Annotated in this window: 47 protein-coding genes and 10 tRNA genes; 11 read left to right on the top strand and 46 right to left on the bottom strand. The window is 64.1% G+C overall.

The window, feature by feature from the left end; all coding sequences use genetic code 11:
- The first annotated feature begins 599 nt into the window (after positions 1-599).
- From APH33_RS14325 to APH33_RS14315, 3 genes are read left to right on the top strand one after another with little or no spacing between them, the layout of a single operon-like run.
- Positions 600-1,838 carry an exonuclease SbcCD subunit D C-terminal domain-containing protein gene (locus tag APH33_RS14325; protein ID WP_054885774.1) on the top strand — a complete coding sequence of 413 codons (1,239 nt, stop codon included), beginning with the start codon at positions 600-602 and terminating at the stop codon, positions 1,836-1,838.
- Complete coding sequence (locus APH33_RS14320; protein WP_054885773.1) at positions 1,835-5,479, top strand: AAA family ATPase; 3,645 nt, start codon at positions 1,835-1,837, stop codon at positions 5,477-5,479. The genes APH33_RS14325 and APH33_RS14320 overlap by 4 nt, the downstream gene beginning before the upstream one ends.
- On the top strand, positions 5,476-6,069 hold the full coding sequence (locus tag APH33_RS14315; RefSeq protein ID WP_054885772.1) for a glutathione S-transferase: 594 nt from the start codon (positions 5,476-5,478) through the stop codon (positions 6,067-6,069). The genes APH33_RS14320 and APH33_RS14315 overlap by 4 nt, the downstream gene beginning before the upstream one ends.
- Before the next feature lie 131 nt (positions 6,070-6,200).
- On the opposite strand, the gene APH33_RS27415 is transcribed toward APH33_RS14315, so the two are convergent.
- From APH33_RS27415 to APH33_RS14265, 11 genes are all read right to left on the bottom strand, one after another.
- Positions 6,201-6,377, bottom strand: coding sequence for a hypothetical protein (locus tag APH33_RS27415; protein ID WP_176510170.1), 177 nt, complete (start codon positions 6,375-6,377; stop codon positions 6,201-6,203).
- Between the two features lie 123 nt (positions 6,378-6,500).
- Entirely contained in the window at positions 6,501-7,631 is a 1,131-nt protein-coding gene (locus APH33_RS14310) for a lactonase family protein (protein ID WP_177332395.1), read from the bottom strand.
- Positions 7,597-7,887, bottom strand: coding sequence for a DUF5629 family protein (locus tag APH33_RS14305; protein WP_054885770.1), 291 nt, complete (start codon positions 7,885-7,887; stop codon positions 7,597-7,599). The genes APH33_RS14310 and APH33_RS14305 overlap by 35 nt, the downstream gene beginning before the upstream one ends.
- Before the next feature lie 181 nt (positions 7,888-8,068).
- On the bottom strand, positions 8,069-10,444 hold the full coding sequence (locus tag APH33_RS14300) for an RND family transporter (RefSeq protein WP_054885787.1): 2,376 nt from the start codon (positions 10,442-10,444) through the stop codon (positions 8,069-8,071).
- Positions 10,445-10,464: 20 nt separating this feature from the next.
- Positions 10,465-11,490, bottom strand: a complete 1,026-nt coding sequence (locus APH33_RS14295) for a WD40/YVTN/BNR-like repeat-containing protein (protein ID WP_371263251.1) — start codon at positions 11,488-11,490, stop codon at positions 10,465-10,467.
- A gap of 271 nt (positions 11,491-11,761) precedes the next feature.
- A complete protein-coding gene (gene pepN / locus APH33_RS14290; RefSeq protein ID WP_054885769.1) occupies positions 11,762-14,419 on the bottom strand; it encodes an aminopeptidase N in 2,658 nt (885 codons plus the stop codon).
- A 13-nt stretch (positions 14,420-14,432) separates the two neighbouring features.
- Positions 14,433-15,263 (bottom strand): DUF2797 domain-containing protein, encoded by an 831-nt coding sequence (locus APH33_RS14285; RefSeq protein WP_054885768.1) that lies wholly within the window; start codon positions 15,261-15,263, stop codon positions 14,433-14,435.
- Positions 15,260-15,520, bottom strand: coding sequence for a YeaC family protein (locus APH33_RS14280; protein ID WP_054885767.1), 261 nt, complete (start codon positions 15,518-15,520; stop codon positions 15,260-15,262). The genes APH33_RS14285 and APH33_RS14280 overlap by 4 nt, the downstream gene beginning before the upstream one ends.
- A gap of 13 nt (positions 15,521-15,533) precedes the next feature.
- On the bottom strand, positions 15,534-16,412 hold the full coding sequence (locus APH33_RS14275; RefSeq protein WP_054885766.1) for a rhomboid family intramembrane serine protease: 879 nt from the start codon (positions 16,410-16,412) through the stop codon (positions 15,534-15,536).
- Positions 16,409-17,380 (bottom strand): metallophosphoesterase, encoded by a 972-nt coding sequence (locus tag APH33_RS14270; RefSeq protein ID WP_054885765.1) that lies wholly within the window; start codon positions 17,378-17,380, stop codon positions 16,409-16,411. Before APH33_RS14270 ends, APH33_RS14275 begins: the two co-directional genes overlap by 4 nt.
- The gene (locus tag APH33_RS14265; protein WP_054885764.1) at positions 17,380-18,270 is read right to left on the bottom strand and encodes an NAD(+) kinase; all 891 of its coding nucleotides are present in this window, start codon (positions 18,268-18,270) and stop codon (positions 17,380-17,382) included. Before APH33_RS14265 ends, APH33_RS14270 begins: the two co-directional genes overlap by 1 nt.
- Positions 18,271-18,358: 88 nt before the next feature.
- Between APH33_RS14265 and APH33_RS14260 the strand changes: the two genes are divergently transcribed.
- Positions 18,359-19,339 carry a DUF1853 family protein gene (locus APH33_RS14260; protein WP_054885763.1) on the top strand — a complete coding sequence of 327 codons (981 nt, stop codon included), beginning with the start codon at positions 18,359-18,361 and terminating at the stop codon, positions 19,337-19,339.
- 56 nt (positions 19,340-19,395) lie between these two features.
- On the top strand, positions 19,396-19,941 hold the full coding sequence (gene cybB, locus APH33_RS14255; protein ID WP_054885762.1) for a cytochrome b561: 546 nt from the start codon (positions 19,396-19,398) through the stop codon (positions 19,939-19,941).
- Here the strand turns inward: cybB and APH33_RS14250 are convergent.
- Positions 19,932-20,816, bottom strand: coding sequence for a 1-aminocyclopropane-1-carboxylate deaminase/D-cysteine desulfhydrase (locus APH33_RS14250; protein WP_054885761.1), 885 nt, complete (start codon positions 20,814-20,816; stop codon positions 19,932-19,934). The two genes, cybB and APH33_RS14250, sit on opposite strands and share 10 nt — an antisense overlap.
- Positions 20,817-20,869: 53 nt before the next feature.
- Positions 20,870-22,906, bottom strand: coding sequence for an NADPH-dependent 2,4-dienoyl-CoA reductase (locus APH33_RS14245; protein ID WP_054885760.1), 2,037 nt, complete (start codon positions 22,904-22,906; stop codon positions 20,870-20,872).
- A 186-nt stretch (positions 22,907-23,092) separates the two neighbouring features.
- Between APH33_RS14245 and APH33_RS14240 the strand changes: the two genes are divergently transcribed.
- Positions 23,093-24,211 carry a nitrilase-related carbon-nitrogen hydrolase gene (locus APH33_RS14240; RefSeq protein ID WP_054885759.1) on the top strand — a complete coding sequence of 373 codons (1,119 nt, stop codon included), beginning with the start codon at positions 23,093-23,095 and terminating at the stop codon, positions 24,209-24,211.
- A 4-nt stretch (positions 24,212-24,215) separates the two neighbouring features.
- Positions 24,216-25,256 carry an AraC family transcriptional regulator gene (locus tag APH33_RS14235; protein ID WP_054885758.1) on the top strand — a complete coding sequence of 347 codons (1,041 nt, stop codon included), beginning with the start codon at positions 24,216-24,218 and terminating at the stop codon, positions 25,254-25,256.
- A 224-nt stretch (positions 25,257-25,480) separates the two neighbouring features.
- Here the strand turns inward: APH33_RS14235 and APH33_RS14230 are convergent, their stop codons facing one another.
- The 21 genes from APH33_RS14230 to leuC all read right to left on the bottom strand — a co-directional run bounded on the left by APH33_RS14230 (position 25,481) and on the right by leuC (position 45,580).
- On the bottom strand, positions 25,481-26,305 hold the full coding sequence (locus APH33_RS14230; protein ID WP_054885757.1) for a DUF2242 domain-containing protein: 825 nt from the start codon (positions 26,303-26,305) through the stop codon (positions 25,481-25,483).
- A 190-nt stretch (positions 26,306-26,495) separates the two neighbouring features.
- Positions 26,496-26,572 (bottom strand) — tRNA-Asp (locus APH33_RS14225).
- A 140-nt stretch (positions 26,573-26,712) separates the two neighbouring features.
- A tRNA-Asp gene (locus APH33_RS14220) sits at positions 26,713-26,789 on the bottom strand.
- Between the two features lie 99 nt (positions 26,790-26,888).
- Positions 26,889-26,965 (bottom strand) — tRNA-Asp (locus APH33_RS14215).
- Between the two features lie 67 nt (positions 26,966-27,032).
- Positions 27,033-27,108, bottom strand: a tRNA-Val gene (locus APH33_RS14210).
- A 148-nt stretch (positions 27,109-27,256) separates the two neighbouring features.
- Positions 27,257-28,027: an SDR family oxidoreductase gene (locus APH33_RS14205; protein ID WP_165837365.1), complete on the bottom strand. Its 771-nt coding sequence runs from the start codon at positions 28,025-28,027 to the stop codon at positions 27,257-27,259.
- Positions 28,027-29,238, bottom strand: a complete 1,212-nt coding sequence (locus tag APH33_RS14200; protein ID WP_054885755.1) for an O-succinylhomoserine sulfhydrylase — start codon at positions 29,236-29,238, stop codon at positions 28,027-28,029. The genes APH33_RS14205 and APH33_RS14200 overlap by 1 nt, the downstream gene beginning before the upstream one ends.
- A 15-nt stretch (positions 29,239-29,253) precedes the next feature.
- Positions 29,254-30,759: an amidophosphoribosyltransferase gene (gene purF, locus APH33_RS14195; protein ID WP_054885754.1), complete on the bottom strand. Its 1,506-nt coding sequence runs from the start codon at positions 30,757-30,759 to the stop codon at positions 29,254-29,256.
- A 42-nt stretch (positions 30,760-30,801) separates the two neighbouring features.
- Positions 30,802-31,359: a CvpA family protein gene (locus APH33_RS14190; RefSeq protein WP_054885753.1), complete on the bottom strand. Its 558-nt coding sequence runs from the start codon at positions 31,357-31,359 to the stop codon at positions 30,802-30,804.
- A gap of 241 nt (positions 31,360-31,600) precedes the next feature.
- Positions 31,601-32,272: an SPOR domain-containing protein gene (locus APH33_RS14185; RefSeq protein WP_054885752.1), complete on the bottom strand. Its 672-nt coding sequence runs from the start codon at positions 32,270-32,272 to the stop codon at positions 31,601-31,603.
- Between the two features lie 4 nt (positions 32,273-32,276).
- The gene (folC, locus tag APH33_RS14180) at positions 32,277-33,563 is read right to left on the bottom strand and encodes a bifunctional tetrahydrofolate synthase/dihydrofolate synthase (RefSeq protein WP_054885751.1); all 1,287 of its coding nucleotides are present in this window, start codon (positions 33,561-33,563) and stop codon (positions 32,277-32,279) included.
- Positions 33,563-34,456 (bottom strand): acetyl-CoA carboxylase, carboxyltransferase subunit beta, encoded by an 894-nt coding sequence (gene accD / locus APH33_RS14175; protein ID WP_054885750.1) that lies wholly within the window; start codon positions 34,454-34,456, stop codon positions 33,563-33,565. Before accD ends, folC begins: the two co-directional genes overlap by 1 nt.
- A gap of 222 nt (positions 34,457-34,678) precedes the next feature.
- Complete coding sequence (locus APH33_RS14170; RefSeq protein ID WP_054885749.1) at positions 34,679-35,299, bottom strand: phosphoribosylanthranilate isomerase; 621 nt, start codon at positions 35,297-35,299, stop codon at positions 34,679-34,681.
- A gap of 61 nt (positions 35,300-35,360) precedes the next feature.
- The gene (gene truA, locus APH33_RS14165) at positions 35,361-36,215 is read right to left on the bottom strand and encodes a tRNA pseudouridine(38-40) synthase TruA (protein WP_054885748.1); all 855 of its coding nucleotides are present in this window, start codon (positions 36,213-36,215) and stop codon (positions 35,361-35,363) included.
- A 137-nt stretch (positions 36,216-36,352) separates the two neighbouring features.
- Positions 36,353-39,046, bottom strand: coding sequence for a FimV/HubP family polar landmark protein (locus APH33_RS14160; protein ID WP_054885747.1), 2,694 nt, complete (start codon positions 39,044-39,046; stop codon positions 36,353-36,355).
- Positions 39,047-39,118: 72 nt separating this feature from the next.
- Positions 39,119-40,123: an aspartate-semialdehyde dehydrogenase gene (locus APH33_RS14155; protein WP_054885746.1), complete on the bottom strand. Its 1,005-nt coding sequence runs from the start codon at positions 40,121-40,123 to the stop codon at positions 39,119-39,121.
- Between the two features lie 219 nt (positions 40,124-40,342).
- Complete coding sequence (gene asd / locus APH33_RS14150) at positions 40,343-41,455, bottom strand: aspartate-semialdehyde dehydrogenase (RefSeq protein WP_054885745.1); 1,113 nt, start codon at positions 41,453-41,455, stop codon at positions 40,343-40,345.
- A gap of 63 nt (positions 41,456-41,518) precedes the next feature.
- Positions 41,519-42,601, bottom strand: a complete 1,083-nt coding sequence (gene leuB, locus APH33_RS14145) for a 3-isopropylmalate dehydrogenase (RefSeq protein WP_054885744.1) — start codon at positions 42,599-42,601, stop codon at positions 41,519-41,521.
- Positions 42,602-42,655: 54 nt separating this feature from the next.
- A complete protein-coding gene (locus APH33_RS14140; protein WP_054885743.1) occupies positions 42,656-43,420 on the bottom strand; it encodes a class I SAM-dependent methyltransferase in 765 nt (254 codons plus the stop codon).
- A gap of 85 nt (positions 43,421-43,505) precedes the next feature.
- Positions 43,506-44,150: a 3-isopropylmalate dehydratase small subunit gene (gene leuD, locus APH33_RS14135; protein ID WP_054885742.1), complete on the bottom strand. Its 645-nt coding sequence runs from the start codon at positions 44,148-44,150 to the stop codon at positions 43,506-43,508.
- Complete coding sequence (gene leuC / locus APH33_RS14130; protein ID WP_054885741.1) at positions 44,147-45,580, bottom strand: 3-isopropylmalate dehydratase large subunit; 1,434 nt, start codon at positions 45,578-45,580, stop codon at positions 44,147-44,149. Before leuC ends, leuD begins: the two co-directional genes overlap by 4 nt.
- A gap of 131 nt (positions 45,581-45,711) precedes the next feature.
- Here leuC and APH33_RS14125 point away from each other — a divergent pair, with 131 nt between their 5' ends.
- Together APH33_RS14125 and APH33_RS14120 are read left to right on the top strand one after the other, a co-directional pair.
- Positions 45,712-46,590, top strand: coding sequence for a LysR family transcriptional regulator (locus APH33_RS14125; protein ID WP_054885740.1), 879 nt, complete (start codon positions 45,712-45,714; stop codon positions 46,588-46,590).
- Positions 46,591-46,652: 62 nt separating this feature from the next.
- Positions 46,653-49,949, top strand: coding sequence for a PAS domain S-box protein (locus tag APH33_RS14120; RefSeq protein WP_054885739.1), 3,297 nt, complete (start codon positions 46,653-46,655; stop codon positions 49,947-49,949).
- A gap of 44 nt (positions 49,950-49,993) precedes the next feature.
- Here the strand turns inward: APH33_RS14120 and APH33_RS14115 are convergent, their stop codons facing one another.
- The 12 genes from APH33_RS14115 to gltX all read right to left on the bottom strand — a co-directional run bounded on the left by APH33_RS14115 (position 49,994) and on the right by gltX (position 56,336).
- Positions 49,994-50,437 (bottom strand): Hsp20 family protein, encoded by a 444-nt coding sequence (locus APH33_RS14115; protein WP_054885738.1) that lies wholly within the window; start codon positions 50,435-50,437, stop codon positions 49,994-49,996.
- A gap of 225 nt (positions 50,438-50,662) precedes the next feature.
- A complete protein-coding gene (locus APH33_RS14110; RefSeq protein ID WP_054885737.1) occupies positions 50,663-51,634 on the bottom strand; it encodes a tRNA-dihydrouridine synthase in 972 nt (323 codons plus the stop codon).
- A gap of 51 nt (positions 51,635-51,685) precedes the next feature.
- The gene (locus tag APH33_RS14105; protein WP_054885736.1) at positions 51,686-52,120 is read right to left on the bottom strand and encodes a thioesterase family protein; all 435 of its coding nucleotides are present in this window, start codon (positions 52,118-52,120) and stop codon (positions 51,686-51,688) included.
- A gap of 106 nt (positions 52,121-52,226) precedes the next feature.
- Positions 52,227-53,054 carry an alpha/beta hydrolase gene (locus APH33_RS14100; protein ID WP_054885735.1) on the bottom strand — a complete coding sequence of 276 codons (828 nt, stop codon included), beginning with the start codon at positions 53,052-53,054 and terminating at the stop codon, positions 52,227-52,229.
- A 24-nt stretch (positions 53,055-53,078) separates the two neighbouring features.
- Entirely contained in the window at positions 53,079-53,618 is a 540-nt protein-coding gene (locus APH33_RS14095; RefSeq protein WP_054885734.1) for a TetR/AcrR family transcriptional regulator, read from the bottom strand.
- 173 nt (positions 53,619-53,791) lie between these two features.
- A tRNA-Glu gene (locus tag APH33_RS14090) sits at positions 53,792-53,867 on the bottom strand.
- Between the two features lie 42 nt (positions 53,868-53,909).
- Positions 53,910-53,985, bottom strand: a tRNA-Ala gene (locus APH33_RS14085).
- A 64-nt stretch (positions 53,986-54,049) separates the two neighbouring features.
- A tRNA-Glu gene (locus tag APH33_RS14080) sits at positions 54,050-54,125 on the bottom strand.
- Positions 54,126-54,167: 42 nt separating this feature from the next.
- Positions 54,168-54,243: transfer RNA gene (locus APH33_RS14075), tRNA-Ala, on the bottom strand.
- Positions 54,244-54,296: 53 nt separating this feature from the next.
- Positions 54,297-54,372 (bottom strand) — tRNA-Glu (locus tag APH33_RS14070).
- A gap of 72 nt (positions 54,373-54,444) precedes the next feature.
- Positions 54,445-54,520 (bottom strand) — tRNA-Ala (locus tag APH33_RS14065).
- Positions 54,521-54,854: 334 nt separating this feature from the next.
- Complete coding sequence (gene gltX / locus APH33_RS14060; protein ID WP_054885733.1) at positions 54,855-56,336, bottom strand: glutamate--tRNA ligase; 1,482 nt, start codon at positions 56,334-56,336, stop codon at positions 54,855-54,857.
- Positions 56,337-56,478: 142 nt separating this feature from the next.
- Here gltX and APH33_RS14055 point away from each other — a divergent pair, with 142 nt between their 5' ends.
- Complete coding sequence (locus APH33_RS14055) at positions 56,479-57,534, top strand: HlyD family secretion protein (protein WP_054885732.1); 1,056 nt, start codon at positions 56,479-56,481, stop codon at positions 57,532-57,534.
- On the top strand, positions 57,524-57,671 hold a 148-nt coding region (locus tag APH33_RS27660), incomplete at its 3' end, for a hypothetical protein (RefSeq protein WP_177332394.1). The genes APH33_RS14055 and APH33_RS27660, both read left to right, overlap by 11 nt.

The following is a 57,671-nucleotide window of genomic DNA, read 5'->3' as shown; positions in this document are numbered from 1 at the left end:
GCGGGGTCACTCCCTACCGACTTAGCGACATGGACAATGCGCAACACTGGCAGTAAAGGATTATCAAAGTTGCCGAGCGCATCCATCATGGGCGTCTCAGTGTCTCGCGAACTGTCAAACTCCAATTTTTTTCTTTTGGGTAAGTGATTGTATTTGGTCTTCGCCAAGTCTTGAGCGATGGTTAGTTGCTGCTCGTACAAAGGCAAGGCACGATAACCGTTGCCCAAGAGGTAACTTGCCAACTCAACGACCAGCCGTTCACCATTGAAACCAAGTGCAGTCTTTTTGCCGGGTCGTGCGCAGTACCCGTACACCGTATAGACCTGTGCCAGGTTTGCCGTCGCCTCGCATCATGCGGCTGAGATAGGTAAATTGCCCAAGCACAATTTTTCAGCCATCAACAACAGCAAGGCAACTGACAAAAATGCCAGGCGAGCGCTGTTGCAGAACAATGACCGCATCACGGTTGCCAGTTGTTCATCGGCCTATCCGCACTGCCATGCACCCCGACGCAAGCTTGAGTTACCATACCGCCCTTGCGCAACGCCCACCTCCCAAGCCAAGCCCCGGCTTGCTGACTCGACACCAACAGGTCATCCATGCGTCTGTTTCACACCTCCGACTGGCATCTGGGCCAAAGCCTGCACGGCCAGGAACGCGACTTCGAACACGCTTGCTTCCTCGACTGGCTGCTCGGCCAGCTGCGCCTGCGCCAGCCAGACGCGCTGCTGATCGCTGGCGACATCTTCGACACGGTCAACCCGCCGGTCAAAGCCCAGGAGCGGCTTTACGACTTCATCGTCCAGGCCCACGAGCAGCAACCGAAGCTGGACATCGTGATGATCGCCGGCAACCACGACTCCGGCTCGCGTATCGAATTGCCGGCGGCACTCATGCGCCGCCTGCGCACCCACGCGCTGGGCCGGGTGCATTGGCTCGACGAAGGCCAACTGGACGCCGAGCGCCTGCTGATCCCGCTGACCAATGGCCGTGGCAAGGTCGCTGCCTGGTGCCTGGCCCTGCCCTTCCTGCGCCCGGCCGAAGTGACCGGCCCGCAGCTGGGCGACGACTACCTGCAAGGCATCACCCAGGTGCACCAGCAACTGATTGGCGCGGCGCAGAAGAAACGCAAGAAGGACCAGGCGCTGATCGCCATCAGCCACGCCCACATGGCCGGTGGCGCGGTGTCCGAAGACTCCGAGCGCAGCCTGATCATCGGCAATGCCGAGGCACTGCCAGCCAAGCTGTTCGACAAGTCGATCAGCTACGTGGCGCTCGGCCACCTGCACAAGCCGCAGAAGGTCAACCGCGAAAACCGCATCCGCTACAGCGGCTCGCCGATCCCGCTGTCGTTCGCCGAAATCAACTACCCGCACCAGGTACTGGAAGTCGAACTCGAGGGCAGCGAGCTGGTCAGCGTCGAGCCGCGCCCGGTGCCGCGTGCGGTGGCCCTGCAGCGGGTCGGCCCGGCGCCGCTCGGCGAACTGCTCGAACAACTGGCCGAGCTGCCGGTGATCGACCTGCTCGAAGACCCCAACCGTCAGCCTTGGCTGGAGGTGCGGGTGGTTCTCGACGAGCCGCAACCCGACCTGCGCCAGCAGATCGAAACCGCGCTTCAGGGCAAGGCCGTACGGTTGATCCGCATCAGCGCCGAATACGCCGGCCGCACCAACAGCGAAGACGACGACCTGCAATTCGTCGAGTTGGCGCAGATGACCCCACAGGACCTGTTCAGCCGCGCCTGGGAACAGGCCTACGGCAACCCCGTCGACGAGCAGGCCCTGGCCGATTTCGCCCTGCTGCTGCAGGACGTCCAGCTGGAAGAGGAACAGCCATGAAGATTCTCGCCATCCGCCTGAAGAACCTGGCATCCCTGGTCGGCCCGGTCGATATCGACTTCACCGCCGAGCCCCTGGCCAGCGCCGGCCTGTTCGCCATCACCGGGCCTACCGGCGCCGGCAAGAGCACCCTGCTCGATGCCCTGTGCCTGGCCTTGTTCGGTACCGTGCCGCGCCTGAGCGACATCGCCCGCGAAGCCAAGGTGCCGGATGCCGACGGTGAAATCCCCACGTCCGACCCGCGCAACCTGCTGCGCCGGGGCACCGGCAGCGGCTTTGCTGAAGTCGACTTCGTCGGCATCGACGGCCACCGCTACCGCGCCCGCTGGGAAGCCAACCGCGCCCGCGACAAGGCCAACGGCAAGCTGCAGTTGAGCCGCCAGAGCCTGTATGACCTGGACAGCGAACAGCTGCTGGGCAGCGGCAAGAACGAATACAAGCAACTGATCGAAGCCCGCCTGGGCCTGAATTTCGAGCAGTTCACCCGCGCGGTGATGCTGGCACAAAGTGAGTTCGGCGCCTTCCTCAAGGCCGACGACAAAGAACGCAGCGAGCTACTGGAAAAGCTCACCAACACCGCCATCTATACCCGCCTCGGCCAACGTGCCTTCAGCAAGGCGCGGGAAGCTGCAGACACCTACAACGCCCTCAAGGAGCGTGCCAGCCACCTCCTGCCGATGGCCGCAGAGGCCCGCGCCGAACTCGACCAGCGCCTGGAACAGGCATTGCAGCAGTTCAAGGCCGACCAGGCCGGCGAGCGCCAACTCGAGCAGCAACGCAACTGGTTCAATGAACAACGTCAGCTGCAGGCCCAGCACGGCGAAGCCAGCGCCACCCTTCAAGCAGCCGAACAAGACTGGCAACAGCTGGCTGAGCAACGCCTCGACCTGCAACGCCTGGAGCGCCTGGCGCCGCAGCGCCACCAGTTCCACCGGCAGCAGACGCTCGGCGCGCAACTGGCACCACTGGTGGCACAAATAGCCGAGCAACAGCGCCAGCAAACCGAATTGCAAAGGCGCACCGTGGAGCTGGAACACGCATCGCTGGCGTCTCAGGAGGCCCTGGCACAACGCCAGGCCTTGCACAGCGAAAATGCCCCGCGCCTGCGCCAGGCCTTCGCAGCCCAGGACCACCTGATACGTCTTGACCAGGAACTGGCGGGGCAGCGTAGCGCCTGCGAGCTGGCCACCCAGCAGCTTGCCGAAGGCCAGCAGCAACTGCAGCAAATGGAAGCAAACCAGCAGCGCAGCCAGCAGCAACTGGCCCAGATCGACAGCGCCCTGGCCGACAGCCAGCATTTGGCCGGCCTGGCCAATGCCTGGCAGGCCTACCTGCCACAACTCAAGCAGGTGATGCTGATCGGTGGCCGCCTGGCCAAGGGCCGGGAAGAGCTGCCTGGCCTGCAGGCCCAGGCCAGCCAGGCCAATGTTCAATTGCAGGCCCTGCGCGAGCACTTCGAGCTGCTGTTCCGCGAAGCCAAGGCCGAACCACAGGCCCTGGCCGAACAGATCGACCTGCTCGGCAACATGCTGCAGGACAACCGCAAGCAGCAACGCGCCGTCGAAGAACTTTCGCGCCTGCACGGCCGTGAACAGGAACTGCGCCAGCAGCTCGATGCCCTGCGTGAGCGTCAGCAGCAGGCCATGCAGCAACGCCAGCAACTGATCGGCGAAGGCACTGCGGCCAAGGCCGAGCAGGAAGCTGCCGAACAGGCGCTCAACCTCACTCGGCAGTTGCTGGAGCGCCAGCGCCTGGCGCGCACTAACAGCGTCGAAGAGCTGCGCGCCCAGTTGCGCGACGGCGAGCCCTGCCCGGTATGTGGCAGTGCCGAACACCCGTTCCATCAACCCGAGGCCCTGCTGCAAAGCCTCGGTCGCCATGACCATGCTGAAGAAGCAACCGCGCAGAAACAGGTCGAAACCCTCAACGGCAAGCTGGTCGACCTGCGCACCCAGCTGGGCGTGGTCAACGCTCAGCTCAAGGACCATCAACAGCAACAGCAGCAACTTGCCGAACAGGTACAACCGCTGGTGGCCCAGCTGCAGTCGCACAGCCTCTGGCCCGCCCTCGCCCCGCAGGACGACAAGGCCCGCAGCGCCTGGCTCGACAGCCAGCTGCGGCGCCTGGACGAAGAGATCGGCAAGGACGAGAAGCGCCAGAGTGCCCTGCTTGCCCTGCAAAAGGATGCCGCGCGCCTCAACCAGCAACTGCAGGCGGCGCAGGAGGCCCAACAGCAGGCCCAGCGCCATCTCGACCAGCAGCACCAGGCCTTGGCCAGCGATGAACAACAGCTTAGGCAGGGCCTGGACGGCCTGGCCAACGTGCTGCCGGGTGATGTGCTCAAAGCCCTCGGCGATGATCCGGCCAACGCTTTCCTGGCCCTCGACCAGCAAATCGCCCAGCGGCTGCAGCAACTGGAGCAGCGCAAGGACGAGCAGGAAGAACTGCAGGCACGCCAGGTGCAACTGGACAAGCTGCGCGATCAGCAGCAAGCCCGCGAGCAAACCCTGGCACACGTGCAGCAGCAGCTCGCCGCCCTCGAAAGCCAACGTCAGCAGGCCCAGGCCGCGCTGGCCGAGCTGCTCGGTGAGCAGGCCAGCGCCGAAGCCTGGCACCAGCACATGGACAGCCAGCTGGAGCAGGCCCGTGCCATCGATGCGCAAACCGCCCAGCACCTGCAGGATCTGCGCACCCAGGGCGTGCAGCTGGCCAGTGAAATCAAGGCCAATACCCAGCAACAGCAGGTACTGGAAAGCGAGTACCAGCAGCTGCAGGGCGACATCGCCCAGTGGCGTGCCGAGCATCCAGAGCTGGACGACGCCGGGCTGGATCGCCTGTTGGCTATCGACGACGCCCAGTTGGGCGAGCTGCGCCAGCGCCTGCAACTTGCCGAGAAGGCCGTCGAGCAGAGCCGTGTGCTGCTCCAGGAGCGCGACCAGCGCCTGCAGCAACACGCCGCGCAGATGACCGTCGAATCGTCGGCCGAAGACCTTGAGCAAGCGCTGGGCGAACTGCGCGAGCGCTTGGCCGGCCATGAGCAGCAATGCGCCGAATTGCGCGCGCAGCAGGCCGACGATCAGCGTCGCCAGCAGGCGAGCCAGGCGTTGGCCGGGGAAATCGAGCAGGCCCACCAGCAATGGCAGCGCTGGGCGCGGCTGAACGCGCTGATCGGCTCGGCCTCGGGCGACGTGTTCCGCAAGATCGCCCAAGGCTACAACCTCGACCTGCTGCTACATCACGCCAACGCCCAGCTGCGCCAGCTGGCGCGCCGCTATCGCCTCAAGCGCGGTGGCAGCGCCCTGGGCCTGCTGGTGCTGGACACCGAGATGGGCGACGAGCTGCGCTCGGTGCACTCGCTGTCTGGCGGTGAAACGTTCCTGGTCTCGCTGGCCCTGGCCCTGGGCCTGGCATCGATGGCCTCGAGCACCCTGCGCATCGAGTCGCTGTTCATCGACGAAGGGTTCGGCAGCCTCGACCCTGAGTCGCTGCAACTGGCGATGGACGCCCTCGACGGCCTGCAGGCGCAAGGCCGCAAGGTCGCGGTGATCTCTCACGTGCAGGAGATGCACGAGCGCATTCCGGTGCAGATCCAGGTGCGCCGCCAGGGCAATGGCCTGAGCGACGTGGAGGTGTGCGGGTGATCCTCTACTCGTTCCGCCGCTGCCCGTGGGCGATGCGTGCGCGCCTGGCGCTGCGCTATGCCGGCTGCGCGGTAGAGATTGTCGAGGTGGCGATGAAGAACAAGCCGGCAGAACTGCTGGCCTTGTCACCCAAGGGCACGGTGCCGGTACTGGATACCGGCGCCGCGGTACTGGAAGAGAGCCTCGACATCATGCGCTGGGCGCTCGAGCAACACGACCCACAGGATTGGCGCCTGCACGCCGACCCGGCCGCCGCACAGCATGCCGAGGTACTGATTGCCCGCAATGACAGCACGTTCAAGGCGCAGGTGAACCTGTACAAGTACGCCGAGCGCTACCCTGAGTATTCCCGCCAGCACTATCGCCAGCAGGCCGAAGCCTGGCTGGCGGAGCTGGAACAATTGCTCGAAGGCCGGCCGTACCTCCTGGCCGCTCACCCGAGCCTGGCCGATGCCGCCCTGTTGCCCCTGATGCGCCAGTTTGCCGGGGTCGAACCGCAGTGGTTCGCCGAGGCGGCTTATCCGCAAGTGCGGAGCTGGCTGGAGGGGTGGTTGGCTTCGGAGCTCTTCAACTCGGTCATGGCTCGCTAAAGCGCTTCAGGCTGCAACTCGGTCTCTGTGGGAGCGGGCTCGCCCGCGAACACCGGCAACGCCGGTGCCACACACCGCGGTGTCTGCTTCGCGGGCATGCCCGCTCCCACAGTGACCGTGCAAGGCCTCAATCAGTGGCTGTGCTTGCCACTCAAGGCCGCATGAAAGTTGGCGCTCTGGCGCAGGTACTGCTCGGTGTAGCTGTGGGTGGACGTGGCCTTGCGGGTATCGGCATGGGCATGGGCCGGCAGCACGACGGAAGCGGAGATGGCAGATGCGGCAATCACAGGGAAGAGATTGAAGTTCATGGTGGCTGACCTCGACAGATGTGGTTTGACGTTCAGCCGCTTGGGCCTTGGGTCAAACTTACGCCGCTGAGGTCGCCCGCAGAAATTCATTGCGCTGGTAAGGGTTATCACCGCTATCGATAGTCAATCGATGAACTTGAGATCCGAAGGCGCATCCTGCTTGAAGTTCTGCACCGTCTCGCCAAGCTTGCCGCTGCGCGGGTCGCGGCGCATGACCACGATCTGGTTGCTCTTCTGGTTGGCCACCAGCAGGAAGTTGTCGCTCGGGTCCAGGGCGAACTCCCGCGGGTGGTCGCCTTCCACCGAACGGCGCTGCAGGAAGGTCAGCTGGCCATCGTCCTTACCCACGCTGAACACCACGATCTCGTTCGCCGTGCCGCGGTTGCTGACATACAGGAAGCGCCCGTCCGCCGACAGGTGCAGGCCACCCGAAGCCTTGGCGGCGGCATCCTGTTGCTCGGTCAGCGGCAGGCGCTGACGCTCCAGCAAGGCAGCGTCCTTGACGTCGAACATCACCACTTCGCCGCTCATTTCCAGCGTCAGGTAGGCATGCCGGCCCTTGGCATCGAACAGCAGATGCCGCGGCCCGCTGCCGGGCGGCAGGTCCACCGACGCCGGGATCGCCGGGGTCAGTGGGTGATCGGCGCTGGCACCGTCGTAGCGATAGATGAAGACCTTGTCGGCGCCCAGGTCGCAGGCATACACATGCAGGCCATCCGGTGACAGCACCAGCGAATGCACGTGGGCTCCGGCCTGGCGCTCAAGGTTGACCTTGCTGGGCGTGTGCTGCAGCTGCTGGACCACGTCCTTGAGCTTGCCGTCCTTGGCCACCGGGATCACCACCAGGCTGCCGCCCGGGTCGGGGGCAACGGCGTAGTTGGCCACGAACAGGTAGCGCTGGTCACGGCTCAGGCTGGCATGGGTCGGTTCATCACCACGGCTGGCCACCTGGTTCAGCGGCTTGATCTCGCCCTTGGCGCTGACGCTGAAGCTGCTGACTTGGCCGTTCGGGGTTTCATTGACCGCGAACAACTGGCGCTGGTCGGCTGACAGCACCAGCCACGACGGACTGACGCTCTTGACCACCTGTTGCGGCGTCGGGTCGATCTGCCCGGTCTTGCTGTCGAACGCGTAACGGTAGATGCCCTGGCTCTGGCCATCGGTGTAGCTGCCCACCAGCAACGTGGCGGCGTGGGCGGTGATTGTCAGGCTCATCAGGCTAGCGGTCAGCAGGCTCGTCCAGATCGGGTTCATCGTCGTCTTCATCCGGGGCGCGAAAGGCACTCATACAGACTAGACGATGCTCGCCCTGAGCATCGTTGAGTTGCCATTCATCATTGGCACCGACGGCGGCAGCGATCTGCTCGGGGGTGAAGGACCAGCGGCGAAGTTGGCGGCCGTCCATGCACTCGATGGTCAGGCCGGATTCGTCGCAGGTGAAGTCGAAGGCGTGCAGGCCGTCGATCAGGAGCATGTCGCAGGATGCGAGGGCGGTGGCGAGGGGAGACATGGGGGTACCTGTAAGGGATGTGCCGGGATTATAACCCCTGGGGCTGCTTTGCAGCCCATCGCGACACAAGGCCGCTCCCACAGAAGATCGCATCCATTTGAAATCATGCGATCTCCTGTGGGAGCGGCCTTGCCGGGGCGCCGGACCGGTCGGAAAGGGCCGCGAAGCGGCCCCCAGCGATTCAATGGGCGAAAATGGAGCCCCCCTCCTTGCCCACCATCTTCTCCGGCTTGATCAGGAACCGCGCCAGTGCTGGCAGCAGCCACAGCGCGCCGAACATGTTCCACAGCAACATGAAGGTCAGCATCAACCCCATGTCGGCCTGGAACTTGATCGCCGAGAAGATCCAGGTGCACACGCCGATCGCCAGGCACAGGCCGGTGAACAGCACCGCTTTACCGGTCGAGCGCAGGGTCTGGTAGTAAGCCTCCTGCAACGGCAGGCCGGCACGCAGGAAGCTTTCAAGGCGGCTGTAGATGTAGATACCGTAGTCCACGCCGATACCCACGCCCAGGGCCACCACCGGCAAAGTGGCGACCTTGACGCCGATGCCCATGAACGCCATCAGCGCGTTACCCAATACCGAAGTCAGCACCAGCGGCAGCACGATGCACAGGGTCGCGGCGAACGAGCGGAAGGTGATCATGCACATCACCGCCACGCACAGGTAGACCAGGATCAGGATGGTCAGCTCGGCCGACTTGATCACTTCGTTGGTGGCCGCCTCGATCCCGGCGTTACCCGCCGCCAGCAGGAACTGCAGGTCCTCCTTGTCATGGCTGTCGGCAAACGCCTTGGCCACCGCAGTGACACGCTCCAGGGTCTCGGCCTTATGGTCGTTGAGGAACACCAGCACCGGCGCCAGCGAGCAGTCGGCGTTGTACAGGCCGTCGGCGCGGGCGATGGAGTTGTTGAGGATGTCCGGGTTGCGTGAAAGCGTCTCCCACTTCAAGCTGCCCTCGTTCATGCCCTTGATCACCTGCTTGGACACGGTCACCAGGGAGATCGCCGACTGCACGCCGGGGGTGTTCTGCATGGTCCACATCAGCTCGTCGATCGGCGCCATGGTCGAGTGGATCGAGCAGCTCTCTGCCGGTGTCTTGACCATGATCACCAGTACGTCGGAACTGGTCGAATAATTGCTGATGATGAAGTTGTTGTCCTGGTTGTAACGCGAATCCGGGCGCAGCTCCGGCGCGCCCTGGTCAAGGTCGCCGATCTTCAGGTTCTGGCTGTACCACAGACCGCCGGCAAAGGCGATCAGCGCCAGGGTGATGGACACCGGGGCCACCTTGGCGCTGGCAAAGTTCGACAGCAGGCGCCAGAACGGATGCTCGCGGGTCGCGTCCTTCTTGCTGCGCTCGATGGCCTTCTTGCTGATGCCGACGTAGGAAATGGCCACCGGCAGCAGAATCAGGTTGGTGAACACGATCACCGCCACACCGATGGACGCGCCGATGGCCAGTTCGCGGATCACGCCGATGTCGATGATCAGCAGGGTGATGAAGCCCACGGCGTCGGCGAGGATGGCGATCATTCCCGGCAGGAACAGTTGACGGAAGGTGCGCCGGGCGGCGGTCAAGGCATTGTCGGCGTCACTCGACTGCAAGGCGATGCCGTTGATCTTCTGTACCCCGTGGGAAATGCCGATGGCGAAGATCAGGAACGGTACCAGCATCGAGTACGGGTCAAGGCCGAAGCCCACGGCATGCATCAGGCCCAGTTGCCAGACCACCGCCACCAGGGTGGTGATGAGCACGGCGATGGTGCTGCGGATGCACCAGGTGAACCAGTACAGCAGGACCCAGGTGATCACCAGGGCCACGCCGAAGAACATCGCCACCATGACAAGGCCGTCGATCAGGTCGCCGACCTTCTTGGCGAAGCCGATGATGTGGATCTTCACGTTGGGGTTCTGTGCCTGGAACTTGTCGCGGATCTTCTCTTCCAGCTGGTGCGAGAACTGCTGGTAATCGAGCTTGACCTGCTTGCCAGGGTCCTGCGGGTCGGGGAAGCTCTCCAGCAGCGGCACGTCGACGATGCTGGACTTGAAGTTGTTGCCCACCAGGCGCCCGACCTGGCCGGACTTGAGCACGTTGTCGCGCAGGGTGTCGAGGCTGTCCTGGGAGCCGTTGTAGGTGTTGGGGATGACTTCGCCGCCGGAGAAGCCCTCCTCGGTGACCTCGCTCCAGCGCACGCTGGGGCTCCACAGCGACTTGAGGCCGGCGCGGTCGACCCCGGGGATGTAGAACACCTCGTCATGGATCTGCCGCAGCGTTTCCATGTAGTCCTTGTCGAAGATGTCGCCGTTGACCGCCTCGACCGAAATGCGCACGGTGTTGCCGAGGTTGGCCAGGTCGTTGCGGTGCTCCATCATCTGTTCGATGAACGGGTGCTGCAGCGGGATCATCTTCTCGAAGCTGGTCGAGGGGCGGATCTGCGTGGCCTGCCAGAACAGGAAGATGCTGACCAAGAGGCACAGGGCGATGACCACCGGGCGGTTGTTGAAGATCAGGCGTTCGAGCAGCGTGGCCTTGTCCTGATGGTGCGGGTGCATGGTAATGCTCTCCCTGCTGGTCATGGACGCACCTCCCCGGCAGCCGGTTCTGCACCTTCGGCGTTGGCCAGGTGCACACCGCCCTGCCCCACCAGCAGCAAACCACCATTGGCCAGGCCACTGACACCGGCCAGGGCGATGCGGTCGCTGCGGTTGTAGACGCTGAAGGTCTGGCCATCATCGGTGCTGCGCAGCACGCTGCCGCCATTGCCGACCAGCACCAGGCTGCCATCTTCGACAAGCGTAGCGCCTGCCAGGCCGAATTCGAGCTCGCCACGGTCGGCCTTGAGCGTGATCGCCTGCCAGCTGTCACCAAAGTCGGCGGAGCGGAACAGGTTGCCACGCAGGCCATAGGCCAACAGCGTCTTCGCCTGGGTGGTAGCGACCACTCCAAACAGCGACCCCTCGTATGGGCCCTGCACCTTGGCCCAGGTCTGGCCGTCGTCGCTGGAGCGGTACATGCCGCCCTGCTCACCGACGATGAACAATCCGGCATCGCGCACCCGGGTAATGCCGTTGAGGTGCAGCTGATCAGGATTGTCCAGGCGTTCGGCGATGTCCTGCCAATGCTGGCCGCCATCGCGGGTTTCCAGCAGCGCGCCGTAGGCCCCCACGGCGAAGCCGTGCTGGGCGTCGAGGAAGGTGATGTCGAGCAGCGGCGCTTCACGGGACAGGTCTTCGAACTGCTTGCTCCAGGTCGCGCCGCCGTCGCTGCTGGCGAGGATCTGCGCATCGTGGCCGACCGCCCAGCCACGCTTGTCGTCGAGGAAGAACACGGCAGTAAGCAGCTGGCGGGTGGGTACCCGGGCCTGGGTCCAGGTGTTGCCCTGGTCGTCGGAGAACAGAATGTGGCCACGATCACCGACCACCACCAGGCGCTTGCCGGCATGGGCGGCGCCGATCAGCAGGCTCTGGCTGGCCTTGGCTGACTCGGTAGAGTATTCGTCGGCCGCAGCGGCCTGCGCGCTGTCAGCCCACATCCCCAGTGCCAGCGCCAGCATCGCGCCAGCCGCCAATGGCCAGGCACCACGCCTGGCCTGCGTCATCACCCGCTGCTTCATGACCATCCCCTGTTGTGTTTTTCTTGGTGGGTCTGTGCTGTGAAAAGCCTGTCTTAGAGGCTTGGGGGATCGTATCGGGGAAGGTTGCGCGATTACAACGAACGGGACGTTATGTTTTGTTAACCGCCAAAAAAGCTGGGGCCGCTGTGCGGCCCTTTCGCGACACAAGGCCGCTCCTACAAGGAAATGCGAGTCCCCTGTAGGAGCGGCCTTGTGTCGCGAAAGGGCTGCAAAGCAGCCCCAGGATCTACCAGGCTTACGCCAGGCTCTTGCTCACCACTTCATACACATCACTGGACAGCGCGCCAGACGCAAGAATCCGCTCCAGCTCGCCCTTCATCAGCACCTGCCGCGCATCATCATACTTGCGCCAGCGGGTCAGCGGTGCCAGTTGGCGCGAGGCAATCTGCGGGTTCAGCGCATTCAGCTCGATCACCAAATCCGCCAGGAAGCGATAGCCCGAACCATCGGCAGCATGGAAGTTGACCAGGTTCTGCCCGGCAAAGGCACCGATCAGCGCCCGCACCTTGTTCGGGTTCTTCAGGGTGAACGCCGGGTGCTGCATCAGCGCCTTGACCCGCGCCAGCCCGCCCGGCAGCGTGCTGGCGGCCTGCACGCTGAACCACTGGTCCATGACCAGCGGGTTGTCCTTGAAGTGCTCGGCGAAGGTCTCCAGGGCCTTGGCACGCTCGGCCTCGAACGGCGAGTTGACCAGCACGGCCAGCGCGGTCAGGCGCTCGGTCATGTTGTCGCAGTGCTCGAACTGCTCCAGGGTCGCCTCCAGCACCTGCGCCTTGCCGCTCTGCATTAGATACGACAGGGCGATGTTCTGCAGGCTGCGGCGGGCGAAGTGTTCGGCGGCGGCCACGTAGGCGGTGTTGCGCGACACCTCGCGGTTGGCCTGATAGCGCGCCCACAGGGCGTCGAACAGTTCCTCGGCGATCTGCTGGCGGGCGAACTCGCGCGCGGCGTGGATGGCGTCGACGTCCGCCACCTGGCTGATTTCGGTCAGGTAGGCCTCGCCTGGCAGCGACAGCATTTCGGCGACCATGGCGGGGTCCAGCGATTCGTTGCCCAGCACAGTACCCAGGGCGGTGATCAGGCGCTGGTCGAGCTTCAGCGCTTTGCCGCGCTGATGCTGGCCGATCAGCTCCTGCAGCACCTGCACCGAAAGCTGCTGGCCCGCTTCCCAGCGGTTGAAGCCGTCGCTGTCATGCTGCATGAGGAACATCAGCTGGTCACGGTCGTACGGGAAGCTCAGCTTGACCGGGGCGCTGAAACCGCGCAGCAGCGACGGCAGCGGCTTGGCCGCGATGCCCTGGAAGGTGAAGGTCTGCACAGCCTCGGTCACCGACAGCACACGCGAGGTGCCCGCGGCGGCAGCTTCGCCAGCCAGTTGCAGCGGCAGGTCGTTGCCTTCGGCATCGAGCAGGCCCAGTTCGACCGGGATCACGAACGGCAGCTTCTCGGCCTTGTCCGGGGTCTGCGGGCAGCTCTGGCGGAAGGTCAGGCTGTAGGTCTGCGCGGCGGCGTCGTAGGCTTCGCTGACCTCCAGGCGCGGGGTGCCGGCCTGGCTGTACCAGCGCTTGAACTGGGCCAGGTCGACGCCGTTGGCGTCTTCCATGGCCTTGATGAAATCATCGGTGGTCACGGCCTGGCCATCGTGGCGTTCGAAGTACAGGTCGCTGCCCTTGCGGAAGCCGTCTGCACCCAGCAAGGTGCGCACCATGCGCACCACTTCGGCGCCCTTCTCGTACACGGTCAGGGTGTAGAAGTTGGAGATTTCGATGAAGCTGTCCGGGCGCACCGGGTGGGCCATGGGGCCGGCGTCTTCGGCGAACTGATGGGTACGCAGGTAAGCGACATCCTCGATGCGCTTGACCGTGCGCGAGTTCATGTCGGCGCTGAACTCGGCATCGCGGAACACCGTGAAGCCTTCCTTGAGCGACAGTTGGAACCAGTCGCGGCAGGTCACGCGGTTGCCCGACCAGTTGTGGAAGTACTCGTGGGCGACCACACCCTCGACGCGCTGGTGGGCGGCATCGGTGGCGGTTTCGGCGCGGGCCAGCACGCAGCTCGAGTTGAAGATGTTCAGGCCCTTGTTTTCCATGGCGCCCATGTTGAAGTCGTTGACCGCGACGATCATGAAGATGTCCAGGTCGTACTCGCGACCGTAGACTTCCTCATCCCAGCGCATGGACTTCTTCAGGCTGACCATGGCGTGGTCGCACTTGTCGATGTTCTCGGGCTCGACGTAGATGCGCAGCGTCACGTCGCGGCCGGACTGGCGGACGAAGTTGTCTTCGACGCACCACAGGTCACCGGCCACCAGCGCGAACAGGTAGGCCGGCTTCATGAACGGGTCTTCCCAGGTCGCCCAGTGGCGGCCGTCTTCTGCCGGACCGCTGCCGATCGGGTTGCCGTTGCTCAGCAGCACCGGGTAGCGATGCTGCTCGGCGATCACCGTGGTGGTGAATTTGCTCATCACGTCCGGGCGGTCGAGGTAATAGGTAATCTTGCGGAAGCCCTCGGCCTCGCACTGGGTGCAGAACATCTTGCCGGACTTGTACAGGCCTTCCAGTGCGGTGTTGCTTTCCGGGTGGATCTTCACGCTGGTGTCGAGGGTGAAGTGTTCGGCCTTTGGGTGAACGGTCAGGCTGTCGGCTTCGAGCTGATAGTCGCTCGCCTGCAGTTCGACATCGTCCAGCGCGGCGCGCAGCAGCTCCAGCTGCTGGCCGTCCAGCTCCAGCGGCGGCAGGCCGGCACCGCGTGCCGGGTTGCGGCGCATGACCAGTTGCGCGTGGACCAGGGTGTGGTCCTCGAACAGCTCGAAGGTCAGGTGCGTCTCGTCGATGAGGTACTCGGGCGCCTGGTAATCCTTGAGGTAGATCACTTGCGGTTGTTCGGTACGCATGTGCAGGTCCTTTTTACTGGAGCACGGCCAACTGGTAGGCCGTGTACTTGCGAATATTGATCACGCCGGTGTCGAAGATCAGGTACTGACCCTTGATACCCAGCAGCGTGCCTTCGGCGACCGGATCCTTGTCCAGATTGAAGCTGACGATCTTCTTCGGGTAGGCCTCGACCGGGTAGCGCATCTGCACCACTTCGGCGTCGGGCAGTGGCTGGATCGCCTGCAGGCCGAAGCGGTCCTGCAGCGCGCGCAGGCCCTCGGCACAGGCATCTAAGATGCGTTCGCGGATGGCCGGCAGGTCGAGTACCTCGGCGTCACCCTTGAGCAGCGTGCGCCAGTTGGTGCGGTCCGGCACCTGGCTGCGCAGGATGTCTTCGACCAGGCCCGATTGCTGGCGGGTAGCCACGCGCATGATCGGCAGGGCCTGGCTGGCCCCTTGGTCGAGCCAGCGGGTGGGCAGCTGGTTGGCACGGGTGATACCGACCTTGATACCCGACGAGTTGGCCAGGTACACCACATGGTCGGTCATGCAGAACTGTTCGCCCCAGGACGGTTCACGGCAGGTGCCGGCGTCGTAGTGGCATTTTTCCGGGGCCATGATGCACACGTCGCACTGGGCCAGCTTGGTCATGCACGGGTAGCAGTAACCCTGGCTGAAGCTGGTCTTGGTGCGCTTGCCGCAATGGCTGCAGTGAATGGCGCCAAGGTATTCCAGGCGCAGGCGCTGGCCGATCAGCGGGTTGACCGGCACCTGAGTGTCATCCAGGCGGAAGCTGTATTGCACCACCGGAGCCTGCAGGCTGACCGCCATCTTGCTCAAAGAGCCACGAGCGAGTTCGATCAATGTACCGAGTCCGACTTGAACAGAATGTTGGCGATGGGGGCGGACTTCGACGCGCATTCCTGCGGGCCCATGTAGCCAGTGCGCTGCTCTTCGGGCAGGTTCTTCATCTCCCAGGCGATCACCGCCTGCAGCGACAGTTCTTTCTGCTCGGCGGTGAGCTTGCGCCCGTCCGACCATTTGCCGATTTCCACGGCCAGCTTCAGGCTCTGGTAGATTTCCGGGGTGATGTTTTCGATCATTTGCGCGAAAGTGGACATAGTGTCTCCTGATTCAAGCCGACAGTTTACGCCGGGCCAGCGCCCCGCCCAAGAGCCCGGTCAGGCATCCGATGAGCAGCCCGCCGACGTGGGCGGCATTGGCGATCTGGCCGAAGCCAAGCTGGCCGACCACGCCGGTCAGGCAGATCACCAGCCAGATCAGCATCATCACCAGCACGCCCTTGGGCAGGTTGAAATAGGGGTTGGGCGCCAGCCACTGGTACAGCCAGACGTGGCCGAGCAGACCGTACAGCACGCCGGACAGGCCGCCGAACAGGCTCGGCCCACTGGTGTAGTGCTGGGCCAGGTTGGACACCAGGCTGAACAGCAGGGTCAGGCCGAGCAGCAGCCAGGGGCCCTGGCGCAGCTCGATACGCTTGCCCAGCTCCCAGTACCACAGGCCGTTCATGGCCAGGTGCAGCACGCCAAAGTGCAGCAGCATGGGCGAGACCAGGCGCCACCATTGGCCTTCGGCCAGGCCCTGGGCCAATGGGGTGAAATGCAGGTACTCGCCCTGGACGCGAAAGTCGAGGAAGGTGAACCAGCTGATGGCGTCGAGGTTGTCGCCCAGGCTGGTGAGGCCGGCGACGATCAGGCACAGGACGAGGATGGTGGCGGTGACCTTGCAGGCTTTGGCCTGGTCCGCCAAGGATGGGGCTTTCGCGGGCACGCCCGCTCCCAGAGGGTCCGGCGCAAGTTGCACGTCGGCGTTACCGTCGGGGAAGCGCTGGTAGAGCTCGCGCACGTCGGCAACCAGGGTGTCGGGGGCCCAGAGCACCTGCTCCTCGCCCTCCTCGCTGACCCGGTGCGGTACCTGCAGGCGCTGCAGCAGGTGGACGAAGCCGCTGAGGTCGACCGACAGCGGCAGGCGCATCACTTCGATGATTTTCATTGGTTGGCCTGGGGGCGTTCGACGTCGACCCAGACGAACTTGTGCGGGTCGATGCGGGTTTCATCATCCAGCCGGTAGGCCGCCAGCTTGCCATACAGCACCGCGCTGTAGTCCAGGCACGCCAGGTTGGCACGGATCGGTGCCGGGCGGCCGCTGCGCCAGTAGTGGCCGACGAACAGCAGGGGTTCGTCCTCGGCGTAGCGCAGCAGGGCATTTTTTTCGCTGTGGCTCAGTGGCGTCCGGGCTACGTCTTCGGGCAGCGCATCAGGCTGGAAGACGATGTCGCCGTAGGTCTGCGGGTCTTCTTCCCAGAACTTGGTGCGGAAGAAGGCGCGGGTCAGGCCGTCGCCGCCGGTCAGGGTCAAGCCGTCCGGCAGGCGCATGTCGGTGCCGCGCAGCAGGCGGTTGCACACGGTGGCGGCAAAGCTGCCGGGCACCGCCGACGCCTGGATGAAGTGCTCGTCGATACGCCCGCCCGGGTACTGCTGACGCAGCGGTTCGATCAACCGTGGGTCCCAGCAGGCGTGCACCAGGCGGAAGCGCCCGGCATCGACGAACAGCGGCAGTTCATAGAACCACTGCACGAAGTCGTGCCAGTCGCCCGGGTGATGGGCGAACTGGGTCAGGGTTTCGTCGATCAGCCGGGCGTGGCGCGGGGTGTGTTCGCGCACGAACGACTTGCCGCTGCCGGGCAGTGCCGGGGTGACCCAGCCAAGCGCGTTGTACTCGTGGTTGCCCATGATGCAGAACGCCTGGCCGGCCTCGACCATGTCATGGACGATGTGCAGCGCCTCGCGGATGCGTGGGCCACGGTCGACGATGTCGCCCAGGAACAGCGCCTGACGCCACGGGTGACGCCAGACCCCGCCGACACGTTTGTAGCCGAGGGCGTCGAGCAGGCGTTCGAGGGTCAGTGCACACCCGTGCACGTCGCCGATGATGTCGAAACTGCGCGCCGGATCGAGCATCAGTCGTCCCTGCCTCCCAGGCGGCTGCCCCAGCCGAGTTTGGTGCGGCACACCTCATAGTAATTGTGGTCGAGCGGGTGGATCAGGCGCAGCTTCTGCGGCTTCTTGCTGACCGTGATGGTGTCGCCCGGCGCGCAGGTGAAGTGGTTCTGGCCATCGCAGGACACTTGCGGGTAAATCTGCAGCTCCTTGGACACCACGATCTTCAGCTCACTGTTGCCGTCGACCACGATCGGCCGCCCCGACAGGGTGTGCGGGTACATCGGCACGATGACGATGGCGTCGAGCTTGGGGTGCATGATCGGTCCACCGGCCGACAGGGCGTAGGCGGTGGAACCGGTCGGGGTGGCGACGATCAGGCCGTCGGCCTTCTGGCTGCAGACGAACTGGCCGTCGATGTAGATCTCGAACTCGATCATCCGCGTCGACTTGCCCGGGTGCAGGACCACGTCGTTGAGCGCATCGCCCTGGCCAATGGCCTCGTGATGGCGGCGCACCTCGGCCTGCAGCAGGAAGCGGTTTTCCACGAGGTAATGGCCGTCGAGCACTTCGGCAACCTTCTGTTCCAGCTCGTCCGGGCGGATATCGGTGAGGAAGCCCAGGTTGCCGCGGTTGATACCCAGCACCGGCACATTGTGCCGGGCCAGGGCGCGGGCGGCACCGAGCAGGCTGCCGTCGCCACCGACCACGATGACCAGGTCGCAGACCTCGCCCAGCAACTTGCGCGTGGAGGTTTGCAGGCCGTGGCCGGGCAGCACTTCGGCGATGGTGTCCTCGAGGATCACGTGCAGATGGCGCTCGAGGAGGAATTTTTTCAGTCGGCGAATGGTGTCGAGCACCTGCGAGCTGCCAAGGCGGCCGATGATACCGATATTGCGAAATTGCTCCATGGGGCTCCTGCAAGGCTCTGCGGCGGGTGACGATGTCGCGATTATGGGCGAAACGACCGGGTAGCGGCAAACCGGCTATGCTCGCAGCATGACGCCTTTCGCCCAGTTCCATGAGCTGCCCCGTCGCTTGCGCCGACCTGCCGTGCGCGACCTGGCGTGGACCCTGCTGTCGCCCGCGCTACTCAGCGCCCCGCCCTGCCCCCAGCGCCATCCGCTGGCGGGTAGCGCCTGGGCGGCCGATCCGCAGCACCTGCACGACTGGTTGCGCGCACTGGATGCCGATGACCTGCCCTTGCGCGACTGGCTGGCAAGGATCACCAGCCGGCGCCTGGGGCTGTACTACGAAGCTCTGTGGCAGTTCGCCCTGAAACAAGCGCCCGGGGTCGAGCTGCTGGCGTCCAACCTGGCGATTCGCACGGGGGGACGGACCCTGGGCGAGCTGGACATTCTGCTGCGCGACGGCGAGGGCACGCATCATCTGGAGTTGGCCATCAAACTTTACCTGGGGCCGAGCGCGGGCAACGGAGGTGATCCGGCGCACTGGCTCGGGCCTGGCTGCCACGATCGCCTCGGCAGCAAACTGGCCCACCTGGCCGGGCACCAGCTGCCCATGTCGGCGGATGCGCGGAGTCGCGAAGCAATGGCTGCCGTAGGGGCCGACCAGGTGCAGGCGCACTTGTGGCTTGGTGGCTACCTGTTCTATCCATGGCCGGGGCACGCCGAGGCGCCTGCGGGTGCCAATCCCGAGCATCTGCGCGGGCGCTGGGTACGCCGACAGCACTGGGAAACCACAGCAGACCAACGCTGGCAACCGTTGCCGAGGCATGCCTGGCTGGCACCGGCACGGGCAGAGCCCGACGCATGCTGGAGCGTGCCGCAGTTCGAGGCTTGGCTGGCCGGGCTGGATGAGCATGCCCCGGCGCAGTTGCTGGTCAGGCTGGAGCCGGATGGCGAGGGCGCCTGGCAGGAAGTCGAGCGGGTGTTTCTGGTGGCGGATTGTTGGCCACATTTACCTGACAACAGAATTTTCACAGACCCAGCGCAAAGATTTGTTTCAAATAGCCAGTAGAGTGCTATCTGAGCGCCACCAAGAGCGCCATTACCAACCGATGACGAGGACCGATCATGGTTTCATCCACCCCAGCACCCCGTTACGCACGCCTGTCCATCGCCCTGCACTGGCTGATGGTTCTGCTGCTGGCCGCCGTGTACGCCTGTATCGAATTCCGCGGCCTGTTCCCCAAGGACAGCGCTGAACGCAACCTGATGAAAGACCTGCACTTCATGCTTGGCCTGAGTGTGTTCGTGCTGGTCTGGCTGCGCCTGGCCGTGCGCCTGAGCCGCCCGACCCCGCCGATCGTGCCCAAGCCAGCGGCCTGGCAGACAGGCATTGCCCACCTGGTGCATCTGGCGCTGTACCTTTTGATGATCGGCCTGCCCGTGGCCGGTTGGCTGATCCTCAGTGCCGCCGACAAACCCGTGCCCTTCTTCGGCCTCGAGCTGCCGCACCTTATCGGCCCTGACCCTGACCAGGCCAAGTTCATCAAGGGCTGGCACGAGCGGGTCGCTAGCTGGGGTTACTGGCTGATCGGCCTGCATGCACTGGCCGGGCTGTACCACCATTACGTGCAACGCGACAACACGCTGCTGCGCATGCTGCCCTACAAGTAACCGCGCCGGCCCTGCAGGCCACCGGTGTGGACGAAGATCAGGCGGGTACCGGGCGCGAACAGCCCGGCCTCGACCTGATCATGCAGGGCCAGCAAGGCCTTGCCGGTATACACGGCTTCCAGCGGCACGCCAGAGTGCCGCTCACCCTCAGCGATGAAGGCCAGCAGATCATCATCGAACTTGGCAAAGCCACCGCGGCTGGCGTCGTGCAGTTGGTAGCCTTGTGAGCCAGCCAGTGCAGCGACTGTCTGCGCCACGCCATGACCCTGCGGCACCGCCAGGGCGCCATGCACGAGGTGGTCCCCTGCTTCGCCACGTACAAGGCCGGCCACGGTGGTGCCGGTACCTGCTGCCAGCCACCAGGCGTCGTAGCCAGACCACCCCAGCGCTGACAGCTGCGAACGGGCTTGCTCAACGATCAGCGCACACCCTTCGGCACCCGCCGTCCCGCCGCCGCCCTCGGGAATACAATGCCAGCCTGGATATCGAGCCTGCCAAAGCTCCCAGAAGCCCGGCTGATGACGTGCCCGATAACCGCCGTAGCCCAGCCAGTGCAATTGCATGCCCAGTGCTTGCAGGTCGCGCACCGTCGGGGTGTCTTGCCGGTGGCCGCGCAGCAGGCCGGCGGTGGCGAAGCCAAAGCGTTTGCCTGCGGCAGCCAGGGCGTGCAGGTGGTTGGAGTGGTTGCCGCCGAGGCTTATCAGGCCGGGGGCGCCTGCGCCATCGGCATGCTGCAAGTGGTGGCGGAGCTTGAACCACTTGTTGCCGCTGATCAGGGGATCGATCAGGTCCAGGCGCAGGATGGCGGCTTGAACTTTGGCTTTTGTCAGCCAAGGTAGATTCAGACGCTGTAGTGGAGCTTGAGGTAAATGCATGGAGCGGAGTTTATCAGTGAAATCGCCGGGGCCGCTTTGCGGCCCCGGCGTTCTCAGAGCTCAGCGGCCAGTCGAGAGCCTTGGTTGATCGCCCGCTTGGCATCCAGCTCGGCCGCCACATCGGCACCGCCGATCAGGTGCACCGATTGCCCCGCCGCAACCAGCCCTTCATGCAGCTCGCGCAACGGCTCCTGCCCGGCGCAGATCACCACGTTGTCCACCGCCAACACCTGCGGTTCGCCTTCGCCAACGCGAATGTGCAGGCCAGCATCGTCGATCTGCAGGTACTCGACGCCATTGAGCATCTGCACCTGCTTGTTCTTCAGCCCGGTACGGTGAATCCAGCCCGTGGTCTTGCCCAGCCCGTCGCCGACCTTGGTTTTCTTGCGCTGCAACAGGTACACCTGGCGCGCCGGCGCATGCGGCTCGGCCGTGATCCCGGCAACGCCACCGCGTGCCTCCAGGTGGGTATCGATCCCCCACTCTTTCCAGAACGCGTCGCGGTCCTGGCTGCTGGCCACGCCCTGATGCACCAGGTACTCGGAAACGTCGAAACCGATACCGCCCGCACCAATCACCGCGACCGACTTGCCCACCGCTTTGCGCTCGAGCAGCACGTCCAGGTAGCTGAGCACCTTGGCATGCCCGACACCAGGGATGGCCGGGGTACGCGGCGCGATACCGGTAGCCAGGATGATTTCGTCGTAGCCACCCGCTACCAGCGCCTGCACATCGACCCGGGTATTCAGGCGCAGATCGACGCCGGTGCTTTTCACCTTGTTACGGAAGTAGCGCAAAGTCTCGTGGAATTCCTCCTTGCCCGGTACCCGCTTGGCCACGTTGAACTGCCCGCCAATCTCGCTGGCGGCATCGAACAGCGTCACTTCATGGCCACGCTCGGCCGCGACGGTGGCCGCTGCCAGGCCGGCAGGGCCAGCGCCGACCACGGCGATGCGCTTCACGGCACGTACCGGCAGATAGTTGAGCTCGGTTTCGTGGCAGGCGCGCGGGTTGACCAGGCAACTGGTCAACTTGCCACCGAAGGTGTGGTCCAGGCAGGCCTGGTTGCAACCGATGCAGGTGTTGATCTGGTCGGCACGCCCTGCGGCCGCCTTGTTGACGAAGTCGGCGTCGGCGAGGAACGGCCGGGCCATCGAAACCATGTCGGCATCGCCCTCGGCCAGCACGGTTTCCGCCACTTCCGGGGTATTGATACGGTTGGTGGTGATCAGCGGAATGTTCACGGCGCCGCGCAGCTTGGCGGTGACCTTGCTGAACGCCGCACGCGGCACCTTGGTGGCAATGGTCGGGATGCGCGCCTCGTGCCAGCCGATACCGGTGTTGATCAGGGTCGCGCCGGCCTGCTCGATGGCCTTGGCCAGCACCTCGATCTCGTCCCAGGTGCTGCCGCCTTCGACCAGGTCAAGCATCGACAGGCGGAAGATGATGATGAAGTTTGGCCCTACGGCCTCGCGCACACGGGTGACGATCTGCACCGCCAGACGCATGCGGTTCTCGTAGCTGCCACCCCAGCGGTCGGTGCGATGGTTGGTGTGGGCGGCGAGGAACTGGTTGATGAAGTAGCCTTCGGACCCCATGATCTCGACGCCATCGTAGCCGGCACGCTGGGCCAGCACGGCACAATTGACGAAGTCGGCGATCTGCTTCTCGATGCCCGCTTCATCCAGCTCCTTGGGCTTGAACGGGTTGATCGGTGCCTGGATCGCGCTGGGCGCCACCTGGCGCGGGCTGTAGGCGTAGCGGCCGGCATGCAGGATCTGCAGGCAGATCTTGCCGCCGGCCTCATGCACGGCCTGGGTGACGATGCGATGTTTGTCGGCTTCTTCCTCGGTACTGAGCTTGGCCGCGCCGGAGTACACCCCGCCTTCATCGTTCGGGGCGATACCGCCTGTGACCATCAGGCCGACGCCGCCACGGGCGCGCTCGGCAAAATAGGCCGCCATGCGCTCGAAACCGCCCGGGCGCTCCTCGAGGCCAGTGTGCATCGAGCCCATCAGGGTGCGGTTGCGCAAGGTGGTGAAGCCCAGATCGAGCGGGGCCAGCAAATGCGGGTAGCGGTCGGCAGCCATGGTACGGTTCCCCAGGTGGCGTGATCACGGAGTGCGGGTACCTCGGCGGGCCCCGTCGTTTGTCTGCCTGCGACAGTAAACAGCCATTTGAACGCGCTCAATGATCGAAACTGACAACTTATTGATCCTCCCGCGCAGCGGGACTACCCTAGGGAACCCTCGATTCCCAAGGCGCTGTACCGCTTGATGCGAAAACTCCTGGCAGGCGCCCTGGCGCTGGTAATGATCACCGCTCTGTGCGGCTACGGTTTCTGGACCCAACAGCGCCCGGAGGGCCATTACCTCTCCGATTTGCGCATCGAACTGGCGCTCAACCATGGCGTGCCCGGCGAGCACGGCAACCTGCTCGGTATCGAGCCGTTGCTGTTCCCCAGCGACTACCAGAGCCTGCAACGGCTGCACCGCAAGCTTTCCGCCTACCTGGAACAAGCGCGCGCCCAAGGCCTGATCGGCCCGCGCACGGTCGTGGTACTGCCGGAGCACATCGGCACCTGGCTGTGGGCACGGGGCGAAAAGAACGAGCTGTTCCAGGCCACCCGCAATCGCGACGCCGAGCAATGGCTGGAGCTGAGCAACCCGCTGCTCTATGGCCTGGCCATGCTGAGCGCCAATGGCGATGACCGGCGCGCCGATGCCCACCTGCGCATGAAGGCCCGCCAGATGGCCAGCGATTACCAGCAACTGTTCGGCGGCCTGGCCAAGGAGTTCGGCGTGACCCTGGTGGCAGGCTCGATCGTGCTGCCCGCCCCTTATGTTGAACAAGGTGTACTGCACATTGGGCACGGGCCGCTGTTCAACAGCAGCCTGGTATTCGCCGCAGACGGCTCACCGCTTGGCCAACCGCAACACCAGCAATACCCCGACAGCGAAACACGGCGCTACATCCACCACGGCAGGCATTTCCCGCTGCAAGTGTTGCAAACCCCCGCCGGGCGCCTTGGCGTGCTGATCGGCAGTGACAGTTGGTACCCCGAGAACCAGCGTCAGTTGCAGCAGCAACAGGTGAAACTGATTGCCAATCCGGTATTTCTCAGCGGCAAAGACAGTTGGGATACCCCCTGGCGCGGCAATCGCCACCAGGACGCCGCTGCCGAACTGCCCCTGCAACGCGGCGAGGTCAGCGAGCAGGCCGCCTGGCAGCGTCTGACCCAGGCAGCAGGTGACGGCGTCAGCAGCATGAGCGTGTTCATGCGTGGGCAGTTCTGGGAGCAAGGCAGCGATGGCCAGGGCTTCGCCCATCAGGCAGGTGAATTGCTGGCAGGGCCTCCCAGCCGCGGCGCACGCCTGCTGAACCTGTGGCTGTAGGCACATGAACCGCCCCCGCGTGCGCCTGGGCGACCTTTCGGTGGGTTTCGTGCAACCCTTGGCTGAAGCGCTGCGCGAGCAAGGCCATGATCCTGCGTCGCTGTTGCAGCAATACGGGCTCGATGCCGCACGCCTGGCCGAAGCGGGCGCGCGCTTGTCGATCCCGCGCTACATGCACCTCGGGCATGCGGCCATCGCGCTGTGTGGCGAGCCAGCGCTGGGCCTGCGCATGGGACGCCTCAGTCGCCTGGCCCAGGCCGGGCTGGCCGGCGTCACGGCAGCCCAGGCTCCGACCCTGGGCGAGGCAGCCCGTACGCTGCTGCGCTTCGAGCCACTCTACGCGGCAAACTACCGTGGCCACTCCAGCTATCAGGAAGACCCCCAAGGCGCGTGGCTGCATTTCTACTCGATCAGCCCCTACAACGACTACAACCGCTTCGTGGTCGATTCGCTGCTGGCGGGCTGGCTTGCGCAGCTTGCCGCCCTGGCTGGCGTCCCTGTGCAGGCCGAGCGCCTGGAAGTCGAATTCGATGCCCCTGACTATGCCGCCGCGTACCAGCCCCTGTGCAGCACACCGGTGCAGTTCGGCACCAGCGCCAACCGCTTGCGACTGAGCCGCAGCACGCTCGAGCAGGCCAACCCACAGCATTGCCCGAGCACCTTCAGCCACCTGCTGCAATTGTGTGAAGCAGAAATGCTCCAGCGCACTCGCGTGCGCAGCCTGGGCGAGCGCATTACCCATCTCCTCGGCCCGCTGCTCAATGGCGGCCGTGAACCTGACCTGGAAGAAGTGGCGCTGCGCTTGCAACTGCCCACCTGGACGCTGCGGCGCAAGCTGGCGGAAGAAGGCACGCGCTTTCGTGACCTGCTCAACGACACGCGACGCGACCTTGCCGAAGCCTACATCCGCGATACGGAGTTGGCCTTTGGCGAGATCGCTTATTTGTTGGGGTTTGCATCGGCAGAGGCCTTCCAACGCGCATTCAAGCGCTGGACGGGCCTTACGCCGGGGGAATTTCGCCGCAGCCAGCGGCGGGCAGGTTAAAGCTCCGTGGCGTCGTCTGCCGGTTCTGGCGGATCCAGTTCGAAAGCCTGAAACTCGAGCAGCTCTTCCTGATAGTCATCCATCGTCCTGCGTCCTCTTCTCATCTGTCTTCATTGGTCATGCCTTCAACCTAAACGGGCCGGGTGAAGGAATGATGACAAGCTTATGAGTGGTAAACGTAGCAGGCGTTCAGGAAGTTATCGCCAAGCTTCTGTAACAGCGAATTAAAGCGACGCCGGTGCCTCCTGCGCAGGCTGCGTATCCTGCTGCACCTGGATCGGTGCGGCCTCTGCTGGCGGTGCCACCGGTTGCGAACCCTGGCTATCATCGACCACGGGTTTGGCTGCGGCTTCACTGGCAGGCACAGCCGCCGCAGGTGCGGGAGCGGCTTCAACCAATGGCGCAGGCGCCGGCGCTGCAACGGCCGGGGCTGCCGAGGCCTGCTCCGGCAAGCCCAGGTCTGGCGCCGGCTTCTCAGGCTTTGGCGCAGGCGCTTCGACCTTGGCCTTGGCGACCTTCTTCGGTTTCGGCAGGAAACTTTCGACCAGGGCGAAGTAGCGATCATAGAACTGCGCCGCCGTCACCGTCTCGCTGGCGACCTTGACCATCGAGTCATCGCTGGAGCCGATCGGCATGGATACCGAACCGAGCACGCCGACACCCAGGCTGGCAGAGCTGTTGGACTTCTTCAGGCTGTAACGGTCTTGCAAGGCGTTGGCGAACATGGTCGAACGCTTGTCGTCGTTGACGTCTGGCGCGCAGGTCACGTTGAAGCTGATCTGCAGGTGGTTTTCGCTGTTCTGCTGGAAGCTCTTGTTGCCCATCACCTGGTTGGCGCCACTGCTGGTGATGATGTAGCCCTGGCTGAGCAACGCGCGACGCGCCGCTTCGCAGGAGCCGGCATCGGTCACCGGGAAGCTGCGCGAGTAGGTCCCCGAGTCGTCGAAGTTCTCGTGCTCGTAGATGGCGGCTTTCTTCGAAGAGCAACCGGTCACGCCCGCCAGCACCAGGGCCAGCCCGAGCGCACCAAAGACGGATGATCTGGTCATTGCGAATTCCGGGTAAGTCAAAAAGAGGTCTATTGTGCATCACTGCAGGCAAGCACAGGAACCGTTGATCGGTGAAGAGTGTGTCAGGATCGTGTAAATCTGGTCGCCAGCAGGGCGCAGAAACGAAAAAAGCGACCCGAAGGTCGCTTTTTCGTTGCTTCAAGGCGTTCAAGGGGCCTTGAGGCGAAGATGGCGCAGCGGACGGGACTCGAACCCGCGACCCCCGGCGTGACAGGCCGGTATTCTAACCGACTGAACTACCGCTGCGTATCATTCAGGCTTGCGCCCGATTGAAACTTGGGTCTACCCTTGCGGCGCGATGGCCTCGGGGCAGGCACAAAAAAAGCGACGTCTGATCGCTTCGTTTGTGTGTGCTTCAAGGTGTTCTAGGGACCTCGAAACGAAGATGGCGCAGCGGACGGGACTCGAACCCGCGACCCCCGGCGTGACAGGCCGGTATTCTAACCGACTGAACTACCGCTGCGTATCGTTCAGGCTTGCGCCTGATTGAAACTGGGATCAGCCTCAGGCATTTCGCCCTCGGCTCCAGACCGGTGCCAGGCACCCATCTGTTACTGAAAAATGGCGCAGCGGACGGGACTCGAACCCGCGACCCCCGGCGTGACAGGCCGGTATTCTAACCGACTGAACTACCGCTGCGCAGTGCGTTTCTCTCCGGCTATCGGCTTCATCGGAAGCGTCCAGCGCTAGAAACAGTCTCAGGAAGTGGTGGGTGATGACGGGATCGAACCGCCGACCCTCTGCTTGTAAGGCAGATGCTCTCCCGGCTGAGCTAATCACCCTCGCGATGTTGCTTGTTGCGTTTGCTTCGCTGAGGCCGCGAAATTTACGCAGGTGCCGATGCTAAGTCAATAGCCCCGTTGAATTTTTTTCAAAAAAGGCAAAAACGCAAAAGGGACCTTTCGGTCCCCTTGCCTTACCGCTGCCTGCTCAGGTGTAGATCATCTTGCGGGTCATGCCGCCGTCGACCACGAACTCCTGGCCGGTGACGAACCCGGCTTGGCGCGACAGCAGCCAGGCGACCATGGCTGCCACATCCTCCACCGTACCCACCCTGCCCGTCGGATGCTGGGCATGGTCGGCCTCGGTCAAGGGTTCGGCACGGCGCTGGGACGGGTCACGGGCATCGATCCAGCCCGGGCTCACCGCGTTGACGCGGATCTCCGGCCCCAGGCTCATGGCCAACGCATGGGTCAAGGCCACCAGGCCACCCTTGCTCGCCGCGTAGGCCTCGGTGTCCGGTTCGGACTGCCGGGCACGCGTCGAGGTCAGGTTGACGATCGCACCATTGTGCGCGCGCAGGTACGGCGCACAATGCTTGGCCAGCAACATCGGCCCATTGAGGTTGACCGCCAGTACCCGGTTCCATTGCGCCAGGCTCAAACTTTCGAGGGTCTGGTTGTGCGGGTTGGCAATGGCCGCGTTGCACACCAGCGCATCCAGCCGCCCGAACTGACCGAGCACCTCGGACACCCCGGCACTGACCTGGGCCTCGTCGGCCACGTCCATGGTGATGAACCAGGCGTTTTCGCCCAGCGCCTTGGCCACCTTGGCACCGCGCTGACGGTCGAGGTCGCTGAGCACCACTTGCCAACCTTCGCAGATCAGCCAGGCGGCAATACCCAGGCCAATGCCGCGGGCGGCACCGGTGACCAGGGCAACCCGACCATTATGGCCCGGTACACCGCCGCGGATTTCCATCAGAGAACCGCCAGCCCACGGGCGAGGTCCGCCTGCAGGTCAGCCACGTCTTCCAGGCCCACGGCAACCCGGATCAGGCTGTCGCGGATGCCCGCCGCTTCTCGCTCCTGCGGCGTCAGGCGGCCGTGGGAGGTGGTAGCCGGGTGGGCGATGGTGGTCTTGCTGTCACCCAGGTTGGTAGTGATCGAGATCACCCGGGTAGCGTCGATGAAGCGCCAGGCACCTTCCTTGCCACCCTTGACTTCGAAGCTGACCACCGCACCGAAGCCGCTCATCTGGCGCTTGGCCAGCTCATGCTGCGGGTGGCTTGGCAGGCCGGCGTAATGCACCTTCTCCACGCCCTCCTGTTGCTCCAGCCATTCGGCCAGGACCTGGGCGCTTTCGCAGTGCGCACGCATGCGCAGCTTGAGGGTTTCCAAGCCCTTGGTGAAGATCCAGGCGTTGAAGGGGCTGAGGGTCGGCCCTGCTGTGCGCAGGAAGCCCACCACTTCCTTCATCTGCTCGGCACGGCCGGCGACCACACCGCCCATGCAACGGCCCTGGCCGTCGATGAACTTGGTGGCCGAGTGGAACACGATGTCGGCACCCAGCTTGAGCGGCTGCTGCAAGGCCGGGGTGCTGAAGCAGTTGTCCACCACCAGCATGGCACCACGGGCGTGAGCAATTTCAGCCAGCGCAGGAATGTCGACCAACTCGGCCAGTGGGTTGGACGGGGACTCGACGATCAGCAGCTTGGTGTTGTCCTTGATGGCCTTTTCCCAGCCAGCGAGGTTGACCAGTGGCACGTAGTCCACCTGCACACCGAAGCGCTTGAAGTACTTCTCGAACAGGCTGATGGTCGAGCCGAATACGCTCTGCGACACCAGCACGTGGTCGCCGGCACTGCACAGCGACATGACCACGGCGAGGATCGCCGCCATGCCGGTGGAGGTGGCCACGGCCTGCTCGGCGCCTTCCATGGCCGCCAGGCGCTCTTCGAAGGCACGCACCGACGGGTTGGTGTAGCGCGAGTAGACGTTGCCCGGCGTTTCGCCGGCAAAGCGCGCAGCGGCATCGGCCGCCGTGCGGAACACATAGCTGGAGGTCAGGAACAGCGCTTCGCTGTGCTCGGCCTCCGGTGTACGGTTTTGACCGGCGCGCACCGCCAGGGTGTCGAAACCGACACCCTCGAGGTCACTGTCCAGTCGCCCGGCATCCCATTGATCCGTCATGCCGTCGCTCCCAAATCAGTTGTTGTAGAGGTCGATGATCGCGCTGACCGCCTGGTTCTTGACCTTGGCCAGGTCGTTACGGGCCTGCTCGATACGGTCAAGGTAGGCTTCGTCGATGTCGCCGGTGACGTATTCACCGTTGAACACTGCGCAATCGAAGTGATCGATCTTGATCTTGCCGCCACCGACCGAGTCGATCAGGTCCGGCAGGTCCTGGTAGACCAGCCAGTCGGCGCCGATCAACTCGGCCACCTGTTCGGTGGTACGGTTGTGGGCGATCAGTTCGTGAACACTCGGCATGTCGATGCCGTAGACGTTGGGGTAGCGCACCGCAGGGGCTGCGGAGCAGAAGTAGACGTTCTTGGCGCCGGCTTCGCGGGCCATCTGGATGATCTGCTTGCACGTGGTGCCGCGCACGATCGAGTCGTCCACCAGCATCACGTTCTTGCCGCGGAATTCCAGCTCGATGGCGTTGAGTTTCTGGCGCACCGACTTCTTGCGGGCGGCCTGCCCAGGCATGATGAAGGTACGGCCGATGTAGCGGTTCTTGACGAAGCCTTCGCGGAACTTCACGCCCAGGCGGTTGGCCAGCTCCAGCGCTGCAGTACGGCTGGTGTCCGGGATCGGGATGACCACGTCGATGTCGTGTTCCGGGCGCTCGCGCATGATCTTGTCGGCGAGTTTTTCACCCATGCGCAGACGGGCCTTGTACACCGAGATACCGTCGATGATCGAGTCCGGGCGGGCCAGGTAGACGTGCTCGAAGATGCACGGCTGCAGCTTCGGCGCATCGGCGCACTGTTTGGTGAACAGCTGGCCTTCCTCGGTGATGTACACCGCTTCGCCCGGCGCCAGGTCGCGGATCAGGGTGAAGCCGAGCACGTCGAGGGCGACGCTTTCCGAGGCGATCATGTATTCCACGCCTTCGTCGGTGTGGCGCTGGCCGAACACCACCGGGCGGATGCCGTTCGGGTCACGGAAGCCGACAACACCGTAGCCGGTGATCATAGCAACGACCGCGTAGCCGCCGACGCAACGGCTGTGCACGTGGGAAACCGCGGCGAACACGTCTTCTTCGGTCGGCTGCAGCTTGCCACGCACGGCCAGCTCATGGGCGAACACGTTCAGCAGCACTTCCGAGTCGGAATTGGTGTTGACGTGGCGCAGGTCGGACTCGTAGATCTCCTTGGCCAGCTGCTCGACGTTGGTCAGGTTGCCGTTGTGCGCCAGGGTGATGCCATACGGCGAGTTGACGTAGAACGGCTGAGCCTCGGCCGACGTCGAGCTGCCCGCAGTCGGGTAGCGCACATGGCCGATGCCGATGTTGCCGACCAGGCGCTGCATGTGGCGCTGCTGGAAGACATCGCGCACCAGGCCATTGTCCTTGCGCAGGAACAACCGGCCGTCGTGGCTGGTCACGATACCGGCAGCGTCCTGGCCGCGGTGCTGGAGGACCGTAAGCGCGTCATACAGCGCCTGATTGACGTTCGACTTACCGACGATACCGACGATGCCACACATGCGACGCAACCCCTACTTTGATAAAACTTGAACGAACAGCACTCAGGGCTTTGCCGGCCCGAGCAACTGCTCCTTGAATGGAAGATCAGCCGGAGCGCTGATCACCCCACTTGAAGACCACTGATGAGTGAAACCCAGGATCAGGTTTTTCGACCAGTCAGCGACCAATAGAAATTGTGGTATCAGGCGAGATTCCTGCCACCAGCTGTCTTGCTGCACCGGCCCCAGGCTGAGCAGGCCGACCGCTACCACCACCAGCAGGCCCCCGCGCGCGGCACCAAAGGCCATGCCGAGGAAACGATCGGTGCCGGACAGCCCGGTCACGCGGATCAGCTCGCCGATCAGGAAGTTGAGCATGGCGCCCACCAGCAAGGTGGCGACGAAAAGAATGGCGCAGCCGGCGATGGTGCGCATCGACGGCGTCTGGATATAGCTCTCAAGGTACACCGAAAGCGAACCACCGAACATCCAGGCAACCGCCCCTGCGACGATCCAGATGAGCAGGGACAGGGCCTCCTTGACGAAGCCGCGTTTGAGACTGATCAGTGTGGAGACGGCGATGATCGCGATGATCGCCCAATCAACCAGGGTAAAGGCCACGGTGCTGCCTGCAGACGTTTGAGGCGGCGCATTTTACCAGAGCAAAAGGCTGGGAGTAAGCGGAATGTCAGGTGGATCCCTGAGTCAGCTTTTCAGGCCTGCATCCCCTACTGCAGGAGCGGCCTTGTGTCGCGAAAGGGCTGCAGAGCAGCCCCGGCAATTTCGCTATTTCGCTGAAATCTTGGGCCGCTTTGCGGCCCTTTCGCGACACGAGGCCGCCCCTACAGGGGCCGCGCTGCACTCAGCCTTTTTCAGGCTGGAAGCGCGTCACGAAGCCATTGAGCTTCTGCTGGCGGTTGATCACGTCTTTCAGCTTGTCTGCCTCGGCACGCTCGATCAACGGCCCGACATACACCCGGTTCATGCCACCGGCCGAACGGATGTAGGCGTTGTAGCCCTGGCTGCGCAGGGTCTTCTGCAGGTTCTCGGCACCGGCCCGGCTGGACAGGCTGGCCAGCTGGATCGACCAGCTTACCGGCAGGCCATTGGCATCGATCTTCGACGGTGCAGGTGCAGGCGCTGGTGCAGTCGGCACTGGCGCGGCCGGCTTGGCAGCGGGTGCTGGCGTTTGCGCTGCCGCCTGCGGTTTGGGCTGGGCTTGCACCTGGGCCTGCGGCGACGGCGTGATCGGCTGGCTCGGCGCCTTCACCGGCGCCGTCGACTCGCTGACCACCACTGGCGGCTGCTCGGTCTGCTCGGGCTGTTCAGGCAGCGGCTGCGGCTCCGGCACCGTCACCGGCTCAACCTTGACCTCCGGCAGGGTCGGCATGGCCGGCGCCTGCGGGGCGTCGACATGTACCTGGCGCATCTCGTCCTGGCGGGTGAACAGCATTGGCAGGAAAATCACCGCCAGCGCCACCAGCACCAACGCACCCACCATGCGCTGCTTCATCCCTTTGTCCAGCACTGCCATCTAGTCACCCCTCCAGGGCCTGCCGCTCCAGCCATTCCAGGGCCTCGGCGACACAGAAAAACGAACCGAACAGCAGAATCTGATCATCCGCCGTCGCCTGCGCGCATTGCCCTTCAAGGGCTGCGTCGACGCTGGGGTAAGACTTCACCGCAGCGCCGTGGTTCGTCAAGGCAGCGGCCAATTCGCCAGCCGGACGGCTGCGCGGGGTATGCAGCGGCGCCACCGCCCACTCGTCGACCAAGCCGTGCAGCGGCGCGATGACGCCGTGCAGGTCCTTGTCGGCGAGCAGGCCGAACACTGCCAGGCGCCGCCCCTTCAATGGACGCGCAGCCAGGCGGCGGGCCAGATATTCGGCGGCGTGCGGGTTGTGCCCGACATCCAGCAACAGCTCCACGCGCCTACCCTGCCAGGTCAACTGGCGACGGTCGAGACGGCCGGTGATGCGGGTGTCGAGCAAGGCCTGACGGATCTGCCCGGCTTCCCACGGCAAGCCCATCAGCAGGTAGGCCTGCAGGGCCAGGGTAGCGTTTTCCATGGGCAGGTCGAGCAGCGGCAAACCGTGCAATGCTACCGGTTTGCCATCTGCAGTGACGCCGCGCCAGTCCCAGCCGCCTTCGCAGCTTGCCAGATCGAAATCACGGCCGCGCAGGAACAGCGGCGCCGCCAGTTCGGCGGCCTTGTCCAGCAACGGCTGCGGCGGATCGAGGTCACCGCACAGCGCCGGCCTGCCCTGGCGGAAGATGCCAGCCTTCTCGAAGGCCACCTGCTCGCGGGTATCGCCAAGGTATTCGACATGGTCGACGCCAATGCTGGTTACCAGCGCCAGGTCGGCATCCACCACGTTCACGGTGTCCAGGCGGCCACCGAGCCCCACTTCGAGCACCACGGCATCCAGCTGCGACTGGTAGAACAACCAGAACGCCGCCAGCGTGCCCATCTCGAAGTAGGTCAGGGAAATCTCGCCCCGCGCCGCCTCGACGGCGGCGAAGGCCTCGCACAGGCGCTCATCGCTGGCTTGCTGGCCATCGATCAGCACCCGTTCGTTGTAGCGCAACAGGTGGGGCGAACTGTACACCCCCACCTTCAGCCCCTGGGCCCGCAGCAGCGAGGCCACGAAGGCGCAGGTCGAGCCCTTGCCGTTGGTACCGGTCACGGTGACCACCCGTGGCGCCAGTTTGCCCAGCGCCAGCCGGGCAAGCACCTTCTGCGACCGCTCCAGGCCCATGTCGATGGCCGAGGGGTGCAATTGCTCGAGGTAGGCGAGCCACTCGCCCAGGGATCGTTGTTTCATCACGCGACCGCAGCGACCTCACGGGCCTGTTCCGGGGTCTGCTGGCCGGTCATTTGGGCCAGCAGGCGAGCCAGACGCGGGCGCAGTTCGCCACGGGAGATGATCAGGTCGATGGCGCCATGCTCCAGCAGGAACTCGCTGCGCTGGAAGCCTTCCGGCAGTTTTTCGCGCACGGTCTGCTCGATCACACGTGGACCGGCGAAGCCGATCAGGGCCTTCGGCTCACCGACGATGACGTCGCCAAGCATTGCCAGACTGGCGGAAACGCCGCCGTAGACGGGGTCGGTCAGCACCGAGATGAACGGGATGCCTTCTTCGCGCAAGCGTGCCAGCACGGCCGACGTCTTGGCCATCTGCATCAGCGAGATCAGCGCTTCCTGCATACGCGCACCGCCGGAGGCGGAGAAGCAGACCATCGGGCAGCGGTTTTCCAGGGCGTAGTTGGCGGCACGCACGAAACGCTCACCGACGATGGCGCCCATGGAGCCCCCCATGAACGAGAACTCGAAGGCGCTGACCACGATCGGCATGCCCATCAGGGTGCCGCTCATGGAGATCAGGGCGTCTTTTTCGCCAGTCTGCTTTTGCGCACCGGCCAGGCGGTCCTTGTACTTCTTGCCGTCACGGAACTTCAGGCGGTCGACCGGCTCCAGCTCGGCACCAAGTTCGGCGCGGCCTTCCGGGTCGAGGAAGATGTCGATGCGGGCACGTGCGCCGATGCGCATGTGGTGGTTGCACTTGGGGCAGACATCCAGGGTCTTTTCCAGCTCCGGACGATACAGCACGGCCTCGCAGGCCGGGCACTTGTGCCACAGGCCTTCCGGCACCGAGCTCTTCTTCACCTCGGAACGCATGATCGAAGGGATCAGTTTGTCGACTAACCAGTTGCTCATGCTTTCTTTCTCCAGTATTGGCGGACGGGGACCGGACTGGCCGGCCATGCCCTGCCCTTGAGCTCAAATTCTTCTATGAAACGATGACGACCCGGCCACAGGGACTGCCTGCGCACCGCGCCGTCTTCAATCTGTCGTTTGGCCACGCGGCTTGCCGCTGGCCGCCCCGCAGGGCTGCGAAACCTATGGACGATGGCGCGCCGCCAGCCGTCACATCTGCGGTCACGCCTGTTTCACCGCACGCATGAAGGCTTCGATCTTCGCTGCATCCTTGATGCCCTTGGCCTGCTCCACACCGCCACTGACATCCACCGCATACGGGCGCACCTGGGCGATTGCCTGGCCGACGTTGCCGGCCGACAGCCCGCCCGCGAGGATGATCGGCTTGCTCAGCCGCGCCGGGACCAGCGACCAGTCGAAGGCCTCGCCGGTACCACCTGGTACACCGGCCACGTAAGTGTCGAGGAGAATGCCGCGGGCGCCGGCATAGCGCTGGCAGGCGGCCTCCAGGTCATCGCCGGGGCGCACCCGCAGCGCCTTGATCCAGGGGCGATGATAGCCTTCGCAATCAGCCGGGGTCTCATCGCCGTGGAACTGTAGCAGGTCCAGGGGCACCACCTCGAGGATCTCGTTCAGCTCACAACGCGAGGCGTTGACGAACAGCCCGACCGTGGTCACGAACGGCGGCAGCTCGGCAATGATCGCCCGTGCCTGGCGCACGTCCACGGCACGCGGGCTCCTGGCATAGAAGACGAAGCCGATGGCATCGGCGCCCGCCTCGGCGGCGGCCAGCGCGTCCTCGATGCGGGTAATCCCGCAGATCTTGCTGCGAACGTTGCTCATGGACTGCAAACCCTGAGTGAACTTGTGAAGGGCCCGATGTTAGCAAATGACTTTTGACGCGTCAGTCGGCCAACGCCTCGTAACCGGTCAAAAAGTGTGGACCGATGTAACGCTGCGGCAACTGGAACTCTTCCGGGTACTCCACTTGCACCAGGTACAAGCCGTAAGGGTGCGCGGTAACGCCGCCCTCGCGGCGGTTACGCCCTTCCAGCACCTCGCGCGCCCACTCGACCGGACGCTCACCCGCACCGATGGTCATCAGCACGCCGGCGATATTGCGCACCATGTGGTGCAGGAAAGCGGTGGCACGCACGTCCAGGACAATCATCTGGCCATGGCGGGTCACACGCAGGTGGTGGATATGCTTGATCGGCGACTTGGCCTGGCACTGGCTGGCGCGGAAGGCGCTGAAATCATGGGTACCGAGCAGGTACTGGGCGGCCTGGGCCATGCGCCCGACGTCGAGCGGGCGGTGGTTCCAGGTCACTTCCTCGGCCAGGTGCGCAGGACGAATCGGGTCGTTGTAGATCACATAGCGGTAGCGCCGGGCACAAGCCTTGAAGCGCGCATGGAAGTCCGCCGGCATCGGCCGCGACCAGACCACGCTGATGTCGTGGGGCAGGTTGAAATTGGTGCCCAGGGTCCAGGCGCGCTCGTCACGCACGGCGCGGGTATCGAAATGCACGACCTGCCCGCAGCCGTGCACGCCGGCATCTGTGCGCCCGGCACAGATGACGCTGATCGGCTCGTCGGCCACCTTCGACAGCGCCTGCTCCAGGGCCTGCTGGACGCTGGGCACGCCGCTGGCCTGGCGCTGCCAGCCGCGATAGCGCGAGCCTTTGTATTCCACACCCAGGGCAATGCGGGTGAAGCCTTCGGCGGCCGATTCGGAGCCGACAGTGTCGATGATGTCCAAGAGCGTGAAACCTGTGGGTGATACGGAATGGCGGGATTATAACGACAACGGCAGCCGTGTAGGGCTGCCATTGATTTTGCATGAGCTTCGATGGCCTCTTCGCGACTGAAGCCGCGAAGAGGCCATCGAAGGCGCACTCAGACCAGGCGCGAGAGCATCTCTTCGGCTTCCTGACGCTGGCCGTCATCACCGTCCTTGACCACTTCGTCGAGGATGTCACGAGCCCCTTGATGGTCGCCCATGTCGATATAGGCACGCGCCAGGTCGAGCTTGGTCGCCACTTCGTCGGCACCGGAGAAGAAGTCGAAGTCCAGGTCATCCAGCGGCTCGGGTTCGGCTGCGGCGTCCTCGGCGGTGAAGTGTGGCTCCAGGGATGGCGACTCAAGGCTCTGCGACAGCTTGTCCAGCTCGGCGTTGACGTCGTTCAGCTCCGAGGCAAAACTCTTGGCCGCCGGCGAGTCGTCTTCCAGTGACAACGAAAGATCGAAGTCTTCCGGCAGTTCCAGCTCGGAAATCGGCTCGAATTCCGGGAGCGTGTCGAAGGCTGCCAGTTCGGCGGCGACATCCACCGGCTCTTCTTCCGCCGCAGCCGGGGCAGCCGCCTCGCCACTGTCAAGATCGAAATCGGACAGGTCGAAATCGGCCAGGTCGTCGACGCTCTGCGGCTCGGCCTGGGCTTGGGCCAGCAAGGCTTCGAAATCGGCATCGGCATCGGTTTCCGGCGCCACGGCTGCCGGTTCAGCGGGCACCTGCGCTTGAGCCAGTGACGGCTCATCCAGCGTCGGCGGCTCGAGCTGATCATCTAACGGCAGATCATCCCCGAGGCTCAGGTCGAAGGCGCTGTCCAGGTCGTTATCATCGAGTACCGAGGTCTCGGTGAAAGCCTCGGCGGCTGCTTCCAGATCAGGCTCAGTTGCCGGCTCCGGCTCGACCACCGCCTGCGGCTCAGGCTGCGCTTCGGCTGGCGCTTGCGGCTGTTCCTGCAGCAACTCCTGGACATACTGCTCGTCCATTTCCGCGGCCAGTGCCGCAGCCCCCACGCCAGCGGCGGCAGCGAGCCCCAGCATGGCCGGGTAGCGCTCCTTGAGGCTGTTGACCTGCGCCGTGTTCGCTTCGCTGCCAGGCAGCTTGCGCTCCTGCTCGACGAAAGCGCTGTGGTCGCCCTGGCGAGCGTAAACGTCCATCAGCTTGAGGCGCAGGGTGTCATTCTCCGGCTGCGCCGCCACTGCTGCTTCCAGCAGGTCGGCCGCGTGGTTCAGGCGACCACGCGACAGGCTCAGATCCACCTCAGCCAGCAATTCGGCATTCGGGTCCTGTACCGGCTCGGGCTCGGCAACCGCGGCCGCAGGTGCGGGGGCGGCCGGTTTTTCCGCGGCCACGGCAGCGGCAGCAGAAGCCGCCACCACGGCAGGCGACAGGGTGACGCTCGGCGCGGACACTTCCAGCCCATCGAAGCTGCTCGGTGGCAGGTCGAGGTCCGGGCTGCGCTCGCCTTCCTCAGCCAGCGCGCGGGCCATGCGCAGGTGTTTTTCCGCCTCTTGCTGCGCCTTGCGCTTGCGCGCCAGCAGCAACAGCAGGAGCAACAGCACGAGGAACGCGGAGCCGGCGATCAGGCCCAGCACCACAGGATTGGCCAGCATCTCATCGATGGCACCTGGCTGTGCAGGCGCAACCTCGTCGGCGGGAGCTGCAGCCGGGGCCGTATCGACTGCTGCCGGCGCTGGCGCGACCACCGGTTCGGCCGGGGCCAAACCTGCCGCAGGTGGCTGCGCAGGGGCCGGCTCACCCGGCAAGGCGCCCGCAGGCGGTGCTTCAGCTGCCGCCCCCTGGGCTTCGAGGCGCGCCAACTGGTCATTCTTCAGCTGAATCAGCTTCTGCAGCTTGTCCATCTGACTCTGCAGGTCACTCACCCGGCTTTTCAATTCTTCGTTGTCACGACGGCTGGTATCCAGGCTTTCCTGGGCCACCGCCAGCGTGTCGCTGATGGCCTTGGCACTGTTGCCGCCAGCCTGCGTGCCGGGGCTGACCAGGCGCAGGTTGTCACCCTGGGCGATACGCTCGGGCGCGGCATCGGCGGCACCGCGGCGGGTGGCATCCAGCTGCCGTGCACGCGGCCCCAGGCGCCGGCCTTCACGCCAGGCGGCGTACTGCTCGGCCACTTCGCGATTGGCTTCGCCCTGGGGAATGCTCTGAATCTGCTGCTGATCGGGCAGGCGCAAGACCTGGCCCACCTTCAGCTGGTTGATGTTGTTGCCGATAAAGGCATCCGGGTTGAGTGCCTGGATGGCGATCATGGTCTGCTGCACCGAGCCACCGCCCTGGGTGTTGCGGGCAGCGATCTGCCACAGGGTGTCGCGGCGTTTGGTGGTGTAGCTGCCTGCGCTGCTGGTGGCCGGGTTGACATTGCCGGCAGCAGGCTGCTGGCCCTGGGCCTTGGCCTGGTCGAGCAACACGCTGTAGTCACGCAGCAGGCGGCCCTGCGGCCACATCACCTGGACCAGGAACTTGACCACCGGGCCAGGCAACGGCTGGCTGGAAGTGACCCGCAGCACGCTCTTGCCGTTGGGGTTGATCACCGGGGTGAACGTCAGGTCTTCGAGGTAGCCTGGAAGCTCCACACCGGCCTTGCTGAACTCTTCCGGTGGCGCCAGGCTCGGCGCCACTTCGGCTGCGGTGAGGTCGCGCACATCGAGCAGTTCGATCTCGGCGTCCAGAGGCTGGTTCTGTGCCGACTTCAATGTCAGTTCACCCAACCCCAGGGCATTCGCCATGCCAGACGTCAGCGCCGAAGCTGCCGCCATGGCCAGAACCAGTTTGCGAATTCGAAGCATGACCTCTTCCCTTGTATGAATCGTCCCAAAAACCTGCGTGCGGCGTGGGACAAAAGTGCTCGCCAGTATCTTTTACACCATGTGTTTAATCAACAATTGCGCCACCTGTACGGCGTTCAAAGCAGCGCCCTTGCGCGCATTGTCAGTGGTCAACCAAAGGTTGAGCTGCTGTTTTTCGTCAATTCCATGGCGTACACGACCAACATAGACCACGTCTTGGCCGACTGCGTCACCGACCGGGGTCGGATAATCGTCGTTTGCCACCAGCTCGATGCTTTCGGCCTGTTCCAGTGCCTGGTTGACCTGGCCCAGATCGACCGGGCGACGGCTCTGCACCGCCACACTGAAGCTATCGCCGAAAAACACCGGGACTTGAATGCAGCTCACGGAAATCTTCAGTTCCGGCAGGCCCAGCAGCACGCGAAGTTCACCCACCAGGCGGCGCTCTACGGCAGTATGCCCCTGCTCGTCGACGCCCCCGACCTGGGCCAGCACGTTGAAGGCCATCTGGCGATCGAAGAAGCGCGGCTCCAGTGGCCGGGCATTGAGCAGCTCGGCGGTTTGCCGGGCCAGTTCGCTGACCGCTTCACGGCCTTGCGCCGACACCGCCAGGGCAGCCATGACCTGCACCCGCTCGATATCCAGTTGGCCCTTGAGCGGTGCCAGGGCAACCGCCAGGGCCACGGCGGCGCAGCTGGGGCTGGTGATGCGCGCAGGCAGGCTGAGGCTGGCGACACTGTCACCATTGGCCTCCGGCACCACGGCGAGGGCATTGTCCAGGCCGCCGGAAAGGTCGATGACCGTGCAGCCGGCCTGCTCGGCCTTGCTGGCAAAACTGCGGCTGACGGCCGGACTGGTGGCAAAGAAGGCCAGCCTGACCTGGGCGAAGTCGAAACTGTCGACCTCACGCACCTTGAGCTTCCTGCCGGCGAACATCATGCTGCTGCCCGCCGATTCCATGCTGGCCAGCAGGTGCAGGGTGCCAACCGGGAAGGCCAGCTCTTCGAGGATCTGCACGAGGGTTTCACCGACGCTGCCGGTGGCGCCGACGACGGCGATATCCAGGGGAGTGGTCATGCTAGGGATCCTTTTGCTGAAACGGCGGGGGCGGCACTTTACTTGGATTGTAGGCTTTTGTCTGTGCTGGCCTCTTCGCGGGTGAACCCGCTCCCACAGGTACAGCGCTATCTTGAGGGTCTGTGTTTTTCCTGTGTGGGTTCACCCGCGAAGAGGCCAGTGCAGGCATAAAAAAACCCGCGCTGTCACCAGCGCGGGTTTTCGGTGCAGCCCAAGCGATCAACGCTCCAGCAGGATCCGCAGCATGCGCCGCAGCGGTTCGGCGGCGCCCCACAGCAGCTGGTCACCCACGGTGAACGCGCCCAGGTACTGCGACCCCATGTTCAGCTTGCGCAGGCGGCCAACCGGGATGTTCAGGGTACCGGTCACCTTGGTCGGGGTCAGCTCTTGCATGCTGATCTCGCGCTGGTTCGGCACCAGTTTCACCCACGGGTTGTGCTGGCTGATCATGCCTTCGATGTCGGCCAGAGGCACATCCTTGTTCAGCTTGATGGTCAGCGCCTGGCTGTGGCAGCGCATGGCGCCGATGCGCACGCAGATGCCATCGACCGGGATAGGGCTCTTGAAGCGGCCGAGGATCTTGTTGGTCTCGGCCTGGGCCTTCCACTCTTCGCGGCTCTGGCCGTTGGGCAGCTCCTTGTCGATCCACGGGATCAGGCTACCGGCCAGCGGCACGCCGAAGTTCTCGGTCGGGAACCCATCGCCACGCATGGTTTCAGCCACCTTGCGGTCGATGTCGAGGATGGCGCTGGCCGGGTTGGCCAGGTCATCGGCAACGGCTGCATGGGTAGCCCCCATCTGCTTGATCAGCTCGCGCATGTTCTGAGCACCAGCACCGGAAGCCGCCTGGTAGGTCATGGCGCTCATCCACTCGACCAGGCCAGCTTCGAACAGGCCGCCCAGGCCCATCAGCATCAGGCTGACCGTGCAGTTGCCGCCGATGTAGTTCCTGGTACCGGCATCGAGCTGCTGGTCGATGACCTTGCGGTTGACCGGGTCCAGCACGATCACCGCATCGTCCTGCATGCGCAGCGACGAAGCGGCATCGATCCAGTAACCCTGCCAGCCGGCTTCACGCAGCTTGGGGAACACCTCGTTGGTATAGTCGCCGCCCTGACAGGTCAGGATCACGTCGAGGGTCTTGAGTTCTTCAATCGAATAAGCGTCCTTGAGCGGAGCAATATCCTTGCCCACGTTCGGGCCCTGGCCACCTACGTTGGAGGTGGTGAAGAACACCGGCTCGATAAGGTCGAAATCCTGCTCCTCCAGCATCCGCTGCATGAGCACGGAACCGACCATACCGCGCCAACCGATCAGACCTACACGTTTCATCGCAACTACACCTTTGCTAAAAGTGGGCCGCCACCTCGAGTTTTTGGTGGCGGGCCAGAGAGATTACAGATTCCGCAGCGCTGCGACTACTGCGTCGCCCATTTCCTGCGTGCCTACTTTGTTGCAGCCGGCCGACCAGATGTCACCGGTGCGCAGGCCCTGGTCCAGCACGATGCTGACCGCCTTCTCTATCGCCTCGGCTGCCGCCTGCTGGTTGAAGCTGTAACGCAGCATCATCGACACCGACAGGATGGTCGCCAGCGGGTTGGCGATGCCCTGCCCGGCGATGTCCGGGGCCGAACCGTGGCAAGGCTCGTACATGCCCTTGTTTTCGGCGTCCAGGGAGGCTGAAGGCAGCATGCCGATGGAACCGGTCAGCATGGAAGCCTCATCCGACAGAATGTCACCGAACATGTTGTCGGTCACTACCACGTCGAACTGTTTCGGTGCGCGAACCAGCTGCATCGCAGCGTTATCGACGTACATGTGGCTCAGTTCGACGTCCGGATAGTCCTTGGCCACATCTTCGACCACTTCACGCCACAGCTGGCTGGAGGCCAGGACGTTGGCCTTGTCCACCGAGCACAGCTTCTTGCCACGCACGCGGGCCATGTCGAAGCCGACCCGGGCGATACGGCGCACTTCGCTTTCGCTGTAGGGCAGGGTGTCGTAGGCCTGGCGCTCGCCACCTTGCAGCTCGCGCTGACCCCGCGGGGCACCGAAGTAAATGCCGCCGGTCAGCTCGCGGACGATGAGGATATCCAGGCCCGAGACGATTTCCGGCTTCAGCGAAGATGCATCGGCCAGTTGCGGGTAGAGAATGGCCGGGCGCAGGTTGGCGAACAGGCCCAGTTGCGAACGGATTTTCAGCAAGCCGCGTTCCGGGCGGATGTCACGTTCGATCTTGTCCCATTTCGGGCCGCCTACGGCGCCCAGCAGCACGGCGTCGGCCTTGCGGGCACGCTCCAGGGTTTCATCGGCCAGCGGTACGCCGTGCTTGTCGATGGCGGCGCCGCCGATCACGTCGTGCTCGAGGCTGAAGCCGAGCTGGAACTTGTCGTTGGCCAACTCCAGCACCTTGACCGCCTCGGCCATGATTTCCGGGCCAATGCCATCACCTGGGAGAATCAGAATCTGCTTGCTCATGCTTTCCTCTATACATTCACGCGGTGCGGCCATGCGGGCCTCACCGAAAAGTTCTTATCGCTCGACCCACAACACCAGCACATCGGTGCTGAACGAGCCATCGGCCTCGATCTGGTAATACTGCCGTACTTCTGCGCCCATGGCTTGCTGCAATTGGAGAATGGCAACGCGCATCGGCTCGGGGGTGCGCATGCGCTCGACCCAGCTGCTGAATTCCAGGCGTAGTGGCTGGCGCGTGTGGCTGCGCACGTGCAGGCCGGCTTCGCTGACCTGGCGCTGCCATTCGGCGGCCGAGTAGTCGCGCACGTGACTGGTGTCGCGCAGCACTTCCACGGCCTGCAGGTAGGTGTCGAGCAACGGGCTGCCCGGCGACATCACGTCGATGAACGCTGCCACGCCGCCCGGCTTGAGCACCCGGCGCACTTCGCGCAGGGCCACGCCCAGGTCGCTCCAGTGATGCGCCGAATAGCGGCTGAAGACGAAGTCGAACGACGCGTCGGCGAACGGCAAGCGTTCGGCCGCACCGCATTCGGTGGTGATATTGCCCAGGCCGCGCTCGCTGGCGGCGCTGGCAACCACGTCGAGCATCGATTGCGAGAGGTCGTAGGCGACCACCTCAGCGACCAGGGGCGCGACGTGGAAACTGACATGACCGGCACCGCAGCCCAGGTCCAGCACGCGGGCATCGCCCTGCCCTGCCAGCGCGGCCTGCAACAGGGCGAACTCGCTGCCCTGGGCGTGCACGGCGCTGCTGAGGTAGGCGCTGGCCTGTTCGCCGAACTGGCGTTGGACCACATCGGTGTGGGTGGTGCTGATCATGATTCAATCCTTTAGAAATTTGTTGCCAGGACCGGCCTCTTCGCGGGCATGCCCGCGAAAGGGCCGACACTGTCACCTACAAATGTCAGGCATCACGGAACAGCCAAGGCTGGCCGGCGCGGTGCTTGCCTTCGAATGCCTTGATCGCGTCGCTGTCCTGCAGGGTCAGGCCGATGTCGTCCAGGCCATTGAGCAGGCAATGCTTGCGGAACGCGTCGATTTCGAAGTGCAGCACCTTGCCATCCGGGCGGGTCACCGCCTGCGCCTGCAGGTCGATGGTCAACTGGTAGCCCGGGTTGGCTTCGACCTGCTTGAACAGCTCGTCGACTTCCTCGTCGCTGAGGATGATCGGCAGCAAGCCGTTCTTGAAGCTGTTGTTGAAGAAGATGTCGGCGAAGCTCGGTGCGATCACGCTGCGGAAGCCGTATTCATCCAGTGCCCAGGGCGCGTGCTCACGGCTCGAACCGCAACCGAAGTTCTCCCGTGCCAGCAGTACGCTGGCCCCCTGGTAACGCGCGTGGTTGAGCACGAATTCCTGGTTCAGCGGGCGCTTGCTGTTGTCCTGGTACGGCTGACCGACATCCAGGTAACGCCATTCGTCGAACAGGTTGGGGCCGAAACCGGTGCGCTTGATCGACTTGAGGAACTGCTTGGGGATGATCTGGTCGGTGTCGACGTTGGCACGATCCAACGGCGCGACGAGACCGGTGTGCTGGGTAAAGGCTTTCATGCTGCGCTCCCTTGGATCAACTCGCGGACATCGATGAAGTGGCCAGTCACCGCGGCGGCGGCGGCCATGGCCGGGCTGACCAGGTGAGTACGGCCACCGGCGCCCTGACGGCCTTCGAAGTTGCGGTTGGACGTGGACGCACAGTGCTCGCCGCTTTCCAGGCGATCCGGGTTCATTGCCAGGCACATCGAGCAGCCGGGTTCACGCCATTCGAAGCCGGCTTCGAGGAAGATCTTGTCCAGGCCTTCACGTTCGGCCTGGGCCTTGACCAGGCCCGAACCTGGCACCACCAGCGCCTGCTTGACCGTCGCGGCAACCTTGCGGCCCTTGGCGATCGCGGCGGCGGCGCGCAGGTCTTCGATGCGCGAGTTGGTGCACGAACCGATGAATACGCGGTCGAGCTTGATGTCGGTAATCGCCTGGTTGGCGGCGAGGCCCATGTACTTGAGGGCGCGCTCGATCGAACCGCGCTTGATCAGGTCTGGCTCGGCAGCCGGGTCCGGCACGCGCTGGTCGACGGCCAAGACCATTTCCGGCGAAGTGCCCCAGCTGACTTGCGGCTTGATCTGCGCAGCGTCGAGTTCGACCACGGTGTCGAACACGGCATCGTCGTCGGACACCAGGTCTTTCCACGCCTCGACGGCACGCTTCCAATCTTCTCCCTTGGGCGCATACGGGCGGCCTTCGACGTAGGCGATGGTGGTTGCGTCGGTCGCTACCAGGCCCACACGGGCACCGGCTTCGATGGACATGTTGCAGATGGTCATGCGGCCTTCCATGGACAATTCACGGATGGCGCTGCCAGCGAACTCCATGGCGTGGCCATTACCACCGGCCGTGCCGATCTTGCCGATCACGGCAAGGACGATGTCCTTGGCGGTGACGCCGGCTGGCAACTGGCCTTCAACCCGTACCAGCATGTTCTTCATCTTCTTGGCAACCAGGCACTGGGTGGCGAGCACATGCTCGACCTCGGAGGTACCGATGCCGTGGGCCAAGGCGCCGAAAGCGCCGTGGGTGGAGGTGTGCGAGTCACCGCAGACCACGGTCATGCCCGGCAAGGTGGCGCCCTGCTCCGGGCTGATGACGTGGACGATGCCCTGGCGTTCGTCGTTCATCTTGAATTCGACGATGCCATATTCGTCACAGTTTTCATCGAGGGTCTGCACCTGCAGGCGCGACACCTGGTCGACGATGGCTTCGATGCCGCCCTTGCGCTCTGGCGTGGTCGGCACGTTGTGGTCCGGGGTGGCGATGTTGGCATCGATGCGCCACGGCTTGCGATTGGCCAGGCGCAGGCCTTCGAAGGCCTGGGGCGACGTCACTTCGTGAATGATATGGCGGTCGATGTAGATCAAGGACGAGCCGTCATCACGGCGCTTGACCTCATGGGCTTCCCAGAGTTTGTCGTAGAGCGTTTTGCCAGCCATCAGACTGTTCCTCATCAGCGTCTTTCTATGCCAAAGACCCCTTGGCTTGTACGGACGATGCTATGGGGTTAGATTGAATAACTCAAATTCATAATTTTTATGCTTTGGATAACCAAAAGGAATCCGAAATCGTGGACCTGGCCAACCTCAGCGCGTTCATTGCCATTGCCGAGACCGGCAGCTTCTCGGGTGCCGGCGAGCGCCTGTTTCTGACCCAGCCAGCGATCAGCAAACGCATCGCTGGCCTGGAACAGCAACTGGACGTGCGCCTGTTCGACCGCCTGGGGCGCGAAGTGACCCTGACCGAAGCCGGCCGCGCCCTGCTGCCCCGCGCCTACCAGATCCTCAACGTTCTCGATGATACCCGCCGGGCGCTGACCAACCTCAACGGCGAGGTGAGCGGTCGCCTGACCCTGGCAACCAGCCACCATATCGGCCTGCATCGCCTACCGCCGCTGCTGCGGGCATTTACCCGTCAGTACCCCGCCGTAGCGCTGGATATTCAGTTCATGGATTCGGAACAGGCCTACGATGAAATCCTCCACGGCCGCGCCGAAATCGCCGTCATCACCCTCGCCCCCGAGCCTCACCACCTGGTCGAGGCCGTTCCGGTCTGGGACGACGCCCTGGACTTCGTGGCGGCGCCCGAGCATCCACTGGCCAGCAACCAGGCGGTCAGCCTGGCCGATGTCGCCCGCCACCCGGCGGTATTCCCCGGCGGCAATACTTTCACCCACCACATCGTCCAGCGCCTGTTCGAAAGCCAGGGCCTGACGCCGAACATCGCCATGAGCACCAACTACCTGGAGACCATCAAGATGATGGTGTCGATCGGCCTGGCGTGGAGCGTGCTGCCCCGGACTATGCTGGATGATCAGGTTGCACCTATCGCCTTGCCCGGCATACAGCTGTCGCGCCAGCTAGGCTACATTCTGCACACGGAGCGAACGCTATCGAACGCTGCCAGGGCCTTCATGGCCCTGCTCGACAGCCACGCAGGGTCCGCCTGACCGGCCGTCAGCTCGGCATTTCCAACTTCATGGACGCGTCACACGCCAAAGGTCTGGTACCAATGCCCAAATCAGCAAAACGTTTTCCGCGCCTGCCGCGCATCCCAGCGGCCGACCCGCAGGAATCGGAACAGGCCTGGCAGAATGCCCCGCAGCTGCTGGCCGCCCTCAACGGCGCACGCCTGGGCGCCTGGCTGTGGGATATCGACACCGGCAGGATCAGCTGGTCAAGGTGCACCCAGGCGCTGTTCGGCTTCGACCCGCAACGCCCGCTGCCCAACGACATCGATTACCTCGACCTGCTGCCGGAAGAAGACCGTGCGCGTACCCGGCAACTGTTCCACGCGGTGGTCAATGGCGAGCCGGTGGAACAAGCCATGCGCCATCGCATCCGGTGGCCGGATGGCACCCTGCACTGGCTGGAAATCAACGGCAGCCTGACCCATGACCCTCACGGCCGGCGCCAGATGATCGGGGTGATCCGCGAAATCACCCGTCAGCGCGAACGGGAAACCGCGCTGATCAACTCGGAAAAGCGCTTCGCCACGCTGTTCCACCTGAGCCCCAACGCCATTTTACTGAGCCGCCGCCAGGACGGCATGATCATCGAGGTCAACCAGCACTTCGAAGACATGTTCGGCTGGCCCGGCGGCCAGGTGATCGGCAAGACCAGTATCGAGCTGGGCCTGTGGGTGAACCCCGAACAACGTCACCAGGTCATCGAGGCCACCCGCGGCAACCACGGCCCGGCGATCATGGAAGTGCAGTTCCGCGCCAGCACCGGCAAGCTCCACGACGGCATCCTGTGCACCCAGAGCATCGAGATGGAGGGCGTGACCTACCTGATCAGCACCTTTGTCGACACCACCGAGCGCAAACGCGCCGAACAGGCCCTCAAGGACAGCCAGGAACGCCTGGACCTGGCGCTGGACTCGGCGCAACTGGGTACCTGGGACTGGCACATCCCCAGCGGCATGCTCTACGGCTCGGCCCGCGCCGCACAATTGCACGGGCTGGACCCGGTGCCGTTCCACGAGTCGTTCGATTCGTTCTTCGAAGGCGTGCCGGAACACGAACGCTCCAGCATGCGCCAGGCCTACCGCAGCCTGCGCGAAGGCCCGGCTGGCAACTACCAGATCACCTACCGCGTGCAGCTGGAAAACGGCACTTCGCGCTATATCGAAAGCCGTGCTCGGCTGTATCGCGATGAGCAGGGCAACCCGTTGCGCATGGCTGGTACCTTGCTGGATATCACCGAGCAGGTGGAGCGCGAACAGCGCCTGAGCGCCTCGGAAGAAAAATTCGCCAGCCTGTTCCAGGTCAGCCCCGACCCGATCTGCGTGACCCGCCAGGACACCGGCCAGTTCATCGAGATCAACCCGGCCTTCACCCAGACCTTCGGCTGGAGCGCCGAACAGGTGATCGGCCGCACCGCCGAAGAGATCGGCCTGTGGGCCGAGTCGATCGAACGCGCCCAGCGCATCGAGCGGGTGATCCGCGAGCAGGCACTGAGCAACGTGGCGGTGGTGGTCAACCACCGCAATGGCGCGCCACTGACCTGCGTCATTGCCAGCCGCCTGATAAGCGTCGATGACCAGCCGTGCAGCGTCACCACGCTGCGCGACATCACCCAGCAGCAACGCGCCGAAGCGGCGCTCAAAGCCAGCGAAGAGAAGTTCGCCAAGGCCTTCCACTCCAGCCCGGACGCCATCACCATCACCGAACGCCGCAGCGGCCGCTACCTGGAGGTCAACGACGGCTTCTGCCGGCTGACGGGCTACAGCGCTGACGAAGTGATCGGCCGCAGCGTCTACGAAATCGGCATCTGGGCCGACGACAAGCAGCGCAGCGCACTGCTCAGCGAGCTCAAGGAGCGTGGCCGGGTGCACCACCGGGAGATGCTCGGGCGCAACAAGCGCGGCGACATCCTCACCGTGGAGGTGTCGGTGGAGCCGATCAGCCTCAACGAGGCGGACTGCCTGCTGCTGACCGCCCGCGATGTCAGCCAGCTGAAGAACGCCCAGGCGCAGATTCGCCACCTCGCCTACCACGACCCGCTGACCAACCTGCCCAACCGCGCCTTGCTGATGGACCGCCTGAGCCAGCAGATCGCCCTGCTGCGCCGCCACAACCTGCGCGGCGCGCTGCTGTTCCTTGACCTCGACCACTTCAAGCACATCAACGACTCGCTCGGGCACCCGGTGGGCGACACAGTGCTGAAGATTATTACCGCCCGCCTGGAAGCCAGTGTGCGCCTGGAAGACACCGTGGCGCGCCTGGGCGGCGATGAGTTCGTGGTGCTGCTCAGCGGCCTGGAAGGCAGCCGCGAGGCCGTGGAAGGCAAGGTTCGCGAACTGGCCGACACCCTGCGCGAACTGCTGGCCGAACCGATGTCGCTGGATGGCCAGCGCCTGCAGGTTACGCCGAGTATCGGCGTGGCATTGATCCCCGACCACGGCACCACGCCGGCTGACTTGCTCAAGCGCGCCGATATCGCCCTGTACCGGGCCAAGGACTCCGGGCGCAATACCACCGAACTGTTCCATACCACCATGCAGAAGGCCGCCAGCGAGCGCCTGCGCATGGAAAGCGACCTGCGCCTGGCCCTGGCGCGGGGCGAACTGGCCTTGCATTTCCAGCCCCAGGTCGATGCCCGCGACAATCGCATCGTCGGTGCCGAAGTGCTGCTGCGCTGGCATCATCCGCAACTGGGCCAGCAACCGCCGGCGCAGTTCATCCAGGTGCTGGAAGAAAGCGGCCTGATACTGGAAGTTGGCAGCTGGATTCTCGACGAAGCCTGCGATGCCTGCGCGCACATGCTCGAGGACGGCCTGATCGACGCCAGTGATTTCAGCCTGTGCGTGAACATCAGCCCGCGGCAGTTCCGCCAGAACGATTTCGTCGAGCGGGTACTGCGCAGCCTGGATGACTACCGCCTGCCACGGCAGATGCTGAAGCTGGAGATCACCGAGGGCATCGTCATCCAGAACCTGGAAGACACCATCAGCAAGATGCGTGAACTCAAGCGCTATGGCGTGAGCTTTGCCATGGACGACTTTGGCACCGGCTATTCCTCGCTCACCTACCTCAAGCGCCTGCCGGTGGATGCCTTGAAAATCGACCAGACGTTTGTCCGCGACGCACCCGATGACCCCAACGATGCCGAGATTGTCCGCGCCATCGTGGCCATGGCCCGCAGCCTGGACCTGGCGGTGATTGCCGAAGGGGTGGAACTGACCGAACAACTGGCGTTTCTCGAACGCCTGGGCTGCTACCTGTACCAGGGCTACCTGCACAGCCGGCCGTTGCCGCTGCCGGAGTTCAGGCAGATGTTGCTGGAAGCACCGGCAGATTACTGAAACGAAAAAAGGGCACCCGAAGGTGCCCTTTTTTCATCCTGAACTCAGTTCAGTGCTGGCTGGTCGCCATTGATCGGGATGCGCTTGGCCTTGGCTTCTTCCGGCACGATGCGCAGCAGGTCGATGCTGAGCAGGCCGTTGGCCAGGCCAGCCGACTTGACCTCGATATGGTCGGCCAGGCGGAACGACAGCTTGAAGGCACGCTGGGCAATGCCCTGGTGCAGGTAGGTCACTTCAGCGGTGCCGTTCTCGCGCTTGCCACCGATTACGGTCAGGACACCCTTTTCGACTTGCAGGTCGAGGTCCTGCTCCTGGAAGCCGGCTGCGGCCACCACGATGCGATAGTGGTCATCGCCATGTTTTTCCACGTTGTAGGGAGGGTAGCTGCTACCCGCCTCATTGCGCGCCGCAGACTCGAACAGGTCGTTGAAACGGTCGAAGCCAACGGAATGGCGGAACAGTGGAGCGAGAGAGAAAGCGGTAGTCATGGTCATAAACTCCTGAGGTTCAGCAAGTAAAGTCACTGCGCGACCCGACTTCGGCATCGCGTACTCAAGAGATATGGCCAGCGGGAAAGCTTTCAAGGGGATCGCTGAAAAAATATGGAATCAGTGTCAGGTTTTTCGCGGGCATGCCCGCTCCCACAGGTACAGCACCGGCCTCAAATCCCGTGCTATCCGTGTGGGAGCGGGCGCGCCCGCGAATAGGCCGGATCAGGCAACACAAGCCTCGAAGGATGTCGCTTCAACCCCAAGCAACCGGCTGATGCGGGCGCAATCATCCTCACGCCGCAACTCGGCAAACAGCACCACCGCCTCGGGATAACTGCGGGTCAGCATCGCCAGCCACTGCTTCATCCGCCCCGGCGCATAGCGCGGCGACAGCTTGGCCTGGGCCTGTCGCCAGAACTCGCGCAACAACGGCAGCAGCTGCACCCAGCTCATCGGCTGGTATTGCTGCCCATCGCGCGCCGCGGCGATCTGCAGGGCCAGGTCCGGGCACGACACCAGCCCGCGCCCCAGCATGATGTCTTCAGCACCACTGACCTCGCGGCAACGCCGCCAGTCGTCAACGCTCCAGATTTCACCATTGGCAAACACCGGCACACGCACGACATCCTGCACCCGCGCCACCCACTCCCAGTGGGCGGGTGGCTTGTAGCCTTCGACCTTGGTTCGCGCATGCACCACCAGGTGCGCCGAGCCGCCGTCGGCCAACGCCGTGGCACACTCCAGCGCCCCATCCGGGCTATCGAAACCCAGGCGCATCTTGGCAGTGACCGGGATATGCGCGGGCACCGCACGGCGCACTTCGCGAACGATGGCATGCAACAACTCCGGCTCCTTGAGCAGCACCGCGCCGCCACGCGACTTGTTCACGGTCTTGGCCGGGCAGCCGAAATTCAGGTCGATGACCGGCGCCCCCAGCTCGCAGGCCAGCGCGGCGTTTTCTGCCAGGCACACCGGGTCCGAGCCCAGCAACTGCACACGCATCGGCACGCCAGCGGCCGTGCGCGCGCCCTGGCGCAGCTCTGGGGCGAGCTTGTCGAACGAGGAGGCCGGCAGCAGGCGGTCACACACGCGGATGAACTCGGTGACGCACCAATCGATGCCGCCCACTCGGGTCAGGACGTCGCGCAGGATGTTGTCGACCAGCCCCTCCATGGGGGCCAGGGCAATTTGCATGTCGGGGTCTCGGCGGAAAAAGGCGGCAGTCTAGCAAAAAAAGCCGTGGTTTCAGTTGCCGATCAGCGCCGGCCCGTAACCCTCGAGAAACTCCGCCGGCATGCGTTTGGGCTTGCCGCTGGACAGCTCGATGCAGGCAAAGGTGGTCTGGGCACGCAGCAAGGTCACGCCATCACGTGGACGCTTGAGCTGGAAGCGCCGGGTCATGCGCAGGCGCTGGTCCCAGTCGACGATCCAGGTGGCCAGTTGCAGCTCATCGTCCTCGTAGCCCGCAGCAAGGTAGTCGATTTCGTGGCGCACCACCGCCATGGCCCGGTCCAGGCGCCGGTATTCGGCCAGGTCCAGCCCCAGGCGCTGGGAGTGGCGCCAGGCGCAACGCTCCAGCCAGGTGACGTAGACCGCGTTGTTGGCGTGACCGAGGCCATCGATGTCCTCGCATCCGACGCGCAGGTCGATGATGAATGGTGCTGCCAGGTCCCAGCTCATGCCTGCTTCCTTGAAGGAAAACTGGATTTAGCATGGCCAAGCGGGCAAATGTCCAGCCTTTGTGGTGGATTGCCCGGCTTCTTCGCGGGCAAGCCCGCTTCCACAGTCAGGCACTCTGCCGCGAAGGCTCACGGGCCAGCAGCTCCAGTACCGCCTCGCTCAGACGCGGGTCAGCCAGCAGGCGCTGATGCCCACCCTCCTCCAGCAGCATCAGCCGGCTGTCGAACCAGGCCTTGTGGATGACTTGCGCCTCACCCGCGGGCACCAGCGCGTCATCCGCAGCATGCACCACCAGCCCCGGCAGCTCCAGCTGGTAGCCACTGACATCGAGGCGAGCGATCTGCATGCCGACATCGCGCTCGACCTGGCGGATGAACGCCGCCCTGGCCCGCGCCGGCAACCCCAGACGCTGGGCAAAGCCACGCAACACACCCAGCAGCTGCGCCGGGGCCGCAATGCTCACTGCGGCCTCGGCGCGCAGCCCCATCTGCAGCGCCAGCAACACGCTGGCACCGCCCATGGAGTGACCGATCACGGCACGTAGCGGCGGCAACTCGGCAGCCGCTTCCAGCAGTGCCCGGGCAAACAGCACCACATGCGCCTGCTGGCCGGGCGAGCGACCGTGGGCCGGGCCCTCCAGCGAGACCACGGTGTGCCCGGCCCGCACCAGCGTTTCGATCAGCGCCGCGAATTGGGTCGGGCGCCCTTCCCAGCCGTGCATCAGCAGCACCGTCGGCCCTTTGCCCCAACGCAAGGCCGACAAGCCGAAGCGCAAGGTGATGCGCTCGGCACTGGCCAGCAGCGGCAGCTCCCATTGCCGGGGCGGCAGGTTGCGCGGGGTCATGAAGGCACGGCGCATCTTGCCGGCGACGTGCTCGGGGGCCAGTCGACCCAAGGTGCCATTTACGCCACGAATCCAGCTCAGGGTAGTCATCGCCTTGCTCCAGGACCAGGGGTATCAGAGAACTGCCGACTTGGCGGCACGCAGAATGCGATCGGACAACTCGCCCGGGCCCAAGGCCCGCGCCAGGGCCAGGCCACCGATCATCAGGGCCAGGTCAGCCAAGGCTTTGTCGGCGTCTTCCGGGCGGTCGACCATCGCCGCCGTCATCAGCTCGATGTGCTCGGCCAGCACTTCACGGAAGGCTGCAGGCAGGCGCTGCATCTCGCCGAGCGAGTTCGGCAGCGGGCAGGCATGCACCTCGGCGTCACGGTGCTTGCGCGACAGATAGAAGGCGCTCGCCAGCGCACGGCGCCCTTGCCCATCGAGGTTCGGGTCCATCTGGGCGAGCAAGGCACGCCGTTCGCCCAGCAACTGGCGAAAGGCTTCGAGCATGAGTTCGTCCTTGCTCTCGAAGTGCGCATAGAAACCACCCACGGTCAGGCCCGCCGCGCCCATTACCTGGCTGACGCTCGGCTCGGCCGGGCCATGCTGGATCAACGCGCTGCGGGCGGCTTCGAGAATGCGTTCGCGGGTCTTGCTCTTCTTGTCGCTCATTGGCCGGCTGCCGATCAAAATATGATGATCGAAATATTATTCCCATCATATTTTTTCGCAAGCAGAATTTGCCACCGCTTGTCGGCAGCAGCTTTTTTTCGGCGGGAGAAAAACAAAAGGCCCATTCAATAATCGAATGAGCCTTAAAAGTCCCGCAAAACGCGGGTAAAAAATGGCGTCCCCTAGGGGACTCGAACCCCTGTTACCGCCGTGAAAGGGCGGTGTCCTAGGCCACTAGACGAAGGGGACGTAACCTTCGCGAAGATTCGACGCATCGAACCCTGGCAGAATTGGTGGAGCTAAGCGGGATCGAACCGCTGACCTCCTGCATGCCATGCAGGCGCTCTCCCAGCTGAGCTATAGCCCCGAAACAAAAGACTCATTCAATATGCGAACGAGCCTTTTTAAGTCCCGCAAAACGCGGGTAAAAGTGGCGTCCCCTAGGGGACTCGAACCCCTGTTACCGCCGTGAAAGGGCGGTGTCCTAGGCCACTAGACGAAGGGGACGTAACCTTCGCGAAGATTCGACGCATCGAACCCTGGCAGAATTGGTGGAGCTAAGCGGGATCGAACCGCTGACCTCCTGCATGCCATGCAGGCGCTCTCCCAGCTGAGCTATAGCCCCGGATTTCTAGCCTCTCGGCCCAGCGACATCCTGAAACATCGCTTGTGCAAAACTGGCGTCCCCTAGGGGACTCGAACCCCTGTTACCGCCGTGAAAGGGCGGTGTCCTAGGCCACTAGACGAAGGGGACGAACCTTCTTACCTTCAAGACCTGGTTGCTGGACCCGATCTTGCTCGACAGCCATGGCTGCCAAGCGGAATTTGGTGGAGCTAAGCGGGATCGAACCGCTGACCTCCTGCATGCCATGCAGGCGCTCTCCCAGCTGAGCTATAGCCCCACAATGTCGCTCTGAACAGAAGCGCTGGCTGGGTGCCTGGCGTTTCGTTTTTGTTCATCGCTGTGGACGGGGCGCATATTAAGATCGGATCGCAGGGCTGTCAAACTAAATTTTGAAAATATTCAAATTTTTTTTCACAGATAACAATCACTTACCGCCCTGCCCGCCCAAACCTGGACATCAAGGGCCCTGGGATCAACTTGTGGGAGCGGCCTTGTGTCGCGATAGGGCCGCAACGCGGCCCCGGCGATATTTGCCTTGAAGCTGAAATCGTGGGACCGCGTTGCGGTCCTTTCGCGACACAAGGCCGCTCCTACAGGCCGGTGAAAGGCTATCAGGCGATGTTGGCCAGCAGCTTTTCCCATTCCTTGTTTTCTTTCTTCGACACACCACCGAGCAGGTCCAGGGCCTGGCGCAGACGGTAGCGGGTCAGGTCGGGGCCAAGGATTTCCATGGCATCGAGCACCGACACCGAGCTGGCCTGGCCGGTAATGGCGGCGAACATCAGTGGCATGGCGTCACGCAGCTTCAGCTCAAGCGCTTCGACCACGGCCTGGATGCAGCCGGTGATGCGCTCTTTCTCCCACTGGCGCAGGCTTTCCAGTTTCCACAGGATCAGCTGCATCACCTGGCGCACCTGGTCGGCGGACAGCTTCTTGCTTTCGAACAGCTTGGCATCGAGCTTGAGCGCGCCCTCGAAGAAGAAACCACCCAGCGGGGCGATCTGGCTGAATGTCTCGACCCGGCCCTGCACATGCGGGGCGATTTTCATCATGTAGTCGCTGTTGAATGCCCACTTCTGCACACGTGCGGCGAATTCTTCTACCGGCAGCTCGCGCAGCCACTGGCCATTGAGCCAAGACAGCTTCTCGATGTCGAAGATCGGGCCACCCAGGGAGATACGCGACAGGTCGAAGTGCTCGACCATCTCGGCCAGGGAGAACTTCTCGCGCTCGTCCGGCATCGACCAGCCCATGCGGCCCAGGTAGTTGAGCATGGCCTCGGGCATGAAGCCCATGCGCTCGTAGAAGGTCACCGACGTCGGGTTCTTGCGCTTGGACAGCTTGGACTTGTCCGGGTTACGCAGCAGCGGCATGTAGCACAGCTTTGGCTGTTCCCAACCAAAGTACTCGTACAACTTGATCAGCTTCGGTGCCGACGGCAGCCACTCTTCGCCACGCAGGACGTGGGTGATACCCATCAGGTGGTCGTCGACCACGTTGGCCAGGAAGTAGGTCGGCAGGCCGTCGTTCTTCATCAGCACCTGCATGTCCATGCGGTCCCATGGGATTTCGACGTCGCCACGGAGCATGTCCGGCACCACGCAGATGCCTTCGCTCGGCACCTTCATGCGGATCACGTGCGGCTCGCCTGCGGCCAGGCGGCGCTGGACTTCTTCTTCGCTCAGCAGCAGGGCACGGCCGTCGTAGCGCGGGGTTTCACCACGGGCCATCTGCTCGGCGCGCATCTGCTCCAGCTCTTCGGCGGTGCAGAAGCAGTAGAAGGCGTGGCCGGCGTCGACCAGCTCCTTGGCGTACCTGGCGTAGATCTCGCCACGCTCGCTCTGCCGGTACGGACCGTGCGGGCCACCGACATCCGGGCCTTCGTTCCATTCGATGCCGAGCCAGCGCAGGGCGTCGAAGATCTGCTGCTCAGACTCGCGCGTGGAGCGCAGCTGGTCGGTGTCTTCGATGCGCAGGATGAACTCACCGCCGTGCTGCTTGGCAAAGCAGTAGTTGAACAGGGCGATGTAGGCGGTGCCGACATGGGGGTCGCCAGTGGGCGATGGCGCGATACGCGTGCGAACGGTGGTCATGAGAGTCTCGAACGAAAGATGAAACAAAGGCGGGATGTTAGCAGGGAGCAGGCACCGGGCTCCAGCAATGGCGCGAACGTCACTTGTCGGCTGGCCATGTGCCGCTGTTAAATTCATTTACATTTCTGGAACGATAGTCCCCATGCCTGCCCAACTCAAACGCCGCCTGGCGATCTTCTTCACCTTGGTGGCCCTCATCGCCCTCGCCTTCCTGGCCGAGTGGTATTTCAAGGGCCGCTTCTTCGAGAGCACCGACAATGCCTACGTGCAGGGTGAAATCACCCGTATCTCCAGCCAGCTCGGCGCACGTATCGACGAGGTCCGGGTCGACGACAATCAGCACGTGAACAAGGGCGACCTGCTGGTGCGCTTGGAGGCCGCCGACTTCGAGCTGGCCGTGGAACGTGCCCGCGCCGCCCTCGCCACCCGCGAGGCCGAATATGCCCAGGCCCAGAGTCGGCTGACCCAGCAAGGCAGCCAGATCGCCGCAGGGCAGGCGCAGGTCGCCGCCAACCAGGCCACGTTCGACCGCGCGCGCCTGGACCTGAGCCGCGCCGAAAAGCTGCGCAAGCCCGGCTTCGTCTCCGAAGAGCGGGTGACCACCCTGTCGGCAGAGAGCCATGTGGCCGGTTCCCAGGTCGACAAAGCGCGTGCCGACCTGCAAAGCCAGCGCCAGCAGGTCAACGCCTTGACCGCCGACCTCAAACGCCTCGACGCGCAGATCGCCAATGCCCGCGCCGACCTGGCCCAGGCGGAACTGAACCTGACCCGCTGTGAGATTCGCGCGCCACTCAGCGGCACCATCGGCCAGCGCAATGCCCGCAGTGGCCAGGTCGTACAGGCCGGCGCCTACCTGCTGTCGATCGTGCCCGATGAGAACATCTGGGTGCAGGCCAACTTCAAGGAGACCCAGATCGGCAAGATGCAACCCGGCCAGCGCGCCGAATTGCTGTTCGACAGCTACCCCGACACCCCGATCGAAGGCCGCGTCGATAGCCTGTTCGCCGCGTCCGGCGCGCAGTTCAGCCTGCTGCCGCCAGATAATGCCACCGGCAACTTCACCAAGGTGGTGCAGCGCATCCCGGTGAAGCTGACGTTCGCCGCCGACAACCCGCTGCATGGGCGCATTCGCCCCGGCATGTCGGTCACCGCCACCGTCGACCTGCGTCACGAAGACGAAGGCCACGATGGCCGGTGATCAACTGCTCCGCCCGACTGCGGAGCCGACCCGGCGCGACTGGATCGCGGTGATGAGCGTGATGCTGGGGGCCTTCATGGCCGTGCTGGACATCCAGATCACCAACTCCTCGCTCAAGGACATCCAGGGCGCGCTTT

The organism is Pseudomonas sp. NBRC 111130, from assembly GCF_001320485.1.
Taxonomy (GTDB): domain Bacteria; phylum Pseudomonadota; class Gammaproteobacteria; order Pseudomonadales; family Pseudomonadaceae; genus Aquipseudomonas; species Aquipseudomonas vlassakiae.
This window is presented reverse-complemented; position numbering and strand designations above follow the sequence as displayed.

Excerpts from the sequence above, each read along its gene's own strand:
- APH33_RS14325 (WP_054885774.1), top strand. The coding sequence starts at position 600 with ATGCGTCTGTTTCACACCTCCGACTGGCATCTGGGCCAAAGCCTGCAC.
- APH33_RS14320 (WP_054885773.1), top strand. The coding sequence starts at position 1,835 with ATGAAGATTCTCGCCATCCGCCTGAAGAACCTGGCATCCCTGGTCGGC.
- APH33_RS27415 (WP_176510170.1), bottom strand. The coding sequence starts at position 6,377 with ATGAACTTCAATCTCTTCCCTGTGATTGCCGCATCTGCCATCTCCGCT.
- APH33_RS14310 (WP_177332395.1), bottom strand. The coding sequence starts at position 7,631 with ATGAACCCGATCTGGACGAGCCTGCTGACCGCTAGCCTGATGAGCCTG.
- APH33_RS14305 (WP_054885770.1), bottom strand. The coding sequence starts at position 7,887 with ATGTCTCCCCTCGCCACCGCCCTCGCATCCTGCGACATGCTCCTGATC.
- APH33_RS14300 (WP_054885787.1), bottom strand. The coding sequence starts at position 10,444 with ATGCACCCGCACCATCAGGACAAGGCCACGCTGCTCGAACGCCTGATC.
- APH33_RS14295 (WP_371263251.1), bottom strand. The coding sequence starts at position 11,490 with ATGACGCAGGCCAGGCGTGGTGCCTGGCCATTGGCGGCTGGCGCGATG.
- pepN (WP_054885769.1), bottom strand. The coding sequence starts at position 14,419 with ATGCGTACCGAACAACCGCAAGTGATCTACCTCAAGGATTACCAGGCG.
- APH33_RS14280 (WP_054885767.1), bottom strand. The coding sequence starts at position 15,520 with ATGTCCACTTTCGCGCAAATGATCGAAAACATCACCCCGGAAATCTAC.
- APH33_RS14275 (WP_054885766.1), bottom strand. The coding sequence starts at position 16,412 with ATGAAAATCATCGAAGTGATGCGCCTGCCGCTGTCGGTCGACCTCAGC.
- APH33_RS14270 (WP_054885765.1), bottom strand. The coding sequence starts at position 17,380 with ATGCTCGATCCGGCGCGCAGTTTCGACATCATCGGCGACGTGCACGGG.
- APH33_RS14265 (WP_054885764.1), bottom strand. The coding sequence starts at position 18,270 with ATGGAGCAATTTCGCAATATCGGTATCATCGGCCGCCTTGGCAGCTCG.
- APH33_RS14260 (WP_054885763.1), top strand. The coding sequence starts at position 18,359 with ATGACGCCTTTCGCCCAGTTCCATGAGCTGCCCCGTCGCTTGCGCCGA.
- cybB (WP_054885762.1), top strand. The coding sequence starts at position 19,396 with ATGGTTTCATCCACCCCAGCACCCCGTTACGCACGCCTGTCCATCGCC.
- APH33_RS14250 (WP_054885761.1), bottom strand. The coding sequence starts at position 20,816 with ATGCATTTACCTCAAGCTCCACTACAGCGTCTGAATCTACCTTGGCTG.
- APH33_RS14245 (WP_054885760.1), bottom strand. The coding sequence starts at position 22,906 with ATGGCTGCCGACCGCTACCCGCATTTGCTGGCCCCGCTCGATCTGGGC.
- APH33_RS14240 (WP_054885759.1), top strand. The coding sequence starts at position 23,093 with ATGCGAAAACTCCTGGCAGGCGCCCTGGCGCTGGTAATGATCACCGCT.
- APH33_RS14235 (WP_054885758.1), top strand. The coding sequence starts at position 24,216 with ATGAACCGCCCCCGCGTGCGCCTGGGCGACCTTTCGGTGGGTTTCGTG.
- APH33_RS14230 (WP_054885757.1), bottom strand. The coding sequence starts at position 26,305 with ATGACCAGATCATCCGTCTTTGGTGCGCTCGGGCTGGCCCTGGTGCTG.
- APH33_RS14205 (WP_165837365.1), bottom strand. The coding sequence starts at position 28,027 with ATGGAAATCCGCGGCGGTGTACCGGGCCATAATGGTCGGGTTGCCCTG.
- APH33_RS14200 (WP_054885755.1), bottom strand. The coding sequence starts at position 29,238 with ATGACGGATCAATGGGATGCCGGGCGACTGGACAGTGACCTCGAGGGT.
- purF (WP_054885754.1), bottom strand. The coding sequence starts at position 30,759 with ATGTGTGGCATCGTCGGTATCGTCGGTAAGTCGAACGTCAATCAGGCG.
- APH33_RS14185 (WP_054885752.1), bottom strand. The coding sequence starts at position 32,272 with ATGGCAGTGCTGGACAAAGGGATGAAGCAGCGCATGGTGGGTGCGTTG.
- folC (WP_054885751.1), bottom strand. The coding sequence starts at position 33,563 with ATGAAACAACGATCCCTGGGCGAGTGGCTCGCCTACCTCGAGCAATTG.
- accD (WP_054885750.1), bottom strand. The coding sequence starts at position 34,456 with ATGAGCAACTGGTTAGTCGACAAACTGATCCCTTCGATCATGCGTTCC.
- APH33_RS14170 (WP_054885749.1), bottom strand. The coding sequence starts at position 35,299 with ATGAGCAACGTTCGCAGCAAGATCTGCGGGATTACCCGCATCGAGGAC.
- APH33_RS14160 (WP_054885747.1), bottom strand. The coding sequence starts at position 39,046 with ATGCTTCGAATTCGCAAACTGGTTCTGGCCATGGCGGCAGCTTCGGCG.
- APH33_RS14155 (WP_054885746.1), bottom strand. The coding sequence starts at position 40,123 with ATGACCACTCCCCTGGATATCGCCGTCGTCGGCGCCACCGGCAGCGTC.
- asd (WP_054885745.1), bottom strand. The coding sequence starts at position 41,455 with ATGAAACGTGTAGGTCTGATCGGTTGGCGCGGTATGGTCGGTTCCGTG.
- leuB (WP_054885744.1), bottom strand. The coding sequence starts at position 42,601 with ATGAGCAAGCAGATTCTGATTCTCCCAGGTGATGGCATTGGCCCGGAA.
- APH33_RS14140 (WP_054885743.1), bottom strand. The coding sequence starts at position 43,420 with ATGATCAGCACCACCCACACCGATGTGGTCCAACGCCAGTTCGGCGAA.
- leuD (WP_054885742.1), bottom strand. The coding sequence starts at position 44,150 with ATGAAAGCCTTTACCCAGCACACCGGTCTCGTCGCGCCGTTGGATCGT.
- leuC (WP_054885741.1), bottom strand. The coding sequence starts at position 45,580 with ATGGCTGGCAAAACGCTCTACGACAAACTCTGGGAAGCCCATGAGGTC.
- APH33_RS14120 (WP_054885739.1), top strand. The coding sequence starts at position 46,653 with ATGCCCAAATCAGCAAAACGTTTTCCGCGCCTGCCGCGCATCCCAGCG.
- APH33_RS14115 (WP_054885738.1), bottom strand. The coding sequence starts at position 50,437 with ATGACTACCGCTTTCTCTCTCGCTCCACTGTTCCGCCATTCCGTTGGC.
- APH33_RS14110 (WP_054885737.1), bottom strand. The coding sequence starts at position 51,634 with ATGCAAATTGCCCTGGCCCCCATGGAGGGGCTGGTCGACAACATCCTG.
- APH33_RS14105 (WP_054885736.1), bottom strand. The coding sequence starts at position 52,120 with ATGAGCTGGGACCTGGCAGCACCATTCATCATCGACCTGCGCGTCGGA.
- APH33_RS14100 (WP_054885735.1), bottom strand. The coding sequence starts at position 53,054 with ATGACTACCCTGAGCTGGATTCGTGGCGTAAATGGCACCTTGGGTCGA.
- APH33_RS14095 (WP_054885734.1), bottom strand. The coding sequence starts at position 53,618 with ATGAGCGACAAGAAGAGCAAGACCCGCGAACGCATTCTCGAAGCCGCC.
- gltX (WP_054885733.1), bottom strand. The coding sequence starts at position 56,336 with ATGACCACCGTTCGCACGCGTATCGCGCCATCGCCCACTGGCGACCCC.
- APH33_RS14055 (WP_054885732.1), top strand. The coding sequence starts at position 56,479 with ATGCCTGCCCAACTCAAACGCCGCCTGGCGATCTTCTTCACCTTGGTG.